Consider the following 57,671-nt stretch of genomic DNA (forward strand, 5'->3'; position numbering starts at 1 on the left):
ATTAAGCGCAAAGGTAAAGTTTTTCGTCCAGCTGGCCGTGGCCATTATGATTGTGAGCACGGGACTGAAAATGGACTTTTTCTCCGTACCGTTTTTAACGGAACGTTTAGAATTGGGATGGGTCGCTTACCCGCTGACTGTGTTATGGATCGTCGGTATTACGAACGCGATGAACCTGATTGACGGTTTGGACGGACTCGCTGCCGGCCTGTCGGTCATCGGACTCTCCACTATCGCCGTTATGGCGTTGTCCGGAGGGAAAATCCTTATTCTGTCACTTTCACTTGTCGTGATAGGAAGCACACTCGGATTTTTATTTTATAATTTTCACCCGGCAAAGATATTTATGGGAGATACCGGATCGCTCTTTCTCGGATACGTCATCTCAGTACTCTCATTATTAGGTCTTTATAAAAGTGTTACTTTATTCAGCATCATCATTCCGATCATCATTTTGGGCGTGCCGATTTTTGATACGACATTCGCCGTCATCAGACGGATTTTAAACAAACAGCCGATCTCAGCGCCTGATAAGTCACATATACACCACCGGCTGATGGCCTTCGGGCTGTCACACCGTACGGCTGTCATTATCATTTATTTAATCGGCTTTATTTTCAGCGTCAGTGCCATCCTGCTGAAAAGCGCGACCATATGGCTTTCGCTGTTTATTATTTTTGTATTGATTGTATTTATGCAAATCATAGCAGAGGTCACAGGGTTAGTAAATGAACAATTTAAACCATTTACCAAGTTTTACAAGAGATTGGTAAAGAAAAATTAAAAAGAGCAGATCATGCGAATGGTCTGCTTTTTTGTGGATTCTGCTATTCTCTTATTATATAAAAAAACCCGATCCTTCTCAAAGGATCGGGTTTACTCTTAATAGCCTGTTGTGCCGCCGGACTGTGTGCTGTCCGTACCGTTTGCACCGGCCGTACCGTTGGTTGAATCAGTCGTGCCGCTTGTTCCTGTGCTGCCGGAAGTTGAATCAGCCGTACCGCCTGTTCCTGTGCTGTCGGAAGTCGAATCAGTCGTACTGTCCGTTCCGGTGCTGTCAGAAGCAGGATCGGACGCCGTGCTGCTTCCGGACGGGTAATCCAGGTGTTTCTGCAATTCCTGCCGTACTTTTTCGAGATTGGTCGGATCGGGCTGGAAATAATACGTTCCGCCCGTAGACGCAGTTCCGCCGCCGCCTAAATATAAATCTGATCCTGTTATGGTCAGTGTATCAATCTTTTTGCTGGTAAAGCCGTTGTAAATCTGCTGAAGGGCGAGTCCTTCAGTGATTCGAATATTCGTTTGGACATTATTGCTTGCTGTTTCAGCGATTTTATCGATTTTAGCAATATTTCCAGCCTTAGACATTTGGTCGATCAGTGCATTTAGGATTTGCTTTTGGCGGTCATTACGGCCGAAGTCTCCGCGTTTATCCTGCTTTCTCATGCGTGCGTAAGCCAGAGCCTGCTCACCGTTCAAATGCATGTTTCCTTTCTTGAAGTAGATCCGTTTCTTTTTACTGACGTCACTCATCTCGTCGAAGTCAAAAGGCACTTTTACATTGACTCCGCCGACTTCATCAATAACATCCTTAAAACCGTTAAAATCGACAGTGACATACTTATCAATCGGTATGCCTAATAAGTCTTCGACGGTTGAGACGGTTTCATCCGCCCCGCCTTTAGCAAAAGCCGCATTGATTTTTGATTTTTTACCGGTTGTATCGCCGGCAAGCGTCACCCGCGTATCACGCGGAATACTCAGCATTTTCATTGTTTTATTTCTCGGATCAAGGGTAACGACAATAAGAGAGTCTGATCGTCCGCCTTTTCCGCTTGTGGCATAATTTTCGATCCCCATAAACAAAATGGAGAACGGTTTTTTCTTCATATCGATGACTTTATCCCGAAGTTTTGATTTGTCTCCGCGGGAAAGGGCATCATATGCATTATCTGCCGCATTGATCGTTTTGTATACTTTGTATCCGCCAAACCCGGCAGCGACTAACAAAACGAGGGTAAGCAGCAGCAAAATCCGTTTGAATATGATCTTTCGTTTGCTTTTCTTTTTCTTTCGAACACGCACTCTTACACGTTCAGCCATTACATTAGTCTCCTTTAGGGCTGACGTCTGTTTCTAAATACGTCAGTTCTCCCTCTGTATTCTTACTCTTGCCGTTCGTCAGTTCTGTCATCCATTTGATAAACGCTTCTTTGTCTTTTTCTTCAACGTACGTTTCAAATTCGACATGATCCGCATAATGGATATCTTTCAGTAAAAAAACTGACTCTCTCAGTTCGTTCTCTATCTTGCCGAGCCACGTATAATCCGCTGATGTATGCATAATCCGCATCAGCTTCCGCTCCGTAACTCCTATATGATTTAAGCCTTCAGACACTGACTTCCCATATGCACGAATCAATCCGCCTGCACCGAGCTTTATTCCGCCGAAATACCGGGTAACCACCGCGCAGGTATCTTTCAGACCGCGTTTTTTCAGCACTTCCAGCATGGGGACGCCGGCTGTGCCGCTTGGTTCTCCGTCATCATTCGCCTTTTGTATATGGTCGGTTTCGCCGATCAGATAAGCTGAGCAGTTATGAGTCGCATTCCAGTGCTGTTTTTTTATCTTTTGTATAAATTCCTGCGCTTCCTCTTCAGAAGCAGCACGGCTCAGGTGACAGATAAAACGCGATTTTTCAATCACAATCTCATGTTCACCCGTTTCTTTAACTGTTAAATAGCTGTGCAGCATGATTGCTGGACCCTCCTGACAAGCATTAAAAGACTTGTTTCTACAAATTCGAACAGACTTTAGAATTTTTGCGCATATTTTGGTATCATGAAAGAGTAAGATACTATATAAAAATGTTTTTTTCTAGAATATACGCATTCTTTCATTATAATTCGACATAAATTGCAGTTCAATTACATTTATAATAAAAATACATAACAACACCGTTACGGAGGGAGACAGATGAATAAATCGAAGATGGACTCCAAAGTTTTGGATTCTATACTTATGAAAATGCTGAAAACCGTGGACGGGAGCAAGGACGAGGTTTTTCAAATCGGAGAGCAGTCGCGCCAGCAATATGAGCAGCTGGTTGAAGAACTCAAACAGATCAAACAGCAGGTCTACGAAGTCATTGAGCTGGGCGACAAACTTGAAGTTCATACGCGGCACGCACGAAACCGCTTGTCTGAAGTAAGCAGAAATTTCCATAAGTTCAGCGAAGAAGAAATTCGCAACGCCTATGAAAAGGCGCACAAACTTCAAGTGGAACTGACGATGATCCAACAGCGTGAAAAGCAGCTGCGGGAGCGCAGAGATGATTTAGAACGCCGGCTTTTGGGGCTTCAGGAAATCATTGAACGGTCAGAATCTTTGGTCAGCCAAATAACCGTCGTTCTGAATTACCTGAATCAAGACCTTCGCCAAGTAGGGCTTCTTCTTGCCGATGCGCAGGCTAAACAAGATTTCGGTTTAAGAATCATTGAAGCCCAAGAGGAAGAAAGAAAAAGAGTTTCCAGAGAAATTCATGACGGTCCCGCGCAAATGCTGGCAAATGTCATGATGAGATCGGAATTAATTGAACGGATCTTCCGCGACCGCGGCACGGAGGACGGATTTCAGGAAATCAGAAATCTGCGGCAGAATGTGCGGAATGCCCTTTACGAAGTCAGAAGGATTATATATGATTTAAGACCGATGGCATTGGACGATCTCGGGCTGATTCCGACACTGAGAAAATATCTTTATACAACTGAAGAATACAACGGAAAGGTGAAAATACATTTTCAGTGTATCGGAGACACAGAGAACCAAAGGCTTGCCCCGCAATTTGAAGTGGCGCTTTTCCGTCTCGCTCAGGAAGCCGTCACAAATGCACTCAAGCATTCAGAATCAGAGGAAATTACAGTAAAAGTGGAAGTAACCGCTGATTTTGTCGTTCTCATCATTAAGGACAACGGAAAAGGCTTTGATATTAAGGATGCTAAACAAAAGAAAAACAAATCATTCGGCTTGCTGGGAATGAAAGAAAGAGTAGATCTGCTTGAAGGAACGATAACGATAGACTCTAAAATAGGTCTTGGGACATTTATCATGATTAAGGTTCCGTTATCTCTCGGCCTATAATTTGTTAAATAGAGCCAAAAGACATATTGACCGAACAGCGGCGTATATAGAACAATAGGATAAGGAGGCGTAGCGTGTGACTAAAGTAAATATTGTTATTATCGACGACCATCAACTATTCCGTGAGGGTGTAAAAAGAATATTGGATTTTGAACCTACCTTTGAAGTGGTAGCAGAAGGTGACGATGGAGATGAGGCGGCTCGAATCGTCGAGCATTATCATCCCGATGTTGTCATAATGGACATCAATATGCCGAATGTAAATGGAGTAGAGGCTACTAAACAGCTTGTTGAGCTGTACCCTGAATCTAAGGTGATTATCCTCTCCATCCATGATGATGAAAACTATGTGACTCATGCTTTAAAAACAGGTGCAAGAGGCTATCTCCTGAAAGAGATGGACGCAGATACTTTAATCGAAGCAGTGAAAGTGGTAGCCGAGGGCGGTTCTTACCTTCACCCGAAAGTAACCCACAATCTTGTCAACGAATTCCGCCGTCTTGCGACAAGCGGAGTTTCTGCTCATCCTCAGCATGAGGTTTACCCGGAAATCCGGAGACCATTACATATATTAACGAGACGGGAATGTGAAGTGCTGCAAATGCTTGCAGACGGAAAAAGCAACCGCGGAATCGGTGAATCATTGTTTATCAGTGAGAAAACAGTGAAAAACCACGTGAGTAATATTTTGCAGAAAATGAACGTTAATGACCGGACACAAGCCGTTGTCGTGGCCATTAAAAACGGCTGGGTAGAGATGCGTTAGCCATGTGTGAGAAGACTTGCCTGTTATGGCAAGTCTTTTTTTACAGCTGCATATCTATTAAAATACTTATTAAGTACTTAATAAGGCAGGTAAAGTGATGAAGATTGCAGTTGTAACAGACAGTACAGCATATATTCCGAAAGAGATGAGAGAAGAACATCATATTCATATGATCCCTCTCCAAGTGGTTTTCGGTGAAAAAACATTCCGCGAAGAAACAGAACTCGACTGGAGAAGTTTTTATAAAGAAGTAAAAAATCATGATGAGCTGCCGACTACGTCTCAGCCTTCTTTCGGTGAATTAATCGCATTGTACGAAGAACTGGGCAAAACATATGATGCAGTCATAAGCATACATTTGTCCAGCGGAATCAGCGGAACATATAACAGCGCCGCCTCGGCAAACACTATGGTTGATCATATTAAAGTTTATCCCTTTGATTCAGAGATCAGCTGTTTGGCACAAGGGTTTTATGCGTTAAAGGCAGCACAGCTCATTAAAGACGGTGTTGACTCACCGGAAGAGATTATAAAAGAGCTGGAAGAAATGAAAAAAACAGTCCGTGCGTATTTTATGGTGGACGATTTATCACACCTCCAGCGGGGCGGGCGTCTAAGCAGTGCTCAGGCTTTTATCGGCGGTCTGTTAAAGGTAAAGCCTATTCTTCATTTTGACAATAAGGTAATTGTTCCTTTTGAGAAGATTCGGACACGCAAAAAAGCGATTTCGAGAATTTTTGAGCTGTTTGGGGAGGATGCAAGTAAAGGAATCCCGATGCGGGCCGCTGTCATCCATGCAAACAGGGAAGAAGAAGCGGCGGCTATTATACAGGAGTTAAGCGGTAAATATCCTCATGTCGAATTCTATAACAGCTATTTCGGTGCCGTGATCGGAACCCATTTGGGCGAAGGCGCCATCGGAATCGGCTGGTGCTTTAAAAACTAAGTGAAAATCTCCGTTTTCAAGGGCGGAGATTTTTTTATTTTTTAATTTTCGCAATTCGACAAGTGGGTTCCCGACAAGGCATACTTTGAGCAGAAAGGAGGCAGGGAGATGTCCGAAGGTGCTTCAGAATTTTCAGAGGTGCGGGATTTCTTTTACGGCCGGCATTTATTGAGATCTGAGATACCGTTTTCAGACCAGCGCATTAAGCGTTTTACAGAAAAAGAATATATAACGGCCGAGCCGTCAATCATCCGCCGGAAAAACCGTTACGTCTGCCAACGATGCGGTCAGTCTGATCAAGCCTGCTTTGCGGCATTTTGGGCGCCCTCTGCCAAAAGGCAGATTACCTATTGCCGTGCCTGTGTCGTGATGGGAAGGGCTGATGAACTGACATCATTATATTCTTGGAATCAAGCCCATGAAAACAGCTGGGAGCCTGTAAAGCTTTCTTGGGAAGGAACACTGACAGACGGACAGAAGCGGGCGGCCGCCGCGCTTACAGATGCGATAAAAGAGAGACAAGAGCTGTTAGTATGGGCGGTTTGCGGATCGGGGAAAACAGAGATGCTGTTTCCGGGTATCGAGTTTGCGCTGAATCACGGTTTGCGCGTCTGTGTCGCGACTCCGCGTACAGATGTCGTACTTGAACTGCTGCCGAGACTGAAAAAAGCATTTGAGAAAGTCGAAGTTTCTGCTTTGTACGGCGGCAGCGAGGACAAAGGCCGTCTGACCCCGTTAATGATTTCAACCGCTCACCAGCTGATGCGCTACCGAGACATTTTTGATGTCATGATAATAGATGAAGTAGATGCGTTTCCTTTTTCAGCCGATGAGACATTAAGATTCGCTGTTGATAAAGCGAGGAAGAAAAACAGCGCCCTTGTTTATGTAACGGCAACTCCTTCAGACACATTAAAAAAGAAGGCTGAAGCCGGTTTGCTGAAAAGCGTCCGCATACCGGCCAGATATCATCGGAAACCCCTCCCGGAGCCGCGTTTTTTGTGGTGCGGCAATTGGAAGAAGAAGCTTCAGAAAGGAAAACTGCCGCGCTCTGTAACGGATTGGGTCCGCCAAAAACTTCAATCACAGCTGCCGGTTTTCTTATTCGTTCCGTCTGTACACGTATTGAAAAAGACAACGGATTATTTTCAGAAATTAAACATACGGGCAGAAGGCGTTCATGCGGAAGACACATTCAGAAAGGATAAAGTGAAACGGTTCAGAGACGGCCGGCTTGACCTGCTGGTAACGACTACGATTTTAGAAAGAGGGGTTACCGTGCCCAAAGTTCAGACATGTGTCCTCGGCGCAGAAGCACCTATCTTTACTGAGAGCGCGCTCGTACAGATCGCGGGCAGAACGGGAAGGCATTATAAACATTTCAGCGGTGATGTCGTCATGTTTCATTTCGGAATGACAAACGGAATGAAAAAAGCAAAAAAACATATAGAACATATGAACAAATTGGCACAAAAAAGTAAATTGTTGGACTAGTTAATTTCAGAAAACGTGATACAGTATACTCATACTTTCCTATGAGGAGCTGTCAGCATGCTTGTCAATTCAAAAGAAATCGTATTAAAGGAACTTCTCGACCGCCATATGTCTCAGCTTCATATGAAATGCACATGCCGGGTATGCAAAAATGATGTACTGGCACTTTCATTAAACCGGGCTGAGCCGGCATATGTTACAGATAAAAAGAAAGTTGCTTATGCAAAAGCAGAGATAGTTGATAAACAGAAAAATACGGCGCTGCTTGTCATTCTGGCTGAATCAGCGGCGATTGTTTCGGTTAATCCAAGCGAGTTCTGTGAAACTCGGGAAGGAGCGTAATATCTCTGAATTGTTTATTGTGTGACTCACCAATTTCAAGTTCATTGACTTGGAGATCTCTGTTTTCTCTGGCGCCCGAGCAAGAGATATGCAGCATATGCAGCAGCCAATTCGAAAAAATTGAAGGCCCCGTATGCAGTATATGCGGGAGGCCTCAGGAGTCAAATGAAAAATGCGCTGATTGTGCGGCCCGGGAATCAAAAACGGAAAAGCGCTTTTTGCTGCGGCAAAACCGTTCGGTATATTTATATAATGATGCGATGAAGGACTCATTGGCCCGTTTTAAATTCAGGGGTGATGCGAAAATCATTCAAGCATTTGAACGTGACTTTGCTGCCGGCTTTAAAGCGGCATATCCATCAAATACACATACTCTCATCCCTATTCCGCTGAGCGGCGAACGGCTGGCGGAACGCGGATTCAATCAATCCGAGCTGCTGGCCTCTCTGCTCGGAATGCCCGTCATTTCCCCCCTCATCCGACTGAACAACGAAAAACAATCCAAAAAGAGCAAAACAGACAGGCTGTCTGCAGAAAAAAAGTTTTCAGCAGCCGAAAACTCCGCCGAAGGTATGAACGTCATTTTAATAGATGATATTTATACGACGGGCGCCACACTTCACCAAGCCGCCGAAGTCCTGCTGACAGCGGGTAAAGCGTCATCGGTCTCCTCTTTTACTTTAATCAGGAGCTAAATCATTCTTTTTTTCTGCCGATATAATTGATAGAAATATAAGGCAGATTAAAGAAGGAATAGGAGTTAATACGATGGGTGAATTGGCGAATTGTCCAAAATGCAATGCTTTATTTTTTAAAACGAACCTGCAGACCGTGTGCCAGGCATGTATTAAAGAAGAAGAAAAAGCATTTGAAACCGTCTATAAATTTTTGAGAAAGCAGATCAACAGACAGTCGACGATGCAGCAGATCACTGAGGAAACAGGTGTGGATGAAGAGCTGATCCTCAAGTTTATCAAACAAAAAAGGATTCAGATCAGCCAGCTTCCGAATTTGGCATATCCTTGCGAAAGGTGCGGAAATCCAATCAGGACGGGGAAATTTTGCAAGTCCTGTCAGACAGATATTGAGTCGCAATTAGACCATATGAACCAAAAAACAGACGCTGAATTCGAAGAAAAAAACAGTACAAAAGACACATACTATGCCTATAATACCAAAAACACCTGATTCCCTAAACTAACTGATAACGCAGTCGATAAAAGAATTAGACTGCGAACAGAAAGCGAGAGGAATCCTATGAAAATCAATCAGTACGGAACACAATCCGTTAATCCATACCAAAAAAATTACGAAAAGCAAGCCGTACAAAAAGAGGCTGCAAAGCCGAAGGACAAAGTGGAAATTTCTTCTCATGCAAAAGAGCTTCAAAATGCGTCAGATGCGGTCACTAAAACACGTCAGGAAAAAATCGCTCAGCTTAAAGCGGATATAGAGAGCGGAACATATAAAATAGATTCAAACAGCATCGCTGAAAACATAGTAAATTTCTATAAAAAGCAATAAAAAGGAGAAAGCCAATGTCAGCAAAGCCAATTATTGATCAACTGAAGCGACTTTGCGCACTGCATGAACATCTGCTCACGCTGTCTGAGGAGAAAACGGAAGCGCTGAAAGCAGGTAAAACAAAAGAGCTCTCCAACATATTGACCAAAGAGCAAAAGTATATTCAGGCAATCGGGCAGACTGAGGAAGAACGAATCAGGTTAACTTCTCAGTTTCTCAGCCGCGGTGAGGACAATACAATTGCTGCATGCATCTCCAGAACTTCAGGCAGTGAAAAACAGGAGCTTGAAGGGTTATTTCACTCTTTGTCTGCGCTTCTTGACCGTCTGAAAGAAGTGAATGAGATGAACAAACAGCTCACGATTCAGGCTTTACAATTCATCTCCGGGGCATTCGATATGATCATGCCGGGTGAAAAAGAGAATATGAATTATAAAGAGCCGCAAGCGGCGCGCAAGCCTGTCAGCCGTTTGACATTATTCGATTCAAAAGCTTAGAACGGAGGATTTTCAATGCCATCGACTTTTATGGGGCTCGAAACAGCAAGGCGTGCATTGAGTGCGCAGCAGACTGCATTGAGCACAGTTTCAAATAACGTTGCAAATGCAAATACAGAAGGATATACGAGGCAGCGCGTCACATTACAATCGACGAGCCCTTATCCCGCAGTATCAAAAAACAGTGATCTGACGGCCGGCCAAATCGGAACAGGGGTTAAGGCCGGTTCAGTTGAGCGCGTCAGAGACAGTTTTTTAGACTATCAGTACAGAACTGAAAATACAAAATTAGGGTACTATACAGCCCGTTCCAATTCACTGTCGCAAATGGAAGGCGTCATGAAAGAGCTTGACGATAATGGATTAAACGGATCGCTCAGTTCGTTTTGGAATGCCCTTCAGGATCTGGCGACGAATCCGGAAAATACGGGAGCGCGCTCAGTTTTGCAGGAGCAGGGGAAATCTCTTGCCGAAAGTTTTAACTATATATCTACCTCTTTGACTAACATTCAGGGTGATATTAAAAAGAACCTGGATAACACAGCGGATCAGGTCAATTCCATTCTCAATCAGCTGAATGACCTTAACAATCAAATTGCAGCAGTTGAGCCGAGCGGTATGCTCCCTAATGATTTGTATGACCAAAGAGACAGATTGATTGATCAATTATCTTCTATGGCAAATATTAAAGTTTCATATAATAAGTCGGGCGGACATGCCTTGGCGACTGCTGAGGGCACGGTTAACGTCGAATTGCTGAACGGAAACAACAATTCTCTCGGTACGCTGCTCGACGGTAACACAAAAACAGTTTCAGAAATGAAAATCAACTACGACAAGGACAGCGGCCTCGTGTCGAGTGTGTCAGTCGGCAGCAGTACGGTCAATGCGGATGCATTTACCGGAAAAGGCTCACTCTTAGGTCTTATTGAATCATACGGCTATATGTCAAACGGAGAAGAAAAAGGTCTTTATCCTGAAATGCTGACGGCTCTTGACAATATGGCGCTGTCCTTTGCTGACGCGTTTAATGCAGTTCATGAAAAAGGGAAGACCTATACAGGCGAACAGGGTGCAGCATTTTTTGATTTCAGCGGTGGTGAAGCGGTGCCGGCAAAAGGTGCGGCAGCGAAAATAAAAGTCAGTGACAAAATCCTTGCGTCTACTGATAATATCGCAGCGTCGTTAAACGGAGAAAAAAGTGACGGCACAAACGCGACAAATCTTGCAGCCGTACAGAACAGCAAGCTGACTATTAACGGTGAAACCACTACAATTAATGACTTTTATGAATCCCTTATCGGAAAGCTGGGCGTTAATTCACAAAAAGCGGCCAATCTTATGAACAACTCTGAAAGCAACACCCTTTCAGCCGATGAACGGAGACAATCAGTCAGTGCAGTGTCTTTAGATGAAGAAATGACAAATATGATTCAGTTTCAGCACGCTTATAATGCGGCTGCGCGGATCATAACGATGCAAGATGAAATATTCGATAAAATTATTAACGGTATGGGCACCGGAGGAAGATAGGAGATAAGTAAATGAGAGTAACTCAAGGGATGATCGCAAAAAATTCTCTTCGATTTATCGGCTCAAGTTATGACAAGCTCGATCGGCTTCAGCAGCAAGTGTCTACGGGGAAAAAAATCACGAAAGCTTCTGATGATCCGGTCGTTGCAATGAAGGGAATGCAGTACCGTACTCAGCTTGCGCAGGTAAACCAGTATCAGCGGAATGTTTCGCAAGGCTTTACATGGCTGGAAAACTCGGAATCAAGCGTAAACTCGGAAACGGATATTATGGGGAAAATCCGGGACTTGATGGTTCAGGCGAAAAGTGACTCGAACGGTGAAACAGAATTGAAAGCAATCGGTACAGAAATCGGCCAGCTGAAAAAGCAGCTCGTTTCTGTCGCGAATACTCAGGTAAACGGACGTTATCTGTTTAACGGAACAAATTCAGATGTCCCGCCGATCACTGAAAATGCCGACGGCACATATACGTACAACTATGAGAATTATACAGGTGCTTCGGATGTTAACATCAACATCTCGAACGGAGCAGTGTTGAAAGTGAATTCTGATCCGAACTCAGCTTTCGGAGGCGTCGCACAAAATGGAGATAATGTTTTTGAATTTCTTAACTCCTTAGAAGCTTCTTTAAGCAAAGGCACGCTGTCCGAAGCAGATTCAGATCAAATTCTGTCAGATATTGACGGTTTTACTGATAAAATGAATGCTGAAAAATCCAATATCGGCGCACGCACAAACCGATTGGAACTCATTCAGACAAGATTGGAATCACAAGCGGCAACCGCTGAAAAAGTATTGTCCGATAATGAAGATGTAGAAATGGAAGATGTAATTGTTGATTATTTATCTCAACAGACGGTTCATAGAGCAGCGCTGTCAGTGAATGCGAATATCATTCAGCCGTCACTGATTGACTTCCTGAAATAATATAACTGACCGTCTTCAATATATAAAAAAGCGACTCACAACAGGGAGATCGCTTTTTTTACTAAAATACTATAAACAGGAGGGGTCTCTGTGCAGATGCCGAGATTGATTATTGACAGTGTGCCTGCTAAAATCGGTATAACCTTTCAAAAGGAAGAAATCGAGATGGAACAGCCGCCAGCTGACTTGGAAATCGAGCAGCCGCCGGCAGAGCTGAACATTGAAAGCACGCCGGCCAAACTGACGATTGACCAGACGAGGGCGTGGGAGAACTTGAATCTCAAATCATTTGAAAAGCTGAACGCTGAAGCCGCCCAGAAAGGTGCGGAAGCCTGCAGCGAGTTTATCGCAAAAACAGTCAGGGAAGGGAAGGAAATGGCGGCTATCGAAAAGAAAACGGGCAATGTGATGGCCCGGCAGGCAGCAGATGTCAGACCGCCCGATCCATTCGGCGAATTCAGCGACTTTCTGCCTGCGCAGTTTCTCGTCGACATTGACTGCATTCCTTCAAAGCTTACGATTGATATTGAAGCCCGCAAACCTTCAATTGAAGCAGCCGTCAATAAACCTGTATGGAATTATACGCCGGGGAAAGTTCAGATTGATATGATGCAAGACCCTAAGGTGACGATTTCGGTTGATGATGGCAACGCAGAATAAAAGATGAAAGTGGTAAAGGATTGTGAAGCATGATAATTAAAACAAAATATCACGGAGAAATCAGAATAGACGAAGGGCAGATTATCTCATTTGAAAACGGCCTGCCGGGATTTAATGACGAGACTCAATTTGTTGTTCTTCCTTTGTCGGAAGATTCACCGTTTTTGGCGCTGCAGTCTGTGAAACAGGAGCACATCGCCTTTATTGTCGCCAGTCCGTTTATTTTCTTTAAAGGGTACGAATTTGACATTGACCATGCGACGCTTGAGCTTTTGCACATTGAAGATATAGAGGACGTCGAAGTGATGGCGATTTTAACGCTGGAAGAGCCTTTTGAAAACACGACCGCCAATTTAAAAGCGCCGATTATCGTCAATAAAAAGGAAATGAAGGCGAAACAAATCATTTTACATGATGCTTCCTATGAAACAAAACATCTGATAGGAGGAGGATCATGCTAGTTCTCTCAAGAAAAGTGAATGAATCCATTCAGATCGGGCCGGATATTGAAATAAAGGTGATCGCCATCGAAGGAGAACAAGTAAAGCTGGGAATTGAAGCGCCTCAGCACGTAGATATTCACAGGAAAGAAATCTACTTGTCGATCCTGGAAGAGAACAACAGAGCTGTATCTTTTAATACTGATTTATTACTTAACCTATCCTCACAAAAAAAGTGAGGATTTTTTTATTTTCAATATAAACAATAGAAACGGCCGTCCGATATATATAGTGTAGCCAATGAGAGGAAAAATTTTCTTCAGAATGACGCTGCGCAAATGCACAAGGACGTGCGAAAAACAATTCAGGGAGGAAATACAAAATGAGAATCAACCACAATATCGCGGCTCTTAACACTAGCCGTCAGCTGAATGCAGGTTCAAACTCTGCTGCAAAAAACATGGAAAAATTATCTTCAGGTCTTCGCATCAACCGCGCTGGTGATGACGCTGCGGGTCTTGCGATCTCTGAAAAAATGCGTTCTCAAATCCGCGGTTTAGACATGGCGTCTAAAAACGCTCAAGACGGAATCTCTCTTATCCAAACATCTGAGGGTGCATTGAACGAAACTCACAGCATTCTTCAGCGTATGAGCGAGCTTGCTACACAAGCGGCAAACGATACAAACACTGATTCTGACCGTTCTGAGCTTCAAAAAGAGATGGACCAATTAGCGTCTGAAGTAACAAGAATCTCTACTGACACTGAGTTCAATACGAAGAAACTTCTTGACGGAACTGCGCAAAACCTTACGTTCCAAATCGGAGCTAACGAAGGCCAAACAATGAGCCTGTCTATCAATAAAATGGACTCTGAAAGCCTGAAAGTTGGTACGACTTATACTGTATCTGGTGATCAAAATACACTTACAGCAACTGACGGAAGCACTGCTACTTGGGCGGATGCAGACGATGCTACAAATAAACCAGCTGGTTATTACGATGCTGGCGGTAAAGTTATTGCATCTGAAAAATTAGCTGCAGATTCTAAAGTAACAAAAGGTATCGACATCTCATCTTCAGCTAAAGCTGCGTCTTCAGCTCTTACAACAATCAAAACAGCTATCGACACAGTATCTAGCGAGCGCGCTAAACTTGGTGCGGTTCAAAACCGTTTAGAGCACACAATCAACAACCTTGGTACTTCTTCTGAGAACCTGACTTCTGCTGAATCACGTATCCGTGACGTAGACATGGCTTCTGAGATGATGGAGTACACGAAAAACAACATCCTTACTCAGGCTTCTCAAGCTATGCTTGCGCAAGCTAACCAACAGCCTCAGCAAGTTCTTCAATTGCTTAAAGGTTAATGACGGAAAGATCCTGGTTCTCCAGGGTCTTTTTTTATTTCTTCAGCTATTTTCCCCTTCATCATGCCAAAGAACCCTATTGACAAAATGAAACATTATATTTTGCAGTTAAATTATTGAAAACCTTTTAATATGACCGATATAAGAATAAGATCATACATTTATGGAGCTGTGATATGATAAACAGTCGGAAACTCACTGTTGTCATAGAGCCGTCTACGACTAAACGCCGAAAAGGAGAGGGTACATATGGTCACAAGAATCACAGGCCTTAATTCCGGTCTTGATGTAGATTCTCTGGTAAAAAAACTGATGGATGCCGAAAAGCAGCCGCTTAATAAATTAAACCAGCAAAAGCAGACGCTTGAATGGAAGCGCGATGCTTATCGGGAAGTGAATACCCAGATTGCCGACATGTATTCTACTACATTTAATAATATGCTGATGTCCACAAACTGGAATAAAAAAACAGTAACAAGTTCGGATTCCAGTGTCAGCGCGGTGGCTGTCAGTGCTGAACAGAATATTTCAACGAGCATGTCTGTACAGCAGCTGGCCACACCGACGACTTATAAATCATCAGGGGCCATCAATTTCACTTCAGGTCAGAGCCAAACATTGAAATTCAATGTCACAAATCCGGGTGAAACGAAGCCGACTGAGGTAAACGTCACGATCGCCGCAACCGATACGATTGACGATGTCATTTCTAAACTGAACAGCTCAGGCCTTGGGGTGACGGCTTTAAAAGAGAAAATTTCCAACGGCACGGATTATGTGGATACGATTGCGTTCACTTCCAATAAAACGGGGGAAGGATTTACCCTTTCAGCAGGTGATGACGCAACCAAAAGCTTTCTGAAAGATCAGCTCGGTTTTGCCGTTGATGATGCAACAAATGAACTGACGGCCAATGCCGAAGGGAAAAACGCGAAGTTTACGTTCAACGGGCTTGAAATGACAAAAACGTCCAATAACTTTACGATCAACGGCATCAAATACACGCTGAACAGCGTGACGGACAGCAATAAAACGGTTACGATTAACAGCACGACTGATACGGACGGCATTTTTGACAACATTAAAGATTTCGTTGATAAATACAATACGTTAATTAAAAGTGTAAACGAGAAGGCGTCGGAATCAAAATACCGTGATTATAAGCCGCTAACCGATGAACAAAGAGAAGCGATGACCGATAAGCAGATTGAGCAGTGGGAAGCAAAGGCCAAAAGCGGTTTATTACGGAGCGACAGCACGCTGCAGAACGGTTTGGCGGAGATGCGGCTTGATCTGTACTCAACGGTTACGATTGACGGGAAAAAATATCAGCTTGCAGATTTCGGAATTGAGACGTCTGATAGTTATACGGATCAAGGAAAGCTTGTCATTAAAGACGAAGCGAAACTGAAACAGAAAATTACCGAGAATCCTGCTCTCGTGGCTAAACTGTTTAATGCAGACAGCCCTGATACAGCGAAAACCAAAAACCCGGAGGAACAGGGGATTGCCCGGAGATTAAAAGACACATTAAACAAAATGCAGATTCAAATTTCAAAACAGGCGGGTACGGAAAGCTCGGTATCAACCAGCTTTGCCATCGGAAAAAGCCTGGATGAAATAGAAACAAATATTTCCAATATGAAAACGAAGCTGGATGACATCGAGACGAGATATTATAAAAAGTTCAGCGCACTGGATACGGCATTGGAGAAATTGAACAGCCAATCTTCATATCTCACGTCAATGTTAGGATCTTCAACATCATAACCTTGGAGGTTTTATAAAAATGGCAATAAATAATCCTTTTGCTGCTTATCAGCAGACATCCGTCTTTACAGCCGCTCCGGAAGAGCTGACCCTTATGCTTTATAACGGCTGCCTGCGATTCATTAAGCTGGCCAGGCAGGCGATGAAGCAAAACAACCTTGAAGCCAAAAATGAAAATATCGTAAAGGCGCAAAACATCATTCAAGAGCTCAGCATCACGTTAAACCGGGAGATTGAGATTTCTGAACAGATGTCATCCATTTATGATTACATCCGCCGCCGGCTGATCGACGCGAACGTGCAGAATAACGGAGAATTTTTAGATGAAGCGGAAAAACTCGTTACTGAATTTCGCGACACGTGGAAGCAGGCCATGCAGAGTGAACGGAAAAACAGCCATGGCGCGGGCGGCCTTGCCTGATGAACAGCAATGTCTTTTCTTTGTATAACGAAACGAAGAACATGTACGCCGCACTGAAGGACGCCCCGGAAAGCGACGGTCTTATCAGCAGCGTTACGGCATTTACGGAGAAAAGGGAGGAGATGCTTGCGGGCATAAAGCCGCCTTTTTCCGAAGAAGAAAAAACGCTGCTTCAGCAGGTGGCCGCGATGGACCGTCTGATTACCGGCGAAGTGAAACGGATTCAGGATGGTATCCGAAATGAAATAAAAACGCTTAAGAAAAAACGAATCTACCATAATACGTATTTCAATCCGTATCATCAAACGACAAGTGACGGCCGTTATTACGACAAACGCAAATAGGTGAGTGTTTTGAGAAGTTTGAACGATTACCATTTGGTGTCAGCCTATTACCAGCTTCTTTTTACGATTGATGAGGGGCTTTGCTACCTGTTGGACACGCAGGATGATTTTTTTAAGACGGAGGGCGAGCGGATTTACAACGATTTGATTCAGGCTTTTTTTCATCTCGATTCCTCTCATGCGCTTCTGCTGTCTATCATTGAGTGCCGATGCGTGGAGACGGCGATCCGCTCATTTGACGAGATCTTTCAGGATTTCAGCATGTTAAATGATTATGATTTCCCGTCCGCCCCTTTTCAGGAGTTTTTAAAAACCATCTTTCTGCCGCATTATAAGCTATGGATGGAGCAGACGCACGACTGCATCAAACCGTATGTTCTTCACTAGACCTGCTGCAAGCGGCAGGTCTTTTGCCTGCGTCCTCCGCATATACTTATAATCCTGGCGGAAGCTGCCGGATAAAACCGACACCATTCGTCATCGTTCACCGAATTTACACATTATTTTAACGTTTCAGCAGGGATCAGAAGGGGTAAAAGAGAAATAGTTACATATCCTTAGATAAAGGGAGGCGTTCTTTGATGAACTACAATATCAGAGGAGAAAACATTGAGGTTACACCTGCGTTAAAGGATCATGTGGAGAGAAAAATCGGCAAGCTGGAGCGATATTTCGAGCAGAGCGTCAATGCCGATGTGAACGTCAACTTAAAATTCTATAATGATAAGGAATCTAAAGTTGAAGTCACCATTCCGATGACTGATCTGGCGCTTCGTTCCGAAGTGCATAACGAGGATATGTACAATGCAATTGATCTCGCAACAAACAAGCTGGAACGTCAAATCCGAAAGCACAAAACAAAAGTCAACCGAAAATTCCGCGACCAGGGTCTTCCGAAACATTATTTCGAGAACGGCAGCGCTGCTGATACGGGCGTAGCGGTTCAGGACGAAATTGAAGATGACAGCCCGGAAATTGTCCGTCAAAAGCGTTTTAATTTAAAACCGATGGATAATGAAGAAGCGATTCTCCAAATGAATATGCTCGGACATAATTTCTTCGTATTCACCAACGCGGAGACGAATCTCACAAACGTCGTTTACCGCAGAAATGACGGCAAATACGGATTAATTGAACCGACTGAATAAACCCATCCAGCCTTCCGTGAACGCGCGGAAGGTTTTTCTCTATCTTTACCTGCAAATTCTTTGGAAATAGCAAAAGGTATGTTATGATAATGAGAGGTATACATGGACAGAAAATTATCATTTATTCCATGCAAAATCTGCATGTGAACATAGAGGAGCGTTATAGATGCTTGGGATTTTAAATAAAATGTTTGATCCGACCAAACGTGCGCTGAACAAATACGAAAAAATAGCAAATGACATTGATGCCGTAAGAGGAGATTATGAAAATCTCTCTGACGAGGCGCTTAAACATAAAACGGCAGAATTTAAAGAGCGGCTTGAAAAAGGGGAAACGACGGATGACCTTCTTGTCGAAGCGTTTGCCGTCGTTCGTGAAGCTTCCCGCCGCGTAACCGGCATGTTCCCGTTTAAAGTGCAGCTGATGGGGGGCATCGCCCTTCATGAGGGGAACATTTCCGAAATGAAAACAGGGGAAGGGAAAACGCTGACGTCCACGCTTCCCGTGTATTTAAATGCGTTGACGGGAAAAGGCGTTCACGTCGTAACGGTCAACGAATATCTGGCGAGCCGTGATGCCCAGCAAATGGGAGAGATTTTTGCGTTTCTCGGGCTTACAGTCGGCCTGAACCTGAATTCGATGTCAAAAGACGAAAAACGCGAAGCTTACGCAGCCGATATCACGTATTCAACGAACAATGAACTCGGCTTTGATTATTTGCGTGACAACATGGTGCTCTATAAAGAACAAATGGTGCAGCGCCCGCTTCATTTTGCCGTTATTGATGAAGTCGATTCAATTTTAGTCGATGAAGCGAGAACGCCATTGATTATTTCCGGACAAGCTCAGAAGTCCACAAAACTGTACGTGCAGGCAAATGCGTTTGTCCGCACACTCAAGAAAGATCAGGATTATACGTATGACGTCAAAACGAAGGGCGTTCAGCTGACGGAAGAAGGAATGACGAAGGCTGAAAAAACGTTCGGCATCGACAACCTGTTTGATGTCAAAAACGTGGCCTTGAACCACCATATCAACCAGGCTTTAAAAGCCCATGCGGCGATGCAGAAAGACGTGGATTATGTTGTTGAGGACGGCCAGGTCGTCATCGTTGATTCCTTCACCGGCCGTCTGATGAAAGGACGCCGCTACAGCGAAGGTCTTCACCAGGCAATTGAGGCGAAAGAAGGCCTGGAGATTCAAAATGAAAGCATGACATTGGCGACGATTACGTTCCAAAACTATTTCCGTATGTACGAAAAGCTTGCGGGTATGACCGGTACCGCAAAAACGGAAGAGGAAGAATTCCGCAATATTTATAACATGCAGGTTGTATCCATCCCGACCAACCAGCCGGTCATCCGTGACGACCGTCCGGACTTGATCTACCGCTCAATGGAAGGGAAATTCAAGGCGGTGGCGGAGGATGTCGCCCAGCGCTACATGACCGGACAGCCGGTTCTTGTCGGTACGGTTGCCGTTGAAACGTCTGAATTGATTTCTAAACTTCTGAAAAACAAAGGGATTCCGCATCAGGTGCTGAATGCCAAAAACCATGAGCGTGAAGCTCAGATTATTGAAGAAGCGGGACAAAAAGGCGCTGTCACGATTGCGACCAACATGGCGGGACGCGGAACCGACATTAAACTTGGCGAAGGCGTAAAAGAGCTTGGCGGCCTTGCAGTCGTCGGTACGGAACGCCACGAATCCCGCCGAATTGACAATCAGCTCCGCGGACGTTCAGGACGTCAGGGAGACCCGGGCATCACACAATTTTATCTTTCAATGGAAGATGAATTGATGCGCCGTTTCGGAGCTGAACGGACGATGGCGATGCTTGACCGGTTCGGTATGGATGACTCCACGCCGATTCAGAGCAAAATGGTGTCACGCGCTGTGGAATCATCTCAAAAACGTGTCGAAGGAAACAACTTTGATTCACGTAAACAGCTTCTTCAATATGACGACGTGCTCCGTCAGCAGCGCGAAGTCATTTACAAGCAGCGTTTTGAAGTCATTGACTCTGAAAACCTGCGTGACATTGTGGAAGGCATGATCAAGTCTTCTCTGGAGCGTGCGATTGCGGCTTATACGCCGAAAGAGGAGCTTCCGGAAGAATGGAATCTTGACGGCCTCGTGGAGCTGGTGAATTCAACGTATCTTGATGAAGGCGCACTTGAAAAGAGCGATATCTTCGGAAAAGAACCGGATGAAATGCATGAGATGATCATGGACCGCATCATGACAAAATATAATGAAAAAGAAGAGAATTTCGGCACAGAGCAGATGCGTGAATTTGAAAAAGTCATCGTATTGCGTGCCGTTGATTCAAAATGGATGGATCATATTGATGCGATGGATCAGCTGCGTCAAGGGATTCACCTCCGCGCTTATGCGCAGACAAATCCGCTGCGTGAATATCAAATGGAAGGTTTCGCAATGTTTGAGCACATGATTGAGTCCATTGAGGACGAAGTTGCGAAATTCGTCATGAAGGCCGAGATTGAAAGCAATCTGGAACGCGAAGAAGTTGTTCAGGGCCAAACGACGGCTCATCAGCCGCAGGACGGCGATGAGGCCAAACAAGCGAAAAAAGCGCCGGTGCGCAAAGTTGTGGATATCGGACGCAACGCGCCTTGCCATTGCGGCAGCGGAAAAAAATATAAAAATTGCTGCGGCCGGACAGAATAGTCTCGACTGTATGAAGCGAACATGACCGGGTCTGCGTCTTATGGCGCCCCGGATCTTTTAATGAGGTGAATGGAATGGAATTATCAGAAATCAGGGCAGAGCTCGAAAATATGGCTTCTCGTTTAGCGGACTTCAGGGGGTCTCTTTGACCTCGAATCAAAGGAAGCCCGCATTGCAGAATTAGATGAAAAGATGGCGGAACCGGAATTCTGGAATGACCAGCAGAAGGCCCAAACCGTCATCAACGAAGCGAACGGTCTGAAGGAATACGTGAACTCCTATCATCAGCTGAGCGAGTCTCACGAAGAGCTGCAAATGACACATGATCTTTTAAAAGAAGAACCTGACCAGGACCTTCAGCAAGAGCTTGAAAAAGAGCTGAAGTCATTAACGAAGGAATTGAATGAATTTGAGCTTCAGCTGCTGCTCAGTGAACCATATGACAAAAACAACGCGATTTTAGAACTTCATCCGGGGGCCGGCGGTACGGAATCCCAGGACTGGGGTTCCATGCTGCTCAGAATGTATACCCGCTGGGCGGAAAGACGCGGTTTCAAAGTTGAAACGCTTGATTATCTCCCGGGAGATGAAGCAGGAATTAAGTCTGTCACACTGCTCATTAAAGGCCACAATGCATACGGCTATTTAAAAGCGGAAAAAGGCGTACACCGCCTCGTGCGGATTTCTCCATTTGATTCATCAGGCCGCCGCCACACGTCATTCGTGTCTTGTGAAGTCATGCCTGAATTCAATGAAGAAATCGACATTGATATTCGTACCGAAGATATTAAAGTTGATACGTACCGGGCGAGCGGTGCCGGCGGACAGCACGTCAATACGACTGATTCAGCCGTTCGGATCACCCACCTCCCGACAAATGTAGTCGTCACGTGCCAGACGGAACGTTCACAAATCAAAAACCGCGACCGGGCGATGAAAATGCTCAAAGCGAAGCTGTATCAGCGCAGAATTGAAGAACAGCAGGCGGAGCTTGACGAAATCCGCGGCGAACAGAAAGAAATCGGCTGGGGCAGCCAAATCCGCTCGTACGTCTTCCATCCGTACTCCATGGTGAAAGATCACCGCACCAATACGGAAATGGGGAACGTGCAGGCGGTTATGGACGGAGATATCGATATCTTCATTGACGCCTATTTACGTTCTAAACTGTCGTAATCCGGGAACACACCTGCCTTTGGCAAGGTGTGTTTTTTTATCCGTTCTCTTTTTCCATTTTTCACAACAGCGCTTTAGCAAATTAATACGGTATTTGGCTGTTATTTACTTCTAAGCCGGGAAGACTTAAAATGCTATCGAGAGAAAATCGGAGAACGGAGGATTTTGCATGGATGTGAATCACAATAAGCCGCTCCGTCTGATCAAAGATTATATATACATCATGATCGGCGCGGCGATTACGGGGATCGTGTTTAACGTATTTTTGCTGCCGAACCGTATAGCAGCGGGGGGAGTAAGCGGGATCAGCACCATTTTAGAAACGTTTGGTTTTGAACCGGCTTACGTGCAGTGGATTATTAACATCCCTTTGTTTATCGCCGGAGTGATCATTCTCGGCGGGAAGTTCGGAATGAAGACACTGGTCGGTTCCATCGTTCTGCCGCTCGCCGTCTATTTAACAAGAGATCTGCCTGCCGCGACGACCCATGAACTGCTGGCGGCGATTTTCGGAGGCGTCGGGATCGGAACGGGAATCGGCATCGTGTATCTCGGCAAAGGCTCCACGGGGGGAACGGCTCTGGCGGGCCAGATCATTCACAAATACACGGGGCTGTCGCTGGGAACGTGCCTCGCCATCATGGACGGATTAATTGTGCTGAGCGCGATGCTCGTTTTCGGAGTGGAGCAGGGACTGTATGCGATGCTCGGGGTATTTATTTCAAGCAAAACGATTGATGTCGTGCAGGTCGGGTTCAACCGCTCCAAAATGGCTTTAATTATTACGCAGCATGAAGAAGCCGTCAGATCGGCTGTGTTTAAAGAAATCGACAGGGGTGTGACGAAGATTTCCGCAGTCGGCGGGTATACGGAACATGACCGGCCGATCTTAATGTGTGTCGTCGGCCAGACCGAATTCACAAAACTGAAACAAATCGTCAAACAAATTGATGAGTCAGCCTTTGTCATTGTCGCAGACGCAAGCGAGGTGCTCGGCGAGGGTTTCAAACGCGCGTAAACGGGGTTATAATAGCGAAGGGGTGCATCTTACATATGAAATCAAAATGGGCGCTGCTGGCGATGGTTCTGACCATGTCCGTCCTGCTGGCGGCATGCGGCGGATCCAATGAATCGAAAAAAGAAAGCTCTGACAGCTCAGGCGGATCAAAAGCTTCTGCGTCAGCAGGAGAAGAGCTTTATCAGCAAAGCTGTATCGGCTGCCACGGAAAAGACTTAGAAGGCGGCGGAGGTCCGAATTTACAGGAAGTCGGCGGGAAGTATGATGAAGCTAAAATTGAAAGCATCATTAAAAACGGACGCGGCAATATGCCGAGCCATCTTGTAAATGATAAGGAAGCCGCTGAGATCGCAAAATGGCTGTCACAGAAAAAATAACAGAAAAACCTTGCCTGTTATAGGGGCAAGGTTTTTTCACGGTCTGGGAATGAAAAGAAACTGTAATAGTAATATGTCTAAATTTGACGTATAATGAAGTGTACTGAGGAAAAGGAACTTTCAGATTTTTCATCTGTTTCCTGGTAAACCGGCCATAAACCGCAGTATTTTTACGAACTCTATGGCTGCAAGACATAATTAAAAGATTAGGTGATTTCATGATAGAGATGAAAGAAGTATATAAATCCTATCCGAACGGTGTAAAAGCGATTAACGGGCTGTCAGTCATGATTCATCCCGGAGAATTTGTATATGTCGTGGGACCGAGCGGAGCCGGTAAATCTACTTTTATTAAAATGATTTACAGAGAAGAAAAGCCGACAAAAGGACAAATATTGATTAATCATAAAGATCTCGCGTCTGTAAAAGAAAAAGAGATTCCTTTCGTGCGGCGTAAAATAGGTGTTGTTTTCCAAGATTTTAAACTTCTTCCGAAACTGACGGTATTTGAAAACGTCGCGTTCGCGCTTGAGGTGATCGGAGAGCAGCAGTCCGTTATTAAAAAACGCGTGCTCGAAGTGCTCGATCTTGTGCAGCTGAAGCATAAAGCGCGGCAGTTTCCCGACCAGCTTTCCGGAGGAGAACAGCAGCGTGTTTCCATCGCAAGATCCATCGTCAACAATCCTGACGTCGTGATAGCTGACGAACCGACGGGCAACCTTGATCCGGTAACATCATGGGAAGTCATGAAGACGCTGGAAGAGATTAATAACCGCGGAACGACCGTCGTGATGGCGACACACAATAAAGAAATAGTAAACACCATGAAGAAACGGGTCATCGCGATCGAAGACGGAATTATTGTGCGTGATGAGTCAAGAGGGGAGTATGGTTCTTATGATTAAAATTCTCGGGCGCCATTTGCGTGAGAGTTTTAAATCTCTCGGAAGAAACACATGGATGACATTTGCATCCATCAGTGCCGTTACCGTTACATTGATTTTGGTCGGCGTGTTTTTAGTCATTATGCTGAATTTAAACAACATGGCTAAAAATGCTGAAAAAGAAGTGGAAATTAAAGTATTAATCGATCTGACGTCCAATAAGAAAACGCAGGATACGCTGCAGAATGAGATTAAAGACATCTCGGGAATCCAAAGCGTAGAGTTTTCATCTAAAGATAAAGAGCTTGATCAATTGGTCAAAAGCTTCGGCGACAGCGGAAAGGCCATGAAAATGCAAGATCAGGAAAACCCGCTGAACAACGCGTTTATCGTCAAAACGACAGATCCGCATGATACGCCGAAAGTCGCGAAAAAAATTGAAAAGCTGGATCATGTGTATAAAGTGACATACGGGAAAGAAGAAGTCAGCCGTCTGTTTAAGATCGTCGGGGTGTCACGCAACATCGGGATTGCGTTAATCATCGGCCTTCTGTTCACGGCGATGTTCTTAATTTCAAATACGATTAAAATCACGATTTTCGCCAGAAGAAAAGAGATTGAAATCATGAAGCTTGTCGGCGCGACAAACTGGTTTATCCGCTGGCCGTTCTTCCTGGAAGGGCTGCTGCTTGGGGTATTCGGTTCTATCATACCGATCGCTCTCGTGCTGAGTACGTACCAGTCGATGGTCGCTTGGGTGGCCCCGAAAGTTCAGGGATCATTTGTTTCACTTCTGCCGTACAGTCCGTTTGTGTTCCAAGTATCACTTGTGCTCATTCTGATCGGCGCGGTTATCGGAGTATGGGGAAGTCTGACTTCCATCCGGAAATTCCTTCGTGTATAAATACAAAAGCCAGTCTGATATAGACTGGCTTTTTTTAATGGTTTCGTTACTGAATGACGGGCAGGGCCGGTGATCCGGGCTTTAATGTAAAGTCATAAGACGATTCGTCACGGTACATCGGGTCCGCATAAATGGAATCCGAATCGTTTGCCGTTCCTTTTTGGTACGCTGTGAATGAATCATATTCTCTGTTCTTCCAATTCCAAATGCCGTCTTTTCCGGCTTCTTTGTGATAGACGTTATGATTAACGGTATTGCCTTCGTTTTTCGTATAATCATTTGCGATAAAAATCCTTGAACCGCTTGCCGTCATGATGTTTTTTTCGATCGTGTTCCCTTTTGTGCCGTACTGCAGCAGCAGCTGGCCGCCGTCAAGGTCCTTCGTGTCATTTCGGTACATAATGTTGTGAGCGATCACCGAATTGATGGTGCCGCCGCGTTTTGTGTCATAGCCTCCGATTGAAATACCGGTGTAAGCATTGCCGTACACCTTGTTATCCGTAATCCGGATATCTCGTGCGTATTTCCCTCTATGTTCGGAAGTGGCTTCAATGCCGAGGTCATTGTTGTAAACGGTGTTATTCTTAATGTCCACATGTTCTGCGCCGTCAACGTAAATACCGCCTGCTGAATATTCATCTCCGTAAGCGGGATTTCCGTAAGAAGAGTTATGGCTCACCGTATTGTTTTCAATGACGCCGTTTCGCGCATAGTCGTTTTGCTTGGACGTTCCTTCGTATCCGATCACGTCAATCCCGATATTGTTATTGTCCCGAATGGTATTGCCGGCAATCTTAAATCCGTCAACATTCCCGTTCAGCACGACCGCTTCGCTTGCGCCGAGCGTCAGTTTTTCAACCGTATTATTTGTGATGCTGACATCCTTCATGGCGCCTGTGCCGTAAAACGCGATGCCGTGTGCATTTCCCTCATCAGCCGTGGTTTTAATGTTTCGGATATGGTTGCCGTCAATGTTGATATGACTGCTTGATCCGGTGACATAGATTCCCATGGCCGTCGCATCTTCTGATGATACGGAGAGATTCTCAAGCGTAACGCCGTGAATGGTAATGTACTGTTTATTGCGGATTTGAATTAACGGAGTTTCAGAATCGCTTTTTGGCGCAGATTTGCCGCTGATTGAGACATGCTCATTCTGATAGTTCCGAAATGTAATCGGCTTTTCGGCCGTGCCGCTGTGCTTTACTTCAAACGTTTCATCGTACGTCCCTTCCCGAATCAATACGGTTGTCCCGGCCTCTGCCTTTTCAGCCGCATGTTTTAATGTGCGGAACGGCTTTTCTTTCGTTCCTTCATTTTGGTCGCTGCCTGCGGGAGAAACATACAAGGCGTCCGTCTGCGTTTTTTCATTGGCCTCTGTTTTTGGCCAGACAAAGGCGGTAATGCCTGCGGCCAGAACCGCCGCGGATAAAATCGATAATTTTATTTTCATATCGCATTCTCCTGTATATTTAATGAATTGCATACAAAATATTATACGTTACCCATATATATGTAACAATCTCGCGTTTTCATTTTTTTGTTGCCGTTACATGAATTCTTTGCAATTTACACATACTATCTCCAGATTTTCGTAAAAGGACTAAGAGGAGGTAAACGATGAAGCAGAAAATGATCGCAGTGATAGCGGCCGTCAGCATCATGTGCGGCGGAGCTCATATTGCCGGGGCGGCACAGCCGAATTCATCAGACGCAGAAAGAAGCCGGGCAATGGAAAAAATCGAAAAAGCATATGAGCTGATCTCGAACGAATACGTGGAAAATGTAGATAAAGAAAAGCTTCTTGAAGGAGCGATTCAGGGGATGCTGTCTACATTAAACGACCCTTATTCCGTTTATATGGACAAGCAGACCGCTAAGCAGTTTTCCGATTCTCTTGATTCTTCTTTCGAAGGGATCGGCGCTGAAGTCGGTATGGAGGACAATAAAATCATTATCGTATCACCGTTTAAGCAATCTCCGGCGGAAAAAGCGGGACTCAAGCCGAATGATGAAATTATCAGCATAAACGGCGAGTCAATGAACGGGAAAGGTTTAAACGAAGCCGTGCTGAAAATCAGAGGAAAAAAAGGATCGAAGGTTTCTATTAAAATACAGCGTCCGGGTACTGATAAACAGCTGTCATTCCGGATTAAAAGAGCGGAAATCCCGCTTGAAACCGTATTTGCTTCCCGCAAAGAATCAGGCGGTCATCATGTCGGCTACATCGGAATATCGACATTTTCCGAGCATACCGCCCAGGACTTCGCCGCGGCGCTGAAAAAGCTTGAAAAACAAGGGATTGACGGTCTCGTCCTTGATGTAAGAGGGAATCCCGGCGGCTACCTTCAAAGCGTTGAACAAATTTTAAAGCATTTCATCACAAAAGACATGCCGTATATCCAAATTGCGGAGCGTAACGGCGATAAAAAGCAATATTTCTCAACCTTAAAACATAAGAAGCCGTATCCCGTCAATGTCATCACGGATAAAGGAAGCGCCTCCGCTTCAGAAATTCTTGCGGGTGCGTTAAAAGAAGCGGGACATTATGACGTTGTCGGTGACACTTCTTTCGGTAAAGGAACGGTTCAGCAGGCCGTGCCTATGGGAGACGGGAGCAACATTAAATTGACGCTTTATAAATGGCTGACACCGAAAGGCAATTGGATTCACAAAAAAGGCATTGCTCCGACAATCGCTGTGAGCCAGCCGGATTATTTTGCGGCGGGACCGCTTCAGCTGAAACAGCCGCTTCAGCCTGATATGAACAGCGCGGATGTCAAGCACGCCCAAATCCTGCTGAAAGGCCTAGGCTTCGACCCGGGCAGAGCAGACGGCTATTTCAGCAAAACAATGAAAAAAGCCGTTCTGGCGTTTCAAGACCGGTACAAACTTGATAAAACAGCGGTCATTGATAAAAAGACAGCGGAAAAAATGAATCAGCTGTTGAATGAACAGAAATCTGACGAAAAAAATGATTTACAGCTGCAAATGGCGTTAAAATCATTATTTGTAAAATAAATGAAAAGGAGGCGTTTTTTACGTCTCCTGTTTCTTTTGTCACACTCTAAAAATGAACTAAAAGACATATAATTATGTCGGTTTTGACAAGATATTAAAAAAATTTTCACATTTAAACATTTATAAAGGACAAACATTACCCGATATTTATAGAGAAGAGAGACTTTATGCCGAGTTAATATGTATTCAAAATGAAACTTTTGAAAGTTGCCTCAGTCAGTTTTAGTTCTTACAATAAAAGAAGGTTCTAATAGAGAACAGTTTTAGTTTGGCAGCTGCATTTCAGTATCGAAAGCAGAAGTGTTTGCGGCGCTTCAGCACGGCAGCTGTAATCACCCGTGCTTATCTGGATAAAAAAATGGGGGTTCACAATTGAAGAGGGCAAGTATTGTGCGTGAAAAAAAATATTATGAATTAGTGGAACAACTAAAAGACAGAACAAAAGACGTTACATTTTCATCAACAAAAGCACTAAGTCTTCTTATGCTGTTCAGCAGATACCTGGTCAATTACACAAATGTTGAATGCGTTCACGAAATCAATGAAGAGTGTGCGAAGCATTATTTCACTTACTTAATGAAAAACCATAAACGTTTAGGAATTAATCTGACGGATATTAAGCGGTCCATGCTTCTGATCAGCGGCGTGATCGAGGTGGAGGTTGACCACTATCTGAAAGATTTCTCTCTCTCAAATGTAACGCTCTGGATGACGGAAGAGAGATAGACGTTTGAGATATTCAAGCCAATGATTATTTGGTAGAATAGAATTAAAATGTTTGGCTTGAGGCGGTGAAAGCAGTGTCTGTTCAATGGGGAATTGAACTTCTGAAAAGTATCGGTCTGTTTTTTTTGCACCCGATGTTCTGGTTTTTTATCATCATAAGTCTCGCATGCGGATATTTGCGGATCAAACGTGAACGCCATACGTTTCATACAAAAATCGCGGATATGTATGACGAGCTTATCTTTACATACATAAAAGGACTTATACCGGGTATACTTCTCTCCATATTATTTTTTGGACTGGGAATTTCGATTCCATTCGGTCTTCTCGGCATAATCGCGGCCGTGACGGCTTTGGCTTCGCTGACGTTCCGTATGAATTGGCTGTCATCAGCTTATATTGTCAGCGCCGGCATGTTCATTGCGTTTCTCCTTCAGTATACCCACACAGTGCCGTTTGCGGATCGGTTTCCGCAGGCATTCGGCGTGAATTGGGCATCGGCGGCCGTGTTTATGGGCCTTTTGATTATCACGGAGGGAGCGGCTGCCTGCCGTTCAGCGCATCTGAAAACATCTCCGGCGCTTGTCGTCAGCAGCAGAGGCCTGCCCATCGGCCGACAATTGGCGAATCGCGCATGGCTGCTTCCGCTTTTCTTATTGGTGCCGGGCAGCGGGCTTGAGTCACACCTTTCTTGGTGGCCTGTCTTTACCGTGCCGGGCGGCTCTTTCCATTTGATCTGGATTCCTTATATCGCCGGCTTCGGACAGCGTGTGCAGGGTTCACTTCCGGAAGTCAGCATAAGGATAACGGCGAAACGTGTCATGATTCTCGGGGTTATCGTGACCGCATTCGGGGCAGCGGCCCTTTGGTGGACTCCGCTTGCCGGAGCTGCCGCTTGTATTGCGGTGCTCGGACGCCTGTTTTTATCATTAAGACAGCGGCTGAACGATAACGCGGCTCCGTTTTATTTCTCTAAGCGGGATCAGGGCTTAATGGTGCTCGGCATCATTCCGAATACACCCGCGGACGATCTTGAGCTGAAGATCGGTGAGATTATTACGAAAGTAAACGGCATCCCCGTGAAGCATGTATCGGATTTTTATGAAGCACTTCAAAAAAACCGCGCATTTGTAAAAATGGAGATCATCGGCCTGAACGGTGAGATCCGGTTTGATCAGCGCGCGTCCTATGAAGGCGAACATCATGAATTAGGTATTTTATTCGTGCAGGATGAACACGAGCACGAAGAAATGACAGCATTATAATGTGATTTTTCATAATTATTCGGAATAGTTTCAAGAACTCCTAAACTAGATTTCAAAATAAAACAGCTAAGAAAATTATATTTTCTTAGCTGTTTTATTTTGAAATAATAAAAAAATAAATGAAGGAGAGGTATGGCTTATTGGAAAGGTTATTGCTAACTCCAAAACCTTTAGAAGATGAATCTTTAGCAGGATATATATTAAGAATAACTGATTATAATGGTTATGTTGGATAGGGGGAGTACATTATAAAAAAGCTTTTACTTAAGAGATTACCGTTGATTTCACTTGGAGTTATAGCTTACATACTGACAATATACGCGCAGAACCATCAGGATTGGGCGGAAAAATACAGTAGGTCTGTATATCCGTTATTGTCAAAAATAGTAGGATTTGTACCTTCTTGGGTCAAGTTTTCTGTTAGTGAATGGCTCGTCGTGTTGGTTGTGTTACTTTTTCTATTTTATATCGTTTATTATGTGCGCAAGGTTATCATGAGTAAAGGTGTACGTAGGATGGTAGTTTATCGTGGTGCTCTAGGAATAGTTACGATCTGTAGCGTGATATATTTTTGTTATACTATTTTGGGTGGAATAAACTATTACAGATATTCTTTTTTGTCTTATACCGAATATAAAGAAGAGAACTACAGCAAGGAGGAACTGGTCAAATTGAGTAAGTCGCTTGCCGTTGAAATGGAATTGGCAAGGGAAAAGTTAGCGGACACTGATCTTTTGGCTCAAGTACCAGAGGTTTTTGATTATTATGCACAACACGCAGTGTTCTCGATGCAAATGTTATCAAAGGAATATCCTGTTTTGGAGCATTCTTTATACTCAACACCAAAACCAGTTGTGATGTCAAAGCTAATGTCGCATGCAGGGATAAATGGTATCTTTGTCCCTTTTACTTATGAATCCAATATCAATGTTAATGTGCCCGTTTTCTTGGTGCCTGCTACTATGGCACATGAATTGGCACATCAGAGTGGTTTCATGCATGAGGATGAGGCTAATTTTATAGCTTATCTGGCATGTAAGCAGCAGGATGATCCAATGATACTATACAGTGGTTTATTTCTGGCATTTGATTATTCTATATCTGAGCTAAAGAAAGTGGATCCAGATCAGGCGTCTGATATAATGTCCAGTCTGTCCAAGGCGGTGCAGCATGATATAGAACAAAATGAGCAGTACCGGGATAAGTATGAGGGTGTTATTTCAAGTATTTCAAGAAATGTAAATGATGTATATCTGAAGGCAAATAATCAGACAGACGGTTTGAATAGCTATAGTGATATGGTGAATTTGTTGCTGGCAGAGCAGCGAGAGATAGAGAAGTACAATTAAATGTATCTTGAATACTTATAGGTTTATATAGTAATGATAGTGGGCTCAAGTTGAACATAGGAGTGAGTGAAATAAATAAAATAAAAGTATTTCCTATTCCATATGCTGGAGCGTCGGTAAATGCATATTATGAATGGAAAAAACTACTGCCGGATAGATATGAATTGTGTATATGTGAATTGGCTGGAAGAGGAACTCGATTCACAGAGCCTTGTTACCAGTCTGTTGGTGAAGCAAGTGAAGATATCGCCAAAAGAATAAGTGAACAATTAGAATATGACGATGAATATGTTATATTTGGACACAGCATGGGAGCCTTATTGACTTATGAGATATATTATAAACTTAAGCAAATGGGAACTAAGGAACCAAGGCATCTGTTTTTTTCTGGGCGAGATGCTCCACATATTTTTGAAAAGAGAGAAGACATTGAAAATATGACTAATGAAACTTTCTTGACAAAGGTGGAACAATATGGGGGAATACCAGAGGAGTTTTATACAAAAGAGATTATGGATATGTTTCTTCCGATTTTGCGAGCAGATTTTATAATTTTGGACAATTATAAGTTTCAGCCCAAAGCAGAAAAAATAAGTTGTGGAGTAAGCGTTTTTTATGCGGATAGCGATTTTTCGACTCATATCAATGAAATGCATAAATGGAGTGAAGTTGTTGAAGGAAACGTGAAATTTCATAAGTTTAAAGGAGAACATTTTTTTTGAATCGGTATCCTAATGATATTGTAAATACTATTGTTAAAGATACAGAGACTCAAATATTTACCAGGCCACCCACCTGGATCGCCTGGAAATACGGGGGTAATCTCCCCCATTAATTCTATTTTGAATTAATTCAAATGAGAGAAACGTTAAAGTCTCAAGTAGTGGTGTAAAAAAGAACTGTGCCTTTTGACAAGGGAAGCCACGGTATGATTCTACTAAAGTGACGCGACTCAACTTTAGAAGGAGGATCAATGTGTTTTGAAATATTATATTTAAAATAAATTTTATCAGTCTGAGAATCCTTCAATGATTGTTACTTAATTTTGCTTAATTATAAAAGTAATATTCAATAATTGTTTTAGGTAGGTTTTAGTAAGGAGAATTATGAAAAAAATTAAGAAAAAACATTGGAAATAATAAGCTTTCAGTTTTATTAATTATGAAAAATCACATATAAAAAGCCTGGTGCCGCTAACAACACAGCGGCCGGGCTTTTTTTACGGCCGGATTACGATGTCAGCGGCGAACTTGATCGGAACTCTCAGCCATTTACATTCACCTTTTCTCTTGTAAATCAAAAGATTCTCATAGAGCAAACGGCATTGCGGTGACACTTTGAGAGAGAAAATGAAGAAGGAAAACTAGAAAAGGTTCCGGAAAGCAGATGCTTACGGAACCTTTTTCGTTATGCCGAATGGCTTTTTTTCGTCTGAACGGTTTCCCCGGACTTGATACCAAGCGATACGAACAAGCCGATCACAGAAACTCCGATCAATATGATAAACAGAATATGAAACCCGGAGATTAAACCGATCAGCGCTGAAGAAATAATGCTTCCGAAATAACGGAAGGTGGAGAAAATCCCGGATGCGATGCCGGACATGCCCGGTTCTACCGTCGCAAGAGAAGATACCTGCATGCTCGTCAGCCCCGCACCTGACGCGATGCCTCCGACAATAAGCGATGCCATAAGAAACGGAACGGAATGGGAATAAACCAAAAGCAGAAATAAGAGATTGGCTACGGCCATCAGCCCGAAGGACAGAAAAATCATTCTTCGCGCGCCCCATTTCTGATGCAGCTGAGCTCCGCCCCAGTTGCTGGCGGACATGAAAACAGAAAAGACTGACAGCGCCATGCCGCTGTGCGATGTATTCATGCTGAAGTGGCCGGTCATAAAGAGCGGCATAATCAATAACACGGCGTACATCATTAAATTGCTTAACAGAACCGACAGATTGGCGCTCGTAAAGGTCGTGTTTTTAAACAGGTCAAAATCAATAATCGGATGTTTCGTGCGCAGCTCCCGCCTGAAAAATAGCGGAACAAATACGAGAATGAGCAGTGCGTACACCCAATAGCCCAAAGAGCTTTCATTTTTCGTCAGAAGAATAATAGATACTATGCTTCCGGCAAGCAAAACGGACCCGATGATATCAAGCGGAGCGTCAGACGTTTCTTCTTTATATTTAGGAAACATCACTAATGCCGTCACAAGTGCGATTGCAAGAAACGGAATGTTGACCCAAAAGATCGAATGCCAGCTGAAGCTCTCAATTAAAAGAGAGCCGATAAACGGACCGAGAGCCGCACCCAGCCCGGCACCGAGGCCGAAAAAGCCGAATACTTTCGGAAGCCGTTTTTCAGACACGACATGGCGGATGATGGCGATGCTGTTTGGCGTAAGCAAAGCGCCGCCGGCAGCCTGAAGCGCCCGGAAGAAAATCAATAAGAAAAGACTTGGCGAGAGGGCGCACCCCAATGATGCGATGAGAAAAAGGCCGACGCCCCATAAATACATTTTTTTGTTTCCGTACATATCACCGAGTTTGCCGGCAATGGGCTGTGTCACGGCCATCACGATTAAATACACGGTCACTACCCATGTGATGCTGGCAATTGATTCGCTGAATGAGCGGGAAATGGATGAAAGGGCGACTGCGATCATCGTAGAATTGATGGGAACGAGTATGGCTCCCAGCAAAAGCGAAACGATCAGCGCCCATTCTTTCTTTGAACCCATCCTTCATCCTCCTTGGAGCCGGAAAATGACCGGCCGGTAATGCCTTTCATGAAAATCTCAGTGCTGTGTTTCAGCATCGTTTCCTCAGAGAGAGTGATGACTCTTTTCCCCAGCTGCAGCCGGTGTATAAAATAACCGAAAATCATCGTCATAAAGACGTCTGCATTAGCTTCTTCACTGCCGGGGCTTATCATATTTTTCTTTGTCAGCTCCTTAAAGTAAACGATTAAATGCTTTTTCACGGATTGCGGATATACGACAATATCCTGCAGGACGTCTTCGAATAGTTCCGGTTCGCGCAGGCAGATGCGGAACACTTCTTTTTTTTGTTCCAATTGCTGAAGAAGGGTCGCGGCGAAATGAAGAAGATCCTCATACAAATCGCCTTCCGCCTTGGTGATCATGCTTTCCGGAACCGGCGTCTGCTGTTCAATCATGGCTTTCATTAATCCTTGTTTGTTTTTAAAATTACGGAAAATCGTTGCTTCGCTTACTTTTGCTTTTTCTGCGATTTCTTTTGTTGTCGCTGCGCGGTATCCTTTTTGGATGATCAGATTCATCGCGGCGTCAATAATTCTCTTGTTCGTCGTTCTCAACATGTTTCACCTCGCGTAAATACTGGCAGGACAAGTATACACCCGCCCTGCCCGTCAATAAAGAGGGAAACCTAGCATGAAGCGCGTTTGACAATCGTAATCTTGCCGTTTGTCCCGTCCACCGTGACGATATCTCCGTCGTTGAGCCTGTCAGTCGCGGCACGTGTGCCGAGAACGGCCGGGAGCCCGTATTCCCTCGCGATGATCGCCGCATGTGACAGGATGCCGCCCGTGTCCGTAATGACGGCCTTTGCATCCTGGAACAGACTGGTCCACAGCGGTGTCGTCATTTTGCAGACAAGCACGTCTCCTGTTGAAAAACGGGAAAATTCACTTGCGTCACGAATGACTTTCACCGGGCCGCTTGCGATTCCGCTTGACGCCGCAAGTCCGTAAATTTGATGTTCAGTGTTTTTTTCATCTTCTGTGATGGAGCCGGTAATCTGTTCAGCCGTTTTCAGCTGTTCCGAAGTCGGAGTTCCGAGATAAGCGGGGGCTTCAAGCAATTGATATTGCTGGAAGAGCTGTTTTCGTTCAGCGGCTTTTTCCTGCATCGGAACCGGCGACACCAGCGCTTTCTCGACTTCATCGCTGTATAAGTACCACATATCCTCCCGATCATCGATTACGCCTTGTTTTTGAAGCAGCTCGCCGATTTTCAGAAGGCAAAGGCGCGCTTTGGCGTCCAGCATCGCATCAATATAAAAATGGTGATCATCTTTGATAACGGATGAAGACAATGTCCACTGATAATAGCGGTCAAACGTCTCCCGGAAGCCGTCATCTTCAATTCTATCCATAAAGTCGGCGTAGAGCTGTTTTCGTTTTTCTATCGTTTTATGAAACTCACTGTCAAAATCGTATCCGTTCCGGACATAGTTCTGAATGTTGGCTAAAGCGAAATAAGGGTTTTCCGCCCAAGTTTCTTCAATCAGATCATGACTTTTCACGGATCTCCAGCCGTATTCCTGTAAAAATTCACCGACTTGTTCGAGAAAGCGTTTTCCCTCATTTGATTGCAGAAGTGTCTGATGCAGCTCATCGGCATGAGAAACCGTAAAGACGCGCCGCAGCTCAGGGCTGTCTTTTACTTGTCCGGAAAGCAGCCACAGCTGTCTGTCGGTCTCCAATGACTTATTCATGACGCCAGCCAGCATTTCGTACAGAAGGGAGGTGTTTTCTTTCTCAACCTGTCCGTACATGGATTCCAGTATCATGTTTAACGCAACCTGCGGAAAGACAATATTGAAATGTTCTGCGTATCCTTTTAAATAGAAGTCTTGCAGGTTTCGGAACGCATCAAGGGCAGTCTCCGGCGTATGGTCTGTATGCGCCAGTTCGTCCAGCTTTTGATAAAAAGGCAGAAAGGTTTCCTGAATAATATTGTACATGCGGTCAGCCAAGACGGGGAAAAGCGCTTCTAACTGTTCTGCGGGCAGCTTGTCGTCCGTCTTATGCTGTCTGGAAAAAACACGTCCCTGATGAAGTTTGACACGCTCGATTTCGATGCCCATTACAGGGAATGCCTTCGTGCTCTCTTTGAGGCCGTATTCCAAAGCCGGCACAATGAGTGAGGCGAATAACGGGCTGACGGGGCCTTCTATATTGGCCTCCATATTGAGCCAAAAATCTTTCTGATCCTGGGGCGTCATAATAAATTCCCGTTCTTCGTCTGCCGCTTTCTGATCCTGCACGATCGTTGTAATCGGCCTGGCCTGAAGCAGATACAGCTTATTTTCGGCAAATCCGAATTCGAGATCCACGGGATAACCGTACAGTTCTTCCGTCTTTATCGTCAGCATGGCAAGCTCTTTGATGCTCTCGTCATCAAGGCAGAAGCGGTTTCTCATGTCAGCGGTCGTCTCTTTTTCCGTCACGCCTTCGTCTTTAGAAACGATATACATTTCTTTTAAGCCGATTTCTTTTTCAATCTGAAATGTGTCTTTATTGACGATAAATGTGTCGGGCGTCACGCTGCCGGAGACGATTGCTTCTCCGAGACCGTAGCTCGCGCTGATCATCAGCTCTCCGTCATCGTGTGTGACGGGGTTTCGGCTGAAAATGACTCCTGAAACCTCGGAATTGATAAGCCCTTGCACGACAACGCCCATTAACGGTTCTGCGGTGTCATTGTTCATTTTCTCTTTATAACCGCTGACCCGCGCCGAGAAGAAGGAAGCCCAGCATTCTTTCACTTTTCCGAGAAACTCTTCTTCTGTTTTGATATTTAAATAGGTTTCGTACTGGCCCGCGAAAGAAGCCCCTTCAAGATCTTCGGACGCGGAGGAGGAACGTACGGCGACAGAGGCGTATGATTCTCTCAATTCATAAAACGACGCGGTCAGTTCCTCCCGAAGCTCTTTTGAAAACGTGCCGTTCATAATGGCGCGCTCCATCTGTTCCTGATCTGCTTGAAGCCCGTTGTCTTCCATAAAACGTGTCAGGGCATTCGTCTGAATGATGAAACCGCCGGGAACGGGCAGCCCGTTTTTCGTCAGTTTAATCAGGTTCATTCCTTTTGCTCCTGCAGAGCGGCTCGATTCTTCCGCTTTTTGAAATCGCACTGAATACATGCGGTATGACCCCCTTTTTTTCTTCATCCAAGAAAATGATAGTAAACACTATCATTACATTGTAAAGAGGGAGGAAGAAACTGTCAAAGATACAAAGACCTAAACCTTCTCATCCTTTCGGCTGAAGAAAGGTAATTCGATTCATCTGGTTAATGGTTCAATGGATTTATATTCACAATTTTTTTGACAGATGATTGAAGACTGCTGAAAAAGGGTATTGTGATAGCAGGGGAACGATTGTCCGATTCTTCATTTTTTACTATAATCAGATGAGATGAAGAATTCCCGAGGAGGGTTTTTGTGATTACAAAAGCCGTTTTTGCATTATGTTTCCCTTTTATGCTGGTCGTCCTTTTTACGCGCGTCACGTTTAACCACTATGTGGCGATCGCTCTCACAGCCGCACTGCTTTTCGCATCCTATTTAAAGGGTTACACCGAAACGTATTTTATCGTTGGATTGGATGTCGTATCGCTGGTGGCCGGAGGGCTGTACATGGCCAAAAAAGAAGCAGACAAAAAGAAAGACAATGCCTGACATGGTGAATATGAAATAGAATGCCTGCTTTTACGCCATAAAAGCAGGTTTTTTATACAAAAATTGACTTGGTAAAAATAAACCATCGAACTTTAGTTCGTATTTTTAGTGATTTTGCCCGTCATTGTGTTACTATATCAATAGGAAGATTTCGTAAAGAAACGGAGGCTTTTTTGTGAAAGATCGTTTTGAGTTAGTCTCGAAATATCAGCCCCAGGGAGATCAGCCGCAAGCGATTGAGAAGCTTGTCAAAGGCATACAGGAAGGCAGAAAACACCAGACTCTCCTGGGTGCGACAGGGACGGGCAAAACCTTTACCGTGTCCAATCTGATTAAAGAAGTGAATAAACCGACACTGGTCATTGCCCATAACAAAACCCTTGCCGGACAGCTGTACAGCGAGTTTAAGGAGTTTTTCCCGAACAACGCTGTCGAATATTTTGTCAGCTATTACGATTACTATCAGCCGGAGGCGTACGTGCCTCAAACGGATACTTTTATAGAGAAAGACGCAAGCATTAATGATGAAATTGATAAACTGAGACACTCCGCGACATCCTCTCTGTTTGAACGGAGAGATGTCATTATTATCGCGAGTGTGTCATGCATATACGGTCTCGGTTCGCCTGAAGAATATCGGGAAATGGTTGTGTCGCTCAGACCGGAAATGGAGATTGAGCGAAATGAGCTGCTGAGAAAGCTTGTGGATATCCAGTATGCCCGCAATGATATCGACTTTCAGCGCGGGACGTTCCGCGTGCGCGGAGACGTTGTGGAAATCTTTCCGGCTTCCCGTGACGAACATTGTATCAGAGTGGAATTTTTCGGAGATGAAATTGAGCGGATCAGAGAGGTCGACGCTTTGACCGGAGAAATTCTCGGCGACCGTGATCATGTGGCGATTTTCCCGGCTTCCCACTTCGTCACCCGGGCGGAAAAGATGGAAAAAGCGATTCTGAATATTGAACAGGAGCTTGAGGAGCGCTTGAAAGTGATGCACGAAAACGGCAAGCTCCTTGAAGCGCAGCGGCTTGAGCAGCGGACGAGATATGATCTTGAAATGATGCGGGAAATGGGTTTTTGCTCAGGGATCGAGAACTATTCAAGACATTTGACACTCCGACCGCCGGGCTCTACGCCGTATACGCTGCTTGATTATTTTCCGGACGATTTTATGATTGTCGTTGATGAATCACATGTGACGATTCCGCAGGTGCGCGGCATGTTCAACGGTGACCAGGCGAGAAAACAGGTGCTTGTCGATCACGGGTTCCGCCTGCCGTCAGCGCTTGACAACCGTCCGCTCCGATTCGAGGAATTTGAGAAACACATGCACAATATCGTGTACGTGTCGGCGACTCCGGGACCGTATGAAATTGAGCATACGCCGGAAATGATCGAGCAGATCATCAGACCGACGGGACTCCTCGATCCCCTCATTGACGTCCGGCCGATCGAAGGACAGATTGATGATCTGATCGGCGAGATTCAGGCGAGGATTGAACGGAATGAACGCGTTCTCGTGACGACTTTAACGAAAAAAATGTCAGAGGATCTGACCGATTATCTCAAGGAAATCGGCATCAAGGTCAATTATCTGCATTCCGAGATTAAGACGCTTGAACGGATTGAAATCATCCGTGACCTCCGCCTCGGAAAACATGATGTGTTAATCGGCATCAACCTGCTGAGGGAAGGGCTTGATATTCCGGAAGTGTCACTTGTCGCCATTCTCGATGCGGATAAAGAAGGCTTCCTCCGTTCTGAACGTTCGCTGATTCAGACGATCGGACGGGCGGCGCGAAACGCGGAAGGCCGCGTCATCATGTATGCCGATAAAATCACGAATTCGATGGAAATCGCGATTAATGAAACGAAGCGCCGCCGGGAACAGCAGGAGCGCTTTAACGAAATTCACGGCATTACGCCGCAAACGATCAATAAGGAAATCCGCGATGTGATCCGCGCGACGCAGGCCGCTGAGGATAAAGAAGAATATAAAACAAAAGCCGCGCCTAAACTGGCGAAGATGACGAAGAAAGAACGCCAGAAAGTCGTTGAGCAAATGGAGCACGAAATGAAAGAAGCGGCCAGAGCGCTTGATTTCGAGCGGGCGGCAGAGCTTCGTGATTTACTGTTAGAGCTTAAAGCGGAAGGATGATGAACACATGGCAATTGACCGGATCGAGGTGAAAGGCGCAAGGGCGCACAATTTAAAAAACATTGATGTAACGATTCCGCGGGATCAGCTCGTCGTCGTGACGGGGCTGTCCGGATCGGGAAAATCCTCCCTTGCCTTTGACACCATTTACGCGGAAGGACAGAGGCGGTATGTTGAATCGCTTTCTGCCTATGCGCGCCAATTTTTAGGGCAGATGGATAAGCCGGACGTTGATGCGATCGAAGGGCTTTCTCCGGCGATCAGCATTGACCAGAAAACGACAAGCCGCAATCCGCGGTCAACCGTCGGAACGGTAACGGAGATTTATGATTATCTCCGGCTGCTGTACGCGAGAGTCGGGAAACCGCACTGCCCGGAGCACGGCATTGAAATTACATCGCAAACGATTGAACAGATGGTTGACCGGATTCTTGAATATCCGGAGCGGACGAAGCTTCAAGTGCTTGCGCCGATCATCTCAGGCAGAAAAGGCGCCCATGTCAAAGTGCTTGACCAAATCAGAAAGCAAGGTTACGTAAGGGTGCGGATTGACGGAGAAATGGCCGAGCTTTCCGACGATATTGAACTTGAAAAAAACAAAAAGCATTCCATTGAAGTAGTCATTGACCGGATCGTTGTCAAGGAAGGCGTTGCCGCCCGGCTTTCCGACTCGCTGGAAACCGCGCTCCGTTTAGGGGAAGGCCGTGTCATGATAGATGTCATCGGTCAGGAGGAGCTGATGTTCAGCGAGCATCACGCTTGTCCGCTGTGCGGTTTTTCTATCGGGGAGCTTGAACCCCGGCTGTTTTCGTTTAACAGCCCGTTCGGCGCCTGTCCGACTTGCGACGGTCTCGGCTTGAAGCTGGAAGTGGATCCTGAGCTCGTCATCCCCAATCCCGAGCTGTCATTAAAGGAACACGCCATCGCGCCGTGGACGCCGATCAGTTCACAATATTATCCGCAGCTGCTTCAGGCGGTCTGCCGCCATTACGGCATTGATATGGAGACTCCGGTCAAAGACCTGCCGAAGCATCAGCTTGATAAAGTGCTGTACGGCAGCGGCAATGAACGGATCTACTTTAAATACGAGAATGATTTCGGACAAGTGCGCGAAAATGAAATTGAATTTGAAGGCGTGCTGCGCAATATTGAGAGAAGGTATAAAGAGACAAGCTCCGATTATATCCGTGAACAGATGGAGCAGTACATGTCACAGAAATCGTGCCCGACGTGCAAAGGCTACCGGCTGAAGAAAGAAGCGCTTGCCGTTTTGGTCAACGGGCGTCATATCGGAACCATTACCGAACTTTCTGTCGGCGACGCGCTTGAATTTTTCAAAAACCTGACGCTGTCTGAGAAAGATATGCAGATTGCCGATTTAATTTTAAGAGAGATTGTAGAGCGGCTCAGCTTCTTAGATAAAGTGGGTCTTGATTATCTGACGCTGAGCCGGGCGGCGGGAACGCTGTCAGGCGGAGAAGCCCAGCGCATCAGGCTTGCGACGCAGATCGGCTCCCGTTTGTCAGGCGTCCTGTACATTCTTGATGAGCCGTCCATCGGCCTTCACCAGCGTGACAATGACCGTCTGATCAGCGCGCTGAAAAACATGAGGGATCTCGGCAACACACTGATTGTCGTGGAGCATGATGAGGATACGATGATGGCTGCCGATTATTTGATAGATATCGGTCCGGGCGCCGGCATTCACGGCGGCCGCGTCATATCGGCGGGGACGCCAGAAGAAGTGATGAATGATGCGGACTCTCTGACCGGACGCTATTTGTCAGGGGCTCAATTCATCCCGATGCCTCCGGAGAGAAGAAAGCCTGACGGCCGGTTCATTGAAATCAAAGGCGCTTCAGAAAACAACCTGAAAAAAGCGAACGCCAAATTCCCGCTCGGCACTTTTACGGCGGTGACAGGTGTGTCCGGTTCCGGAAAAAGCACGCTTGTGAATGAAATTCTGCATAAGGCGCTTGCGCAAAAGCTTCATAAAGCCAAAGCGAAACCGGGAAGCCATAAAGAAATCAAAGGCCTCGACCACCTTGATAAGGTGATCGACATCGACCAGGCGCCGATCGGCCGGACACCGAGATCAAATCCGGCAACTTATACGGGCGTGTTTGATGATATCCGCGATGTATTCGCGCAGACAAATGAAGCAAAGGTGCGCGGCTATAAAAAAGGCCGGTTCAGTTTTAATGTAAAAGGCGGGCGCTGTGAGGCCTGCCGCGGCGACGGCATCATCAAAATTGAGATGCATTTCCTTCCTGACGTGTACGTCCCGTGTGAAGTGTGCCACGGCAAACGTTACAACCGGGAGACGCTGGAGGTCACATACAAAGGAAAAAGCATTTCTGACGTTCTGGATATGACGGTGGAAGATGCTCTGTCCTTCTTTGAAAATATCCCGAAAATCAAACGCAAGCTTCAAACGCTTGCCGATGTCGGACTCGGGTATGTGACGCTCGGCCAGCCGGCGACGACGCTGTCAGGCGGAGAAGCGCAGCGCGTTAAGCTTGCTTCCGAACTGCATAAGCGTTCCACAGGCCGGACGCTGTATATTCTGGACGAACCGACGACAGGCCTCCACGTTGATGATATCGCAAGGCTATTGGTTGTGCTTCAAAGACTCGTCGATAACGGTGATACCGTTTTGGTCATTGAACACAATCTCGATATCATTAAAACGGCGGACTACATCGTAGACCTGGGACCTGAAGGCGGAGCGGGCGGCGGCACGATCGTAGCCTCCGGGACGCCTGAAGAAGTTGTCGAAGTGAAAGAATCATATACGGGCCGCTATCTGAAACCGGTAATGGAACGTGATAAAAAACGGATGAAAACATTGCTGGCTGAAAAAGAAACGGCAGCCACATAATAGATCAATAAAAACAGCCCAAAACTCATCGGTTTTGGGCTGTTGTGTTACAGGCTTTTTTCTGTTGGGGAAGCTGTCTGCTTAAATGCATTAAGTCCTGCAGAATATGGGTGCTGCTGCTGTCCAGCAGCACTTTTATATATTGGATATCATGGGAAATGGGAAGAGGGGCTGCTTTGATCTGTTCCAATTCAGCCAGCATTTCGCTGTTCATTCTTTTTTGTTCGCGAATTAAATTTCGCAGACTCTCTTCCGTTACTTGGGCGTTTTCGGGATCTTTCTCCATTTGTATGTCCTCCTTGCATACGGTCAGGCTTTGTTACATATTGTAATCGGTTCGGGGAAAAGATTCTATAGTGAAATCTCTGAAATCAAAAATTACGTATAACGAAGCATGTCCTTAGCATGAAAATGAAACCCGCCCATTCGTCATACGTATGTATAAGGAAGGGTTTTTACATCAAGGCACAGGGAGTGTTTTTATTGAACCGAAATCAAGCGATTATCGCATCAATCTGTTATTTCAGCGTGTTTCTCGCGCCGCTCATTCTTCCGATTGTGGCTTACTTTGTCGTCGATGAAAAAGAGACGAAGCGGCATGCCATGCGAGCTCTGATTTCCCATATCATTCCGTTTGCGGGATTGCTGATTGTGACCGCGGGTGTTGTCGGCGGATTGATTACGGCTCAGGGGGAGAGTATGGTGCCCGTTTTTGTTATGATAACAGAAGCAGCTGTTTATTTTCTGATCCTCATCGGAATGGTCATTTGGAATATCGTGCAGGGAATTAAGGTGTTACGCCAGGTGTAAGAAAAGTCGGGGGAGGAGTTTTGTATGAAACAGGAGAAAGAACGGATTTTAAAGCTTGTGGAAGACGGCATGCTGACGGCGCAGGAAGCACTGACGCTCATTGAAAAACTGGATCATGAATATAAAGAAAAAGAAGAGCAGATCACCGCATTATCTGCGGAGGTCCAGGAACCTGCGGAAGATTTCGAAAGCGGGGCAAAAGGAAGCCAAAAGCCGTCGCTCGGGGCGAAGCTGTTCGACTGGATTGATTCTGCCGTCAAAAAAGTGAAGGAAGCGGATCTTGATCTGAATTTCGGCCACGCACACGAAGTGCAGCATATTTTTCAATTTAAAGACAGTGAATTCTCGGCCATTGATATGCAGATCGCAAACGGCAGCGTCAATATCGTGCCGTGGGCGGATGAAGATATCAGAGCGGAGTGCCAGGCGAAAGTGTACCGGGCGGACAGTCAGGAGGCGGCGCGCACCGCATTTCTTCAGCACATTGAGTGTGAAGTGAAGGGCAATAAGTTTTTTGTCCGCACGGAAAAGAAAACGATGAAAACCAATGTCACGCTTTATGTTCCCCAGAAAGAGTACGATAAGATAAGAGTGAAGCTGTTTAACGGACCGATCAGAGGGGAACATTTACATGTAAAAGAATTCTCGGCGAAAACGACAAACGGCGTTCTGTCATTCTCTCATTTGACGGCTGATAAAGCGTCGGCGGAAACGGCTAACGGACAAATCAAGCTGGCCGGACATCAATGCGGCGCGATTGAAGCGGAAACGATAAACGGCTTGATTGATTTGCGCGGATCGAGTGAATCCATTGACGTTCAAAGCTTTAACGGCAATATCATGCTTACCGTGACAGCGCCGCACTGCCGCTCCATCTACACGAAAACGACGACCGGAAACGTGGAGATCGCTCTGCCTGATGATTCGGCGGTGAAAGCGGAGCTGAAAAGCAATCTCGGCTCTCTCAGCCATGAGCTGATTGATGCGGAAATTTTAAAGGAAAAGAATGATACCATTCAAAAAGAACTGATGCTGGCATCAAATCAAGGCCATGATCAGCATCTCTCGATTTTCTCAGAATCGTTAACAGGAGCCATTAAGCTCAAGCATACTCAGAGGTGATTGGATGAAAAGACTTTACCGTTCAGAAAAAAACCGTAAAATCGCCGGCGTCGTCGGCGGTTTGGCGGAGTACGTCAATATGGATGCGTCGCTTTTGCGCATTATCACCGTTGTATTAGCGCTTGTCACGAGCGGAATCGTGCCGATTGTATATATTATCTGGTGTTTTGTTGTACCTTTAGAAGGAGATTTGAAATAAATGATCAAATGGGCAGTCAGCATTTTAGTAAATGCTTTATTATTAATCGTTATCACGGGATATTTTGATTCCGTCCATATCAGCAGTATCGGAGCGGCTGTCATCGCCAGTGTGATTCTTTCTGTGTTAAATGTGCTGATCAAGCCGATCATCGTCATATTGACATTGCCCGTCACGGTTGTGACCCTCGGCCTCTTTCTGTTTGTCATCAACGCCATTACGTTAATGATGACCGCAGCCTTGATGGGAGACAGCTTTCAGATTGATGGGTTCGGCACCGCCATTTGGGCATCCGTCGTGCTGTCCGTTTTCCACTTGCTGATCCAAAAAGGCATATTGGAGCCGCTTAGAAAAAGGTAAAAAACGAGCTGTCCCGAGAGGGCAGCTTTTTTATGTGTGATTTACATAAGCGGCAGCCTCCTGACGCAACATAATGTATAGGGAGGTAATGAGATGAAACTTGTGATGACGCTCTTTTTTCTGATTGGTTTGCTTTGTGTGAGTCCTTCTGCGGATGCGGCGCGCAAAGAATCGGCAATCCCCGTGAATCAGCAGGAATTCGGACAGCCGCCTCATTACATACCGCTTCTGGAGAATCCTCCCCAAATCGAAGTAAAGGCGGAAATGAAAAGAAACCTGTTCATACAGGCTCATGTACGGAATGCTGACTATCAAGCGTTTTCGGCGTTTCTTTTTTATAAACAAAGCAATGAGCTGGGGTTTAAAATGGTGCCGATGGAGCCCGCGCCAGGCGCAATCCGGCTGTTTACGGCCCAGATTTCAAAACGGGATATCTGGAATGGAGAATTGGAATATTACCTCGTTTTCACCAACGGCAGACAGCGGGCGGAATCGGAGAAAAAGCGGCTGAAGCTGGACGGCTATCAAGCCGATTTGAATCATATTCCCGAGCTGATGATTACGGAGCTTGCGGTTGATACGAAAAATGAAGACGGCGCTGATGCCTATGAATTTATCGAGGTGTATAACACGACGGACAGGCCCATTCATTTTAAAGACTACCATATCCGCTACCGCTATCCGAAGGAAGGGCCGGAATCAGACATGATATGGAGGCCGAAAGAAGATACCGTCATTCCGTCAGGCGGGACTTACGTGTTTTGGCTGAGGCGCGCCGCATCAGAACTGACGATAGATGATTTCAACCGCTATTACGGGACACCCCTGAAGGAGGGAAAACATCTCGCCGTCATCGAAGGGACGGACGGAATGTCCAACGGCCGCCCGCGTACGGTGGTGCTGTCGGCAAATACCGGCAAGGATATCGCCTCGGCGCAATACCGGAAACACGCTTTCCGCCGGCTGACTTCTTTGCTGTACAAATATCCGCTGAACGGAACGGGAGAATTGCTGAAGATCTCCACGAGCGAGCATAAGCCGTCACCGGGCTCCGTTTTTCAGGCGCAGATCCCGCAGCAGAAAAGGGTGATAAAACCCGACAAGGAAAAACCGGTCATCGAAGACCTTACAGACAGAAAGCCAGTCCGGCCCGCTGAAAGCATTGAATTAAAGGCTGACATAAAAGACAAAAACCTTGTCAAAACAGCCGCGTTTTATTACCGGACCAATGAGAAAAAACCATTCAAACGAATTCTGGCCGAAAAAGACCGCAACGACAGCTTATACCATCACATTCTTTATTCCCCGGAACTGCTCGGCCAGGATCAGCTTGAGTATTATATCGCAGCCAGTGATGGAGAAAATGAAGCAAAAACGCCCGTCAAGATGATTGACATTGAACAGACGAGCAAATCACACGGACTCAGAATGAATGTTGAACCCGAAGATACGATATCCGGCACCTATCTGCTCAAAGCGACTTCCGACGTCAGCGCCGATAAGATCAAGCTGTGGATTGACGGCAAGCGGCAGGAGACCCGGCCGGCGCTGGAAAAAGAGGTCTATTTCGCCTTCGATGCCCGGAAAACGAATCTTTATTTTCAAAACACCGTCATAATGGAAAATGAGGTGCTGCACATTTTTGACGATCCGTCTCACCGCTTCAGAACGCACTCGGTTCTCCTTCCGGAACGTCTGCTGCAAAAAGGGGGCAAAACGCAGAAAGTATCTATCCGTTCGGGCTCAAAGGTTTCTCCGTATGACACGGGAGAGAATCGGGATGATTTTGTCGTGAAACATGCCCGTCTGGTGCTTTCGGACGGAACGGTGATCAAAGACGGGAAGACGGATCCGGCTGAGCAGCTCTTTATCGGTGACGGCAGGCGGGCGAATCAGCAGAAGACCTTCTCATTCAGCCTGCCGGATCATTTGTTTACGTCACGGCTGCTGCCGTGGAACACGGCGAAGCTTTCTGAAGGCTATCACCATATTTTTGTTAGCGACGGTGAGGAGCAGCTGAGCCAATCTGTGCGGGTGGACAATACGGGGCCGAAGATTGTCCCGGGTATCAAAGAAGGCGCGGCGCTGAAAGGTAATGTTGAGCTGAATGCGGACATCCGTGACAAATGGAGCAAAGTGGAAGAGGTCAAAGCGTTTTTGGACGGAGAAAGCATTACGCTCCCGCATCACACGTCATCAGCCGATCTCAAGCCCGGAAAACATACCCTTACTATCATTGCGGCAGACCTTGCCGGAAATGAAACAACGTCCGTCCGCACCTTCCATATCAAACGGGAGGAGCCGAACCAGCCGGAGCTTGCCGATCAAAAAATCGGCGCCCACAAAGCAAAGCTGTCCGTCCGGGTAAAAGACCCGACGAAGGATGACATGAATGTATCATTTTATCGCGGCTTCCGTTATACCGCGCGGAATCCGGGCAGCGTGAAAGTGTATAAACACGCCTCATTAACGGAACCGCCGAGGGGCATAAAAGAAAATGAAATGCCGTTTACCCTGCCGGAAATGAACCGCATCTCGGCAAATGACGGAAAAACCGTTTCGGCGGAAAGTATGGAGCGTTTTCCTTATCACCGGTTCGAAGTCTCCGTTGACCCGTCTATCGACGAAACGGATCTGGCCGAGGCGGTCTGGAAAGGAAGCTCTCTCCCTGGCCGAAAGGTAACCATGTATATTTGGAATTACCGGACAAGCCGCTGGCAGGAGGCGGACAGCGTTCTTGCCAAAGATAAAAAGCCGTTTACATTAAAAGCCGCCGTTTCCGCAGCGGATGTGGTGAAAAACTCAAAAATGAATGTCATCGTGCAGGATCAAATACCGGCGAAAGGCAATTACACGTTTGTCTGGATGTCGGATACACAGTATTACGCACAAGGGCACCCGCACATTTTTGACAAAATGACGGAGTGGATCAAAGAAAATAAGGAAAAGCACAATATTAAATATGTCTTTCATACCGGTGATATCGTCGATGATTCAATGGTGATGAAACAGTGGAAAAACGCCGATCACTCCATGCGGACGCTTGACAAGGCGGGGATTCCGTACGGAGTGCTTGCAGGCAATCACGACGTCGGCCATAAAGACGGCACATACCGAACATTCGGGGATTTCTTCGGGAGCCGCCGGTTTGAACAGAACATGCATTACGGCGGATCATACAAAAATAACCGCGGGCATTATGATCTGCTGTCGGCAAGCGGGAACGATTTTATTATGATTTATATGGGCTGGGGCATTGCGGAACAAGAGATTGACTGGATCAATCAAGTGCTAAAGCGGTATCCGGACCGAACCGCCATCTTATGCTTTCATGAGTACTTGCTTGTGAGCGGAAATCGAAGCCCGATCGGGGAAACGATCTATCGAAAAGTCGTCAAGCCGAATCGCAATGTGGCGATGGTATTAAGCGGCCATTACCATAACGCCATGAAAAAAACCGATGCGCTTGACGATGACGGAGACGGAAAACCGGACCGCCTCGTTCACCAAATTCTGACCGACTACCAGGACGGTCCGGAAGGGGGGCAGGGCTTTATGCGCATGATGCAATTCGATCAGGCCGCCAATCAGGTTCACATGTTCTCCTACTCGCCGTACACGGATGACATCAATTACTATGACACCGATCTGTTCGCTGATAAAGACGAATTCTCAGCAGAAATGGATTTACAGCCGAAGAGGAAAAGGGTAGCGACCGATTATTTTGAATGCAACGTCTATACGAACGAACTGCTCGGTCATAAAAAACACGTAAAAAGCGGAAAAACCGCAAATTGGGTCTGGGACGGCCTGCAGCCTGATTCCGTTTATTACTGGTACACCGTTGTTAAGGACCCGTACAACGGCAAAACAATATCACCGTTGTGGATGTTCAAAACGGGAAATACGCCGTATCGCCCGGCTCCGGATCAGTTTGATTTCAGGCATGCCTCAAACCCATAACGAAAACATACAGCCTGCTGATCGCTCAGAAGAAAATCTGACGGTCAGCAGGATTTTTTCTGTGCGTAAATGGCGGCGCCCTGCTGTGATAAGTGCTTTTGACTTTTTTATGTCCCTTTTCTATACTAAAATCGATTGGTTTTCGTAATATGCAGGAGGAAACATAATGAACAGTAAAACCGGGACAAAAGAAAGAATTATTCAAACCTCTGCATATCTTTTTCAGATTCAGGGATACCATGCGACTGGTTTGAATCAAATTATAAAAGAGAGCGGAGCACCCAGGGGGTCTGTGTATCATCACTTTCCAAACGGAAAAGCAGAACTCGCCATTGCGGCGATCAAACATACGGGAAGATGCGTTGAAAAGCAAATACAGAATAGTATGTCTCAATTCGCGGACCCTATAGAAGCGATTCAGCACTTTATTCATGTAACGGCTGAACAGTTTAATGATCCGCAGAATATTGAGGGCGTGCCGGTTGGATTGCTGGCGGGTGAGACCGCTCTGATCAATGAAACGTTAAGATGCACATGTGTTGAGGTGTTCAAGAAGTGGACGGATGTGTTTGCGGCAAAATTTCTTGAGCATGGGTTTGAACAAGAGGAAGCGGAGAAGCTCGGGGTGACAATCAACTCGATGATTGAAGGCGCAATCATGTTTTCACTGGCTCATAAAAACAAAGAACCGCTGCTGCTGATTTCAAAGCAGGTTCCGTATATTGTCCAAAACAGAGGGTAGCATTTTATTACTCTTTTCTTTATAAAAATAGATACCAGAACCCCAGCCTCTCCGTTTTGACAGAGTCATAGAGAACATTCACCGGCTTGATTTGAAAATGGCAGATCAAAAAAACATCTCCAACCCGTAACGGTTGGAGATGTTTCATTTCACCCTGTCCATATAGTGCACGAATGTGTAGCGGTCGCCTCTGTAGGCGGATTTGACGTGCTCAAAGGCAGTGCCGTCCTGCAGATAAGTGGTCCGCTTGATATAGAGGACGGGGGCGCCGGGCTGGATACCGAGCAGCTCAGCTTCTTCCTCGGAAGCGGCTCCCGGTTCAAGCTCTTGTTTTGCCCGTGAGATCGGCATCTGATTGTACGCTTCAATATGCTCATACATGGATGATTGAAAATGGGAGGCGTCCAGTTTTCCCGCCTTGTCAAACGGGATGTACGAGGCTTCAATCGCCATCGGGATATCATTCGCCAGCCGGACGCGGATGATTTTATGAAGCGTTGCCGGATAGCCGCATCCCAGGATAGAAGATAATTCTTCCGTCGCCTGAATCAGCTGGTATTCGGCAAGTCTGCTCCCCGGCTTCATGCCCCGGCTTCTCATATCTTCCGTAAAGCTTGTCAGCCCTTGAAGCGGCTGTTCCATCTTCAGTTTGCTGACGAACGTTCCCCGGCCTTTCTGCCTGTATAAAAATCCTTCATTCACCAGATTGGAAAGCGCCTGGCGCACCGTCATTCGGCTGATGCCGAATTGTTCGGCGTATTCCCGCTCCGACGGAAGCAGCGCATCCGCTTCCAGCTCGCCGTTTTTGATTTGTGTTTTTAATTGTTCCATAATCTGAAAGTAAATCGGAATCGGAGATTGTTTATCAATCTGCATAGGTCAAATCCTTTCAATCGCCGCCCGCAGCCTTTTCATCAATCAAGACCGTCACATCCGGATGCGCGTGCAGGGCGGAGGCGGGGAATGCTTCGCTGATGCGCCCGTCCAGAAGCTGCTTCACCGCTTGGGCCTTGCTTTTTCCGGATGCCATGATCAAAATCCGTTTGCCGGACAAAATCGTCCCGATCCCCATTGTCAGGGCTTTTACAGGGACTTGATCAATTGACGGAAAGTACCGCGCATTCGCCTGTCTTGTCTCTTCATTCAGCTCAACGACATGGGTTCGGGATTCAAATGGCGTCCCGGGTTCATTAAAACCGATATGGCCGTTGTGTCCGATGCCTAAAAGCTGTATATCCGCTCCGCCGAGTGTTTGAATCAATCGGTCATATCGTCCGCATTCGGCATCAAGATCGTCTGCCCGTCCGTCAGGGAGAAAGTGGCGGTCCTTTCGGCTGTCGATATGTGCAAAAAAATGTGTATTCATATAATAATGATAGCTGTTTTTGTCCTCGGGAGAAAGCCCGGCGTATTCATCAAGGTTGATCGTCGTGACATTCCGGAATGACAAGTCTTCTGAGCGGTGCATCCGCACAAGTTCTTTGTATACGCCTTCAGGAGTGCCTCCCGTCGCAAGGCCGAGAACGGCATCCGGCTTTTGTTTCACTGTTTCAGCGATAATCGATGCGGCTTTTTCACTTAATTCTTCATAATGTCTGCATGTGATAACGTTCATGTCCAATCAGCCTCCCTTGAGATATATGCGGTGTTTCCGCGGCAAATCGTTGCCAGCACGCCGCACTGTCCGTCCGTCAGAACAACGTCGGCGTCTTTTCCTTCGGCGATGCTTCCTTTACGGTCGAATATGCCGAGGCGGCGGGCCGCATTTGCCGATGTCATATTTGCTATATCCGGCCATGAGCAGTTTGTAAACCTGCGCATGAGCGCCGCGCCTTCATTCATTTTTAAAATGGAACCGGCCAGCGTCCCGTCAGAGAGAAGCGCCGTGTCCCCGCGAACGGTGACTTTTTGTCCGCCGAATTCGTATTCTCCGTCCTTAAGCCCTTTTGCCCGCATGGAGTCTGTTATCATGATCAGGTTTTTGCTTCCTTTCGCCAAATAGGCAAGCTTAACGGCCAAAGGATGGGAATGAATGCCGTCAGTGATCAGCTCCGCCGTGATGCGGCCGCAGGCGAGAGCCGTACCGATGCCCCCCGGCTCACGATGATGAAAGGAGCTCATGGCATTGAAGAGGTGCGTCATATGCACCGCCCCGGCATCCGCCGCTTTTTGTAAAAGCTCGGCTCCCGCGTCTGTGTGTCCCATTGACGGGATGATGTTTTGGTCTTTTAAATAACGGATCAGGCTGAAATCAGGATCTTCTTCCGGCGCAAGCGTCACGATTTTGATCAGCCCTCCCGAGAGCCGCTCCCATTTCTGAAAGAGCCCGGCATCAGCAGGAGTAATCCATTGTTTCGGCTGTGCTCCCGCCTTTCTCGGAGAGACAAACGGTCCTTCTAAATGAATGCCGATCAACTCAGCGCCTTTTTGGGCCTGCGGTGAGGAAGACGCCCATTTTTTGGCGTTGACGAGCGCTTTTTCAATGTTTTCGTGCTGTTGTGTGATCGTTGTCGCTAAAAAAGAGGTTGTTCCTTCTTCGGGCAGCCGGGCGGACATTGTATCAAGAGCTGCAACATCAGCATCCATCGTATCCGCGCCGTATCCGCCGTGAATATGAATATCAATCATTCCGGGAAGCGCATACGAACCCGCGGGCGCCTTCCATTCCTTCTCATACGTTTCTTGCGGTCTTGTTTTCCCCGCGTAAGAAATGATGCCGTCCTTTATACCGAGAAAACCGTTTCGGATGATTTCTTCTTCTGTTACGATGTCCGCACCGCTGATTAACAAGCTTTCAGCCACTTTAAAACACGCCTTTCTGGTTAGTTGTTAGTTTTATTTTACTCCTTTTCAGACTAGTTATCTAGACCAGTTATGCCGGAATTGTATAAATCTGTTTTGGTTCAGACAGTAAAGTGATAAAATATAACTGTTCAAAGCTCGGAACATCCCAGAACAGGAGGAACATATCTTGGCAAAGGTTCGGACCAAAGACGTAATGGAGCAGTTCCATTTAGAATTGATCAGCGGAGAAGAAGGGATTAACCGCCCGATTACGATGAGTGATTTATCACGGCCCGGTATTGAAATCGCCGGTTATTTTACATATTACCCGAGAGAACGGGTGCAGCTTTTAGGAAAAACGGAGCTGTCATTTTTCGATCAGCTTCCCGAGGAAGATAAGAAACAGCGGATGAAATCGCTGTGCACCGATGTGACGCCGGCTATCATACTTTCCAGAGATATGCCGATCCCGCCGGAGCTTGTAGAAGCTTCCGAGCAAAACGGCGTGCCTGTGCTCAGATCCCCTCTGAAAACAACCAGGCTGTCAAGCAGGCTGACGAATTTTCTTGAGAGCCGTCTCGCGCCGACAACGGCCATTCACGGCGTGCTTGTGGATATATACGGCGTCGGCGTGCTCATTACGGGAAAAAGCGGCGTCGGTAAAAGTGAAACGGCGCTGGAGCTTGTCAAACGAGGCCATCGTCTTGTCGCGGATGACTGCGTTGAAATCAGGCAGGAGGATCAGGATACCCTTGTCGGGAACGCGCCTGATCTGATTGAGCATCTGCTCGAAATCAGGGGTCTCGGCATTATAAATGTCATGACGCTGTTCGGAGCGGGCGCCGTCAGAAGCAATAAAAGAATTACAATCGTCATGGACCTTGAGCTTTGGGAGCAAGGGAAGCAATACGACCGTCTCGGACTTGAAGAAGAAAAAATGAAAATCATTGATACGGAAATTACAAAACTGACCATTCCAGTCCGCCCTGGGCGAAATCTCGCCGTTATTATCGAAGTTGCGGCGATGAACTTCAGATTGAAGCGGATGGGCTTAAATGCTGCCGAGCAATTTACGAATAAGCTGGCGGATGTCATTGAAGACGGCGAACAAGACGAATAGGAGTTGGCAATAATATGAACGAAGCAGGAACACCAATCAATCCGATTGCCTTGCAGCTCGGGCCTTTATCCGTGCACTGGTACGGGATCATTATCGGCGCGGGTGCGTTATTAGGGCTTTGGATGGCCATGAGGGAGAGTGAAAAGCGGGGGCTGAAAAAGGACATTTTTATTGATCTTGTTCTTTTCGCCATCCCGATCGCAATCATTTGCGCACGGGCATACTATGTGCTTTTCGAGTGGAGCTATTACTCGGAACACCCCGGGGAAATCATTAAAACCTGGAAAGGCGGCATCGCGATTCACGGCGGATTGATCGGCGCGATCGCGACGGGAATCGTCTTTTCAAAAGTAAGAGGCATCTCATTCTGGAAGCTGGCGGATATTGCCGCGCCGAGTATTCTGCTCGGCCAGGCCATCGGGCGCTGGGGAAACTTTATCAACCAGGAGGCTCACGGTGAAGCGGTCAGCCGGTCATTTTTGGAAAGTCTGCATCTTCCGGATTTCATCATTAATCAGATGTACATAGACGGACAATATTATCACCCGACGTTTTTGTATGAATCGCTGTGGAGTTTTGCGGGCGTCGTGATTCTGCTTCTGCTCCGCCGCGTGAACCTGCGCAGGGGCAATCTGTTTTTGACGTATGTGATCTGGTATTCGATCGGCAGATACTTTATTGAGGGAATGCGGACGGACAGCCTGATGCTTACGAGCCAGCTTCGGATCGCGCAGGTCATTTCCATTGTGCTGATTGTACTTGCGATTATTTTAATGATTTTCAGACGCATGAAGGGGTATGCCGATAAGCGGTATGCTGATACGGACTGACGCCTGAAATCGGAAAGGACATAAGATGACTGATAAACGTGTAACCGCCATTTTATTTGATCTCGACGGCACGCTGATTGACACGAATGAACTGATTATCGCTTCTTACCTTCATACGCTTGATCATTATTGCCCGGGGCAGTTTAAAAGGGAAGATGTGCTTCCATTTATCGGCCCGCCTCTGTATGAAACGTTTTCAGGCATTAATGCTGAAAAGTGCGATGAGATGATCTGCATGTACAGAGCATTCAACCATGAAAAGCACGATGAACTCGTCACGGAGTACGAAACGGTTTATGAAACGCTGGATGAATTGAAAAAAGCGGGCTATCAGCTTGGTATTGTCACCACAAAGCTGAGGGATACAGTCAATATGGGATTGAAGCTGACAGGCATCGGGGCGTTTTTCGATACTGTCGTCACGCTTGATGATGTTAAGCACCCGAAGCCTGACCCCGAACCTGTGCGGCTTGCTCTCAGCCGGCTTGGGTGCGATCCGTCGGAAGCCATAATGGTCGGTGACAATTATCACGATGTCATGGCGGGAAAAAACGCCGGCACGAAAACAGCCGGCGTCGCGTGGACGATTAAAGGCGCACAGACGCTTTCCGCCTATGAACCCGATTATATGCTCGAGAAAATGAGTGATTTATTGCACATCACCGGAGTGAAGTAATCCGTGAGAAAAACAGACCGCCATCCGGTTTCAGGTGCAAATTCATTGTGGCATGTTTATCAGACGGTTCCCTTTCTGAAGGTGATGAAAAATTTCATCATCATTCAGATCGCAAGGTATACGCCGTTTTTAAGCGTGAAAAACTGGCTGTACCGAACCTTTTTGAAAATGAATGTCGGAAAACAGACGTCATTCGCGCTGATGGTGATGCCGGATATCATGTTTCCCGAAAAAATCACTGTCGGAAAAAACAGCATCATCGGCTACAATACGACGATTTTGGCTCATGAATATTTAATACATGAGTACCGGACCGGTTTTGTCACAATCGGTGACGAGGTGATGATCGGGGCAAACACAACTATTCTGCCCGGCGTCACCATCGGGAGCGGAGCCGTTGTATCAGCCGGCACACTGGTGCACAAAGATGTCCCGGCCGGGGCGTTTGTCGGAGGAAATCCGATGCAGGTGATCTATACGGACGAAGAAATGAAAAAACGAATGGAAAACCCCGCTGATTAACGTCAGCGGGGTTTTTTTATGACTTGATCACAATGGCCTGGCTGCCCATCTGCTTCCAGGCTTTTTCGAATTCAGTCCGGTCTGTTTTTCTGTTTTTATAGCCGTAAGGATCATTGACGTATACATAATCGTGATCATAACCGGTGACGGCTACGCTATGCATGCTGAACGTAATGTCGATCTTTCCGTTCGGCGTATTCCAAGTCTGCATATTATCAACCGGCTTAAAGGATGTGGTGGTAATCACCCAGACCGGCCGCCCTTTTTCAAGCTGGCGGTACACTGAAGAAATGTCTTTTCCTGTCAGGTCATATACTTTGTTTCCCGCATATTCTTTGGCAAGTTTATCAATCGGCTCATGATAAACGCCTAAACCCGGGCCGTTTTCCATATCTCCGGCAAATCCTTCATTCGGATCTCCCTTCAGCCCGCTGCTGTATGTGAGCGGAACTTTATTGATTTTATCCGCCAATGTATTTTTTGATACATGATATCCGGCATTGTTCAAAATCATAGCAAGGCTTGTCACCTCACAGCCATTGTACAGTCTGGGAGAATCCATCTGTCTGTACAGAACGACATTCAGCGGTGACGCGCTCCCTTTTAACGGTGTTTTCTCATCAGGCTCGTCGGACTGCTGATTAAAAAAATTCAAATGAATATCGTTTGTATAGATGTTATACCCGAGATAGACAAGGATGGCTGTCAGAATCAGCACACATAATGTTCCAAGCGTCTTCATTATTACTCTCCCTTGTTTCTGATGAAGCTATTCTATGTATTATAGCACTTCTGCTCAATATGATTCGATCGTTCCGATATGTTTACAGGTTTGTTCATTCTTTAGCCATGTTTATGGAAAAGAATAGGCGGACATTGGGCGTTGCAATTCATTCTTTTATCTGCTAACATATTATCATATTAGCGAACTAAAGGATTCGGAATTTTCCTTCAGACAAAGCGGAGGTGTAAAAGGCAAATGTTTATGTTTGAGAAACCGCATGGCATGAGAGATACGCTGCCCGGTTTATACGAAGCCAAGAAAAAAGTCCGTTCCACACTGACGGATTTAATTGATAAATGGGGTTATCAGTTTATGGAGACGCCGACCCTTGAATTTTATGAAACAGTAGGCGTCCAGTCAGCCATTGAAGAACAGCAGCTGTTTAAGCTTCTCGATCAGGACGGGAAAACGCTTGTGCTTCGGCCTGATATGACCGGACCGATTGCCAGGGTGGCGGCGTCTAAGCTGCACAAACACAATCATCCGCTCAGAGCGGGGTACGCGGCAAGCGTCTATCGCGCTCAAGAGCG

General features: G+C 46.0%; 57 protein-coding genes (1 of these 57 cut by a window edge). 46 read left to right on the forward strand and 11 right to left on the reverse strand.

Going from position 1 to position 57,671, the window contains the following annotated elements; translation table 11 throughout:
* Positions 1 to 784, forward strand: a 784-nt coding sequence (locus tag BGM27_RS12595) for an MraY family glycosyltransferase (RefSeq protein WP_217031268.1), incomplete at its 5' end; no start/stop codon positions are given.
* A 98-nt stretch (positions 785 to 882) separates the two neighbouring features.
* Here BGM27_RS12595 and BGM27_RS12600 read toward each other — a convergent pair.
* Together BGM27_RS12600 and BGM27_RS12605 are read right to left on the reverse strand one after the other, a co-directional pair.
* Positions 883 to 2,103 carry an LCP family protein gene (locus BGM27_RS12600; protein ID WP_007407486.1) on the reverse strand — a complete coding sequence of 407 codons (1,221 nt, stop codon included), beginning with the start codon at positions 2,101 to 2,103 and terminating at the stop codon, positions 883 to 885.
* 4 nt (positions 2,104 to 2,107) lie between these two features.
* Positions 2,108 to 2,755, reverse strand: a complete 648-nt coding sequence (locus BGM27_RS12605) for a YigZ family protein (RefSeq protein ID WP_007407485.1) — start codon at positions 2,753 to 2,755, stop codon at positions 2,108 to 2,110.
* A gap of 222 nt (positions 2,756 to 2,977) precedes the next feature.
* Here BGM27_RS12605 and degS point away from each other — a divergent pair, with 222 nt between their 5' ends.
* The 26 genes from degS to ftsX all read left to right on the forward strand — a co-directional run bounded on the left by degS (position 2,978) and on the right by ftsX (position 25,375).
* Complete coding sequence (gene degS, locus BGM27_RS12610) at positions 2,978 to 4,141, forward strand: two-component sensor histidine kinase DegS (RefSeq protein WP_007407484.1); 1,164 nt, start codon at positions 2,978 to 2,980, stop codon at positions 4,139 to 4,141.
* 76 nt (positions 4,142 to 4,217) lie between these two features.
* Complete coding sequence (gene degU / locus BGM27_RS12615; protein ID WP_003219701.1) at positions 4,218 to 4,907, forward strand: two-component system response regulator DegU; 690 nt, start codon at positions 4,218 to 4,220, stop codon at positions 4,905 to 4,907.
* 97 nt (positions 4,908 to 5,004) lie between these two features.
* Positions 5,005 to 5,853 (forward strand): DegV family protein, encoded by an 849-nt coding sequence (locus tag BGM27_RS12620; protein WP_007407483.1) that lies wholly within the window; start codon positions 5,005 to 5,007, stop codon positions 5,851 to 5,853.
* 108 nt (positions 5,854 to 5,961) lie between these two features.
* The gene (locus tag BGM27_RS12625; RefSeq protein ID WP_007407482.1) at positions 5,962 to 7,347 is read left to right on the forward strand and encodes an ATP-dependent helicase ComFA; all 1,386 of its coding nucleotides are present in this window, start codon (positions 5,962 to 5,964) and stop codon (positions 7,345 to 7,347) included.
* 57 nt (positions 7,348 to 7,404) lie between these two features.
* The gene (comFB, locus tag BGM27_RS12630) at positions 7,405 to 7,689 is read left to right on the forward strand and encodes a late competence protein ComFB (RefSeq protein WP_007407481.1); all 285 of its coding nucleotides are present in this window, start codon (positions 7,405 to 7,407) and stop codon (positions 7,687 to 7,689) included.
* 5 nt (positions 7,690 to 7,694) lie between these two features.
* On the forward strand, positions 7,695 to 8,384 hold the full coding sequence (locus BGM27_RS12635) for a phosphoribosyltransferase family protein (protein WP_197061611.1): 690 nt from the start codon (positions 7,695 to 7,697) through the stop codon (positions 8,382 to 8,384).
* Positions 8,385 to 8,457: 73 nt separating this feature from the next.
* Entirely contained in the window at positions 8,458 to 8,877 is a 420-nt protein-coding gene (locus tag BGM27_RS12640) for a TIGR03826 family flagellar region protein (RefSeq protein WP_007407479.1), read from the forward strand.
* 69 nt (positions 8,878 to 8,946) lie between these two features.
* Positions 8,947 to 9,213: a flagellar biosynthesis anti-sigma factor FlgM gene (gene flgM, locus BGM27_RS12645; protein ID WP_003151393.1), complete on the forward strand. Its 267-nt coding sequence runs from the start codon at positions 8,947 to 8,949 to the stop codon at positions 9,211 to 9,213.
* 14 nt (positions 9,214 to 9,227) lie between these two features.
* The gene (locus tag BGM27_RS12650) at positions 9,228 to 9,710 is read left to right on the forward strand and encodes a flagellar protein FlgN (RefSeq protein ID WP_003151394.1); all 483 of its coding nucleotides are present in this window, start codon (positions 9,228 to 9,230) and stop codon (positions 9,708 to 9,710) included.
* 15 nt (positions 9,711 to 9,725) lie between these two features.
* A complete protein-coding gene (gene flgK, locus BGM27_RS12655) occupies positions 9,726 to 11,243 on the forward strand; it encodes a flagellar hook-associated protein FlgK (protein ID WP_007407478.1) in 1,518 nt (505 codons plus the stop codon).
* 11 nt (positions 11,244 to 11,254) lie between these two features.
* Entirely contained in the window at positions 11,255 to 12,172 is a 918-nt protein-coding gene (gene flgL, locus BGM27_RS12660) for a flagellar hook-associated protein FlgL (protein WP_007407477.1), read from the forward strand.
* 90 nt (positions 12,173 to 12,262) lie between these two features.
* Positions 12,263 to 12,832 carry a DUF6470 family protein gene (locus BGM27_RS12665; protein WP_007407476.1) on the forward strand — a complete coding sequence of 190 codons (570 nt, stop codon included), beginning with the start codon at positions 12,263 to 12,265 and terminating at the stop codon, positions 12,830 to 12,832.
* 29 nt (positions 12,833 to 12,861) lie between these two features.
* The gene (gene fliW / locus BGM27_RS12670) at positions 12,862 to 13,293 is read left to right on the forward strand and encodes a flagellar assembly protein FliW (RefSeq protein ID WP_007407475.1); all 432 of its coding nucleotides are present in this window, start codon (positions 12,862 to 12,864) and stop codon (positions 13,291 to 13,293) included.
* Positions 13,287 to 13,511, forward strand: a complete 225-nt coding sequence (csrA, locus tag BGM27_RS12675) for a carbon storage regulator CsrA (protein WP_003151402.1) — start codon at positions 13,287 to 13,289, stop codon at positions 13,509 to 13,511. Before fliW ends, csrA begins: the two co-directional genes overlap by 7 nt.
* Positions 13,512 to 13,654: 143 nt before the next feature.
* Positions 13,655 to 14,641 (forward strand): flagellin N-terminal helical domain-containing protein, encoded by a 987-nt coding sequence (locus BGM27_RS12680; protein WP_007407474.1) that lies wholly within the window; start codon positions 13,655 to 13,657, stop codon positions 14,639 to 14,641.
* Between the two features lie 249 nt (positions 14,642 to 14,890).
* Positions 14,891 to 16,411, forward strand: coding sequence for a flagellar hook-associated protein 2 (locus tag BGM27_RS12685; RefSeq protein ID WP_007407473.1), 1,521 nt, complete (start codon positions 14,891 to 14,893; stop codon positions 16,409 to 16,411).
* 19 nt (positions 16,412 to 16,430) lie between these two features.
* On the forward strand, positions 16,431 to 16,832 hold the full coding sequence (gene fliS / locus BGM27_RS12690; protein WP_003151407.1) for a flagellar export chaperone FliS: 402 nt from the start codon (positions 16,431 to 16,433) through the stop codon (positions 16,830 to 16,832).
* Entirely contained in the window at positions 16,832 to 17,176 is a 345-nt protein-coding gene (fliT, locus tag BGM27_RS12695) for a flagella biosynthesis regulatory protein FliT (RefSeq protein ID WP_007407472.1), read from the forward strand. Before fliS ends, fliT begins: the two co-directional genes overlap by 1 nt.
* Before the next feature lie 9 nt (positions 17,177 to 17,185).
* Entirely contained in the window at positions 17,186 to 17,563 is a 378-nt protein-coding gene (locus BGM27_RS12700; protein WP_003151412.1) for a DUF8042 domain-containing protein, read from the forward strand.
* Positions 17,564 to 17,757: 194 nt separating this feature from the next.
* Positions 17,758 to 18,324, forward strand: coding sequence for a ribosome hibernation-promoting factor, HPF/YfiA family (hpf, locus tag BGM27_RS12705; RefSeq protein ID WP_007407470.1), 567 nt, complete (start codon positions 17,758 to 17,760; stop codon positions 18,322 to 18,324).
* A gap of 166 nt (positions 18,325 to 18,490) precedes the next feature.
* Positions 18,491 to 21,016: a preprotein translocase subunit SecA gene (gene secA, locus BGM27_RS12710; protein WP_007407469.1), complete on the forward strand. Its 2,526-nt coding sequence runs from the start codon at positions 18,491 to 18,493 to the stop codon at positions 21,014 to 21,016.
* A 74-nt stretch (positions 21,017 to 21,090) separates the two neighbouring features.
* A protein-coding gene (gene prfB / locus BGM27_RS12715; RefSeq protein ID WP_096034905.1) for a peptide chain release factor 2 occupies positions 21,091 to 22,192 on the forward strand; the annotation gives its coding sequence in 2 pieces (ribosomal slippage) (positions 21,091 to 21,162 and positions 21,164 to 22,192; 1,101 coding nt in all).
* Positions 22,193 to 22,361: 169 nt separating this feature from the next.
* Entirely contained in the window at positions 22,362 to 23,210 is an 849-nt protein-coding gene (locus BGM27_RS12720; protein WP_012118565.1) for a YitT family protein, read from the forward strand.
* A 35-nt stretch (positions 23,211 to 23,245) separates the two neighbouring features.
* Positions 23,246 to 23,587, forward strand: a complete 342-nt coding sequence (gene cccB / locus BGM27_RS12725) for a cytochrome c551 (protein ID WP_007407466.1) — start codon at positions 23,246 to 23,248, stop codon at positions 23,585 to 23,587.
* Between the two features lie 218 nt (positions 23,588 to 23,805).
* On the forward strand, positions 23,806 to 24,492 hold the full coding sequence (gene ftsE, locus BGM27_RS12730) for a cell division ATP-binding protein FtsE (protein ID WP_007407465.1): 687 nt from the start codon (positions 23,806 to 23,808) through the stop codon (positions 24,490 to 24,492).
* Positions 24,485 to 25,375 (forward strand): permease-like cell division protein FtsX, encoded by an 891-nt coding sequence (ftsX, locus tag BGM27_RS12735; RefSeq protein WP_007407464.1) that lies wholly within the window; start codon positions 24,485 to 24,487, stop codon positions 25,373 to 25,375. The genes ftsE and ftsX overlap by 8 nt, the downstream gene beginning before the upstream one ends.
* Positions 25,376 to 25,421: 46 nt before the next feature.
* Here ftsX and BGM27_RS12740 read toward each other — a convergent pair whose 3' ends face one another.
* Positions 25,422 to 26,828: a right-handed parallel beta-helix repeat-containing protein gene (locus BGM27_RS12740; protein WP_007407463.1), complete on the reverse strand. Its 1,407-nt coding sequence runs from the start codon at positions 26,826 to 26,828 to the stop codon at positions 25,422 to 25,424.
* Between the two features lie 209 nt (positions 26,829 to 27,037).
* On the opposite strand from BGM27_RS12740, the gene ctpB reads away from it, so the two are divergent.
* The 5 genes from ctpB to BGM27_RS12765 all read left to right on the forward strand — a co-directional run bounded on the left by ctpB (position 27,038) and on the right by BGM27_RS12765 (position 32,458).
* Complete coding sequence (ctpB, locus tag BGM27_RS12745) at positions 27,038 to 28,396, forward strand: carboxy-terminal processing protease CtpB (protein ID WP_417852351.1); 1,359 nt, start codon at positions 27,038 to 27,040, stop codon at positions 28,394 to 28,396.
* A gap of 372 nt (positions 28,397 to 28,768) precedes the next feature.
* The gene (swrA, locus tag BGM27_RS12750; RefSeq protein WP_014305920.1) at positions 28,769 to 29,122 is read left to right on the forward strand and encodes a swarming motility protein SwrAA; all 354 of its coding nucleotides are present in this window, start codon (positions 28,769 to 28,771) and stop codon (positions 29,120 to 29,122) included.
* A gap of 74 nt (positions 29,123 to 29,196) precedes the next feature.
* Positions 29,197 to 30,387, forward strand: a complete 1,191-nt coding sequence (gene minJ / locus BGM27_RS12755; protein WP_007407459.1) for a cell division topological determinant MinJ — start codon at positions 29,197 to 29,199, stop codon at positions 30,385 to 30,387.
* Positions 30,388 to 30,665: 278 nt separating this feature from the next.
* On the forward strand, positions 30,666 to 31,736 hold the full coding sequence (locus tag BGM27_RS12760) for a DUF3810 domain-containing protein (RefSeq protein WP_007407458.1): 1,071 nt from the start codon (positions 30,666 to 30,668) through the stop codon (positions 31,734 to 31,736).
* Positions 31,737 to 31,786: 50 nt separating this feature from the next.
* A complete protein-coding gene (locus BGM27_RS12765; RefSeq protein WP_007407457.1) occupies positions 31,787 to 32,458 on the forward strand; it encodes a thioesterase II family protein in 672 nt (223 codons plus the stop codon).
* A gap of 685 nt (positions 32,459 to 33,143) precedes the next feature.
* On the opposite strand, the gene BGM27_RS12770 is transcribed toward BGM27_RS12765, so the two are convergent.
* The 3 genes from BGM27_RS12770 to BGM27_RS12780 form a co-directional block, all read right to left on the reverse strand.
* Positions 33,144 to 34,481 (reverse strand): MFS transporter, encoded by a 1,338-nt coding sequence (locus tag BGM27_RS12770; protein WP_007407455.1) that lies wholly within the window; start codon positions 34,479 to 34,481, stop codon positions 33,144 to 33,146.
* On the reverse strand, positions 34,454 to 35,077 hold the full coding sequence (locus BGM27_RS12775) for a TetR/AcrR family transcriptional regulator (protein WP_015240677.1): 624 nt from the start codon (positions 35,075 to 35,077) through the stop codon (positions 34,454 to 34,456). The genes BGM27_RS12770 and BGM27_RS12775 overlap by 28 nt, the downstream gene beginning before the upstream one ends.
* A 71-nt stretch (positions 35,078 to 35,148) precedes the next feature.
* Entirely contained in the window at positions 35,149 to 37,650 is a 2,502-nt protein-coding gene (locus BGM27_RS12780; RefSeq protein ID WP_007407453.1) for a PEP/pyruvate-binding domain-containing protein, read from the reverse strand.
* A 300-nt stretch (positions 37,651 to 37,950) separates the two neighbouring features.
* On the opposite strand from BGM27_RS12780, the gene BGM27_RS12785 reads away from it, so the two are divergent.
* From BGM27_RS12785 to uvrA, 3 genes are all read left to right on the forward strand, one after another.
* Positions 37,951 to 38,187 carry a CsbA family protein gene (locus BGM27_RS12785; RefSeq protein WP_003151438.1) on the forward strand — a complete coding sequence of 79 codons (237 nt, stop codon included), beginning with the start codon at positions 37,951 to 37,953 and terminating at the stop codon, positions 38,185 to 38,187.
* Between the two features lie 175 nt (positions 38,188 to 38,362).
* Positions 38,363 to 40,348, forward strand: coding sequence for an excinuclease ABC subunit UvrB (gene uvrB / locus BGM27_RS12790; RefSeq protein ID WP_003151439.1), 1,986 nt, complete (start codon positions 38,363 to 38,365; stop codon positions 40,346 to 40,348).
* Positions 40,349 to 40,355: 7 nt separating this feature from the next.
* Positions 40,356 to 43,229, forward strand: a complete 2,874-nt coding sequence (gene uvrA, locus BGM27_RS12795) for an excinuclease ABC subunit UvrA (RefSeq protein WP_020954334.1) — start codon at positions 40,356 to 40,358, stop codon at positions 43,227 to 43,229.
* Positions 43,230 to 43,254: 25 nt separating this feature from the next.
* Here uvrA and BGM27_RS12800 read toward each other — a convergent pair whose 3' ends face one another.
* The gene (locus BGM27_RS12800) at positions 43,255 to 43,515 is read right to left on the reverse strand and encodes a hypothetical protein (protein ID WP_007407450.1); all 261 of its coding nucleotides are present in this window, start codon (positions 43,513 to 43,515) and stop codon (positions 43,255 to 43,257) included.
* Positions 43,516 to 43,712: 197 nt separating this feature from the next.
* Here BGM27_RS12800 and BGM27_RS12805 point away from each other — a divergent pair, with 197 nt between their 5' ends.
* The 6 genes from BGM27_RS12805 (at position 43,713) to BGM27_RS12830 (ending at position 50,425) form a co-directional block, all read left to right on the forward strand.
* Positions 43,713 to 44,039: a hypothetical protein gene (locus BGM27_RS12805; RefSeq protein WP_007407449.1), complete on the forward strand. Its 327-nt coding sequence runs from the start codon at positions 43,713 to 43,715 to the stop codon at positions 44,037 to 44,039.
* Positions 44,040 to 44,063: 24 nt separating this feature from the next.
* Positions 44,064 to 45,161: a DUF4097 family beta strand repeat-containing protein gene (locus BGM27_RS12810; RefSeq protein WP_007407448.1), complete on the forward strand. Its 1,098-nt coding sequence runs from the start codon at positions 44,064 to 44,066 to the stop codon at positions 45,159 to 45,161.
* A 4-nt stretch (positions 45,162 to 45,165) separates the two neighbouring features.
* Positions 45,166 to 45,360, forward strand: coding sequence for a PspC domain-containing protein (locus tag BGM27_RS12815; RefSeq protein ID WP_007407447.1), 195 nt, complete (start codon positions 45,166 to 45,168; stop codon positions 45,358 to 45,360).
* Positions 45,361 to 45,720, forward strand: a complete 360-nt coding sequence (locus BGM27_RS12820) for a phage holin family protein (RefSeq protein WP_020954333.1) — start codon at positions 45,361 to 45,363, stop codon at positions 45,718 to 45,720. It begins immediately after the preceding gene.
* Between the two features lie 93 nt (positions 45,721 to 45,813).
* Positions 45,814 to 49,683 carry a metallophosphoesterase gene (locus BGM27_RS12825; protein WP_007407445.1) on the forward strand — a complete coding sequence of 1,290 codons (3,870 nt, stop codon included), beginning with the start codon at positions 45,814 to 45,816 and terminating at the stop codon, positions 49,681 to 49,683.
* Positions 49,684 to 49,849: 166 nt separating this feature from the next.
* Positions 49,850 to 50,425 carry a TetR/AcrR family transcriptional regulator gene (locus BGM27_RS12830; protein ID WP_007407444.1) on the forward strand — a complete coding sequence of 192 codons (576 nt, stop codon included), beginning with the start codon at positions 49,850 to 49,852 and terminating at the stop codon, positions 50,423 to 50,425.
* Positions 50,426 to 50,569: 144 nt separating this feature from the next.
* Here BGM27_RS12830 and BGM27_RS12835 read toward each other — a convergent pair whose 3' ends face one another.
* Genes BGM27_RS12835 through nagA form a run of 3 tightly spaced genes read right to left on the reverse strand, consistent with a single transcriptional unit; the run spans position 50,570 to position 53,227 of the window.
* Entirely contained in the window at positions 50,570 to 51,301 is a 732-nt protein-coding gene (locus BGM27_RS12835; RefSeq protein ID WP_007407443.1) for a GntR family transcriptional regulator, read from the reverse strand.
* A 13-nt stretch (positions 51,302 to 51,314) separates the two neighbouring features.
* Positions 51,315 to 52,040, reverse strand: coding sequence for a glucosamine-6-phosphate deaminase (gene nagB / locus BGM27_RS12840; protein ID WP_007407442.1), 726 nt, complete (start codon positions 52,038 to 52,040; stop codon positions 51,315 to 51,317).
* The gene (nagA, locus tag BGM27_RS12845) at positions 52,037 to 53,227 is read right to left on the reverse strand and encodes an N-acetylglucosamine-6-phosphate deacetylase (protein WP_007407441.1); all 1,191 of its coding nucleotides are present in this window, start codon (positions 53,225 to 53,227) and stop codon (positions 52,037 to 52,039) included. The genes nagB and nagA overlap by 4 nt, the downstream gene beginning before the upstream one ends.
* 169 nt (positions 53,228 to 53,396) lie before the next feature.
* Here nagA and hprK point away from each other — a divergent pair, with 169 nt between their 5' ends.
* The 4 genes from hprK to BGM27_RS12865 are packed head-to-tail and all read left to right on the forward strand — an operon-like array spanning position 53,397 to position 56,357.
* Positions 53,397 to 54,329 carry an HPr(Ser) kinase/phosphatase gene (gene hprK / locus BGM27_RS12850; RefSeq protein WP_003151456.1) on the forward strand — a complete coding sequence of 311 codons (933 nt, stop codon included), beginning with the start codon at positions 53,397 to 53,399 and terminating at the stop codon, positions 54,327 to 54,329.
* 14 nt (positions 54,330 to 54,343) lie between these two features.
* Positions 54,344 to 55,159 carry a prolipoprotein diacylglyceryl transferase gene (gene lgt / locus BGM27_RS12855; RefSeq protein WP_007407440.1) on the forward strand — a complete coding sequence of 272 codons (816 nt, stop codon included), beginning with the start codon at positions 54,344 to 54,346 and terminating at the stop codon, positions 55,157 to 55,159.
* A 25-nt stretch (positions 55,160 to 55,184) separates the two neighbouring features.
* Positions 55,185 to 55,835 carry a pyrophosphatase PpaX gene (gene ppaX / locus BGM27_RS12860; protein ID WP_007407439.1) on the forward strand — a complete coding sequence of 217 codons (651 nt, stop codon included), beginning with the start codon at positions 55,185 to 55,187 and terminating at the stop codon, positions 55,833 to 55,835.
* Positions 55,836 to 55,838: 3 nt separating this feature from the next.
* Positions 55,839 to 56,357, forward strand: coding sequence for an acyltransferase (locus BGM27_RS12865; protein ID WP_007407438.1), 519 nt, complete (start codon positions 55,839 to 55,841; stop codon positions 56,355 to 56,357).
* Between the two features lie 16 nt (positions 56,358 to 56,373).
* On the opposite strand, the gene BGM27_RS12870 is transcribed toward BGM27_RS12865, so the two are convergent.
* Positions 56,374 to 57,099 carry a C39 family peptidase gene (locus BGM27_RS12870; protein WP_007407437.1) on the reverse strand — a complete coding sequence of 242 codons (726 nt, stop codon included), beginning with the start codon at positions 57,097 to 57,099 and terminating at the stop codon, positions 56,374 to 56,376.
* Between the two features lie 237 nt (positions 57,100 to 57,336).
* Between BGM27_RS12870 and BGM27_RS12875 the strand changes: the two genes are divergently transcribed.
* Positions 57,337 to 57,671 carry the 5' portion of an ATP phosphoribosyltransferase regulatory subunit gene (locus tag BGM27_RS12875; protein WP_007407436.1) on the forward strand. The gene runs 838 nt beyond the window's last position, so 335 of the gene's 1,173 nt are visible here — the first part of the coding sequence; the start codon lies at positions 57,337 to 57,339; its stop codon lies off the right edge, out of view.

This window comes from Bacillus sp. FJAT-27001 (assembly GCF_019039175.1).
Lineage (GTDB): Bacteria > Bacillota > Bacilli > Bacillales > Bacillaceae > Bacillus > Bacillus velezensis.

What these genes read in the sequence shown, in the direction of transcription:
- flgL (WP_007407477.1), top strand. Translation starts at nt 11,255, where the DNA reads ATGAGAGTAACTCAAGGGATGATCGCAAAAAATTCTCTTCGATTTATC.
- BGM27_RS12825 (WP_007407445.1), top strand. Translation starts at nt 45,814, where the DNA reads ATGAAACTTGTGATGACGCTCTTTTTTCTGATTGGTTTGCTTTGTGTG.
- BGM27_RS12620 (WP_007407483.1), top strand. Translation starts at nt 5,005, where the DNA reads ATGAAGATTGCAGTTGTAACAGACAGTACAGCATATATTCCGAAAGAG.
- comFB (WP_007407481.1), top strand. Translation starts at nt 7,405, where the DNA reads ATGCTTGTCAATTCAAAAGAAATCGTATTAAAGGAACTTCTCGACCGC.
- flgM (WP_003151393.1), top strand. Translation starts at nt 8,947, where the DNA reads ATGAAAATCAATCAGTACGGAACACAATCCGTTAATCCATACCAAAAA.
- hpf (WP_007407470.1), top strand. Translation starts at nt 17,758, where the DNA reads ATGAACTACAATATCAGAGGAGAAAACATTGAGGTTACACCTGCGTTA.
- BGM27_RS12685 (WP_007407473.1), top strand. Translation starts at nt 14,891, where the DNA reads ATGGTCACAAGAATCACAGGCCTTAATTCCGGTCTTGATGTAGATTCT.
- ppaX (WP_007407439.1), top strand. Translation starts at nt 55,185, where the DNA reads ATGACTGATAAACGTGTAACCGCCATTTTATTTGATCTCGACGGCACG.
- BGM27_RS12830 (WP_007407444.1), top strand. Translation starts at nt 49,850, where the DNA reads ATGAACAGTAAAACCGGGACAAAAGAAAGAATTATTCAAACCTCTGCA.
- BGM27_RS12720 (WP_012118565.1), top strand. Translation starts at nt 22,362, where the DNA reads ATGGATGTGAATCACAATAAGCCGCTCCGTCTGATCAAAGATTATATA.
- lgt (WP_007407440.1), top strand. Translation starts at nt 54,344, where the DNA reads ATGAACGAAGCAGGAACACCAATCAATCCGATTGCCTTGCAGCTCGGG.
- nagB (WP_007407442.1), bottom strand. Translation starts at nt 52,040, where the DNA reads ATGAACGTTATCACATGCAGACATTATGAAGAATTAAGTGAAAAAGCC.
- fliW (WP_007407475.1), top strand. Translation starts at nt 12,862, where the DNA reads ATGATAATTAAAACAAAATATCACGGAGAAATCAGAATAGACGAAGGG.
- ftsE (WP_007407465.1), top strand. Translation starts at nt 23,806, where the DNA reads ATGATAGAGATGAAAGAAGTATATAAATCCTATCCGAACGGTGTAAAA.
- fliT (WP_007407472.1), top strand. Translation starts at nt 16,832, where the DNA reads ATGAACAGCAATGTCTTTTCTTTGTATAACGAAACGAAGAACATGTAC.
- csrA (WP_003151402.1), top strand. Translation starts at nt 13,287, where the DNA reads ATGCTAGTTCTCTCAAGAAAAGTGAATGAATCCATTCAGATCGGGCCG.
- BGM27_RS12820 (WP_020954333.1), top strand. Translation starts at nt 45,361, where the DNA reads ATGATCAAATGGGCAGTCAGCATTTTAGTAAATGCTTTATTATTAATC.
- ctpB (WP_417852351.1), top strand. Translation starts at nt 27,038, where the DNA reads ATGTGCGGCGGAGCTCATATTGCCGGGGCGGCACAGCCGAATTCATCA.
- BGM27_RS12740 (WP_007407463.1), bottom strand. Translation starts at nt 26,828, where the DNA reads ATGAAAATAAAATTATCGATTTTATCCGCGGCGGTTCTGGCCGCAGGC.
- BGM27_RS12870 (WP_007407437.1), bottom strand. Translation starts at nt 57,099, where the DNA reads ATGAAGACGCTTGGAACATTATGTGTGCTGATTCTGACAGCCATCCTT.
- BGM27_RS12680 (WP_007407474.1), top strand. Translation starts at nt 13,655, where the DNA reads ATGAGAATCAACCACAATATCGCGGCTCTTAACACTAGCCGTCAGCTG.
- uvrA (WP_020954334.1), top strand. Translation starts at nt 40,356, where the DNA reads ATGGCAATTGACCGGATCGAGGTGAAAGGCGCAAGGGCGCACAATTTA.
- BGM27_RS12810 (WP_007407448.1), top strand. Translation starts at nt 44,064, where the DNA reads ATGAAACAGGAGAAAGAACGGATTTTAAAGCTTGTGGAAGACGGCATG.
- BGM27_RS12815 (WP_007407447.1), top strand. Translation starts at nt 45,166, where the DNA reads ATGAAAAGACTTTACCGTTCAGAAAAAAACCGTAAAATCGCCGGCGTC.
- cccB (WP_007407466.1), top strand. Translation starts at nt 23,246, where the DNA reads ATGAAATCAAAATGGGCGCTGCTGGCGATGGTTCTGACCATGTCCGTC.
- BGM27_RS12800 (WP_007407450.1), bottom strand. Translation starts at nt 43,515, where the DNA reads ATGGAGAAAGATCCCGAAAACGCCCAAGTAACGGAAGAGAGTCTGCGA.
- BGM27_RS12605 (WP_007407485.1), bottom strand. Translation starts at nt 2,755, where the DNA reads ATGCTGCACAGCTATTTAACAGTTAAAGAAACGGGTGAACATGAGATT.
- BGM27_RS12835 (WP_007407443.1), bottom strand. Translation starts at nt 51,301, where the DNA reads ATGCAGATTGATAAACAATCTCCGATTCCGATTTACTTTCAGATTATG.
- BGM27_RS12770 (WP_007407455.1), bottom strand. Translation starts at nt 34,481, where the DNA reads ATGGGTTCAAAGAAAGAATGGGCGCTGATCGTTTCGCTTTTGCTGGGA.
- secA (WP_007407469.1), top strand. Translation starts at nt 18,491, where the DNA reads ATGCTTGGGATTTTAAATAAAATGTTTGATCCGACCAAACGTGCGCTG.
- degS (WP_007407484.1), top strand. Translation starts at nt 2,978, where the DNA reads ATGAATAAATCGAAGATGGACTCCAAAGTTTTGGATTCTATACTTATG.
- ftsX (WP_007407464.1), top strand. Translation starts at nt 24,485, where the DNA reads ATGATTAAAATTCTCGGGCGCCATTTGCGTGAGAGTTTTAAATCTCTC.
- fliS (WP_003151407.1), top strand. Translation starts at nt 16,431, where the DNA reads ATGGCAATAAATAATCCTTTTGCTGCTTATCAGCAGACATCCGTCTTT.
- BGM27_RS12600 (WP_007407486.1), bottom strand. Translation starts at nt 2,103, where the DNA reads ATGGCTGAACGTGTAAGAGTGCGTGTTCGAAAGAAAAAGAAAAGCAAA.
- BGM27_RS12650 (WP_003151394.1), top strand. Translation starts at nt 9,228, where the DNA reads ATGTCAGCAAAGCCAATTATTGATCAACTGAAGCGACTTTGCGCACTG.
- BGM27_RS12780 (WP_007407453.1), bottom strand. Translation starts at nt 37,650, where the DNA reads ATGTATTCAGTGCGATTTCAAAAAGCGGAAGAATCGAGCCGCTCTGCA.
- flgK (WP_007407478.1), top strand. Translation starts at nt 9,726, where the DNA reads ATGCCATCGACTTTTATGGGGCTCGAAACAGCAAGGCGTGCATTGAGT.
- BGM27_RS12640 (WP_007407479.1), top strand. Translation starts at nt 8,458, where the DNA reads ATGGGTGAATTGGCGAATTGTCCAAAATGCAATGCTTTATTTTTTAAA.
- BGM27_RS12625 (WP_007407482.1), top strand. Translation starts at nt 5,962, where the DNA reads ATGTCCGAAGGTGCTTCAGAATTTTCAGAGGTGCGGGATTTCTTTTAC.